This window comes from Stenotrophomonas sp. I18B00994 (assembly GCF_014145825.1).
Lineage (GTDB): Bacteria > Pseudomonadota > Gammaproteobacteria > Xanthomonadales > Xanthomonadaceae > Stenotrophomonas > Stenotrophomonas maltophilia.
The window spans coordinates 1-41161 of record NZ_JACIUW010000029.1 but is presented as its reverse complement, the minus strand read 5'-3'; the positions used below and the strand labels follow the sequence as shown (position 1 = coordinate 41161).

At 67.4% G+C, this 41161-nt stretch carries 41 protein-coding genes, 1 tRNA gene, 1 other RNA gene and 1 pseudogene; 14 read left to right on the top strand and 30 right to left on the bottom strand.

The features are described from left to right. Positions 1-111 (top strand): annotated as a pseudogene (locus H4O10_RS20730) (IS110 family transposase); the annotation flags it as partial. 82 nt (positions 112-193) lie between these two features. Here the strand turns inward: H4O10_RS20730 and H4O10_RS20725 are convergent. Beyond that, complete coding sequence (locus H4O10_RS20725) at positions 194-2191, bottom strand: bifunctional DedA family/phosphatase PAP2 family protein (protein ID WP_033834485.1); 1998 nt, start codon at positions 2189-2191, stop codon at positions 194-196. A gap of 85 nt (positions 2192-2276) precedes the next feature. Between H4O10_RS20725 and H4O10_RS20720 the strand changes: the two genes are divergently transcribed. Beyond that, positions 2277-2939 (top strand): serine/threonine-protein kinase, encoded by a 663-nt coding sequence (locus H4O10_RS20720; RefSeq protein WP_012481180.1) that lies wholly within the window; start codon positions 2277-2279, stop codon positions 2937-2939. Then, positions 2936-3442, top strand: coding sequence for a DUF2867 domain-containing protein (locus tag H4O10_RS20715; protein ID WP_033834484.1), 507 nt, complete (start codon positions 2936-2938; stop codon positions 3440-3442). The genes H4O10_RS20720 and H4O10_RS20715 overlap by 4 nt, the downstream gene beginning before the upstream one ends. Positions 3443-3493: 51 nt before the next feature. Here the strand turns inward: H4O10_RS20715 and H4O10_RS20710 are convergent, their stop codons facing one another. Continuing rightward, on the bottom strand, positions 3494-4177 hold the full coding sequence (locus tag H4O10_RS20710; RefSeq protein WP_005414380.1) for a hypothetical protein: 684 nt from the start codon (positions 4175-4177) through the stop codon (positions 3494-3496). A gap of 108 nt (positions 4178-4285) precedes the next feature. Between H4O10_RS20710 and H4O10_RS20705 the strand changes: the two genes are divergently transcribed. Both H4O10_RS20705 and H4O10_RS20700 read left to right on the top strand, forming a co-directional pair. Beyond that, a complete protein-coding gene (locus H4O10_RS20705) occupies positions 4286-5104 on the top strand; it encodes an NAD(P)-dependent oxidoreductase (protein WP_005410913.1) in 819 nt (272 codons plus the stop codon). A gap of 93 nt (positions 5105-5197) precedes the next feature. Further along, the gene (locus H4O10_RS20700) at positions 5198-6190 is read left to right on the top strand and encodes a YiiG family protein (RefSeq protein WP_049455039.1); all 993 of its coding nucleotides are present in this window, start codon (positions 5198-5200) and stop codon (positions 6188-6190) included. A 55-nt stretch (positions 6191-6245) separates the two neighbouring features. Here the strand turns inward: H4O10_RS20700 and H4O10_RS20695 are convergent, their stop codons facing one another. Further along, positions 6246-7118, bottom strand: a complete 873-nt coding sequence (locus H4O10_RS20695; RefSeq protein WP_005410911.1) for an ion transporter — start codon at positions 7116-7118, stop codon at positions 6246-6248. A gap of 63 nt (positions 7119-7181) precedes the next feature. Between H4O10_RS20695 and H4O10_RS20690 the strand changes: the two genes are divergently transcribed. Then, positions 7182-8408, top strand: coding sequence for an acetylornithine transaminase (locus H4O10_RS20690; protein WP_005414378.1), 1227 nt, complete (start codon positions 7182-7184; stop codon positions 8406-8408). 53 nt (positions 8409-8461) lie between these two features. Here H4O10_RS20690 and H4O10_RS20685 read toward each other — a convergent pair whose 3' ends face one another. After that, positions 8462-9064 (bottom strand): HAD-IA family hydrolase, encoded by a 603-nt coding sequence (locus H4O10_RS20685; protein WP_005410909.1) that lies wholly within the window; start codon positions 9062-9064, stop codon positions 8462-8464. Between the two features lie 122 nt (positions 9065-9186). On the opposite strand from H4O10_RS20685, the gene azu reads away from it, so the two are divergent. Further along, positions 9187-9636 carry an azurin gene (gene azu, locus H4O10_RS20680; protein ID WP_033834481.1) on the top strand — a complete coding sequence of 150 codons (450 nt, stop codon included), beginning with the start codon at positions 9187-9189 and terminating at the stop codon, positions 9634-9636. Positions 9637-9708: 72 nt separating this feature from the next. On the opposite strand, the gene hemL is transcribed toward azu, so the two are convergent. Together hemL and thiE are read right to left on the bottom strand one after the other, a co-directional pair. Further along, positions 9709-10998 (bottom strand): glutamate-1-semialdehyde 2,1-aminomutase, encoded by a 1290-nt coding sequence (hemL, locus tag H4O10_RS20675; protein WP_049454422.1) that lies wholly within the window; start codon positions 10996-10998, stop codon positions 9709-9711. A 16-nt stretch (positions 10999-11014) separates the two neighbouring features. Then, a complete protein-coding gene (gene thiE / locus H4O10_RS20670; protein ID WP_005414374.1) occupies positions 11015-11641 on the bottom strand; it encodes a thiamine phosphate synthase in 627 nt (208 codons plus the stop codon). A 34-nt stretch (positions 11642-11675) separates the two neighbouring features. On the opposite strand from thiE, the gene H4O10_RS20665 reads away from it, so the two are divergent. Continuing rightward, a complete protein-coding gene (locus H4O10_RS20665; protein ID WP_005410905.1) occupies positions 11676-11900 on the top strand; it encodes a rubredoxin in 225 nt (74 codons plus the stop codon). Between the two features lie 78 nt (positions 11901-11978). Here H4O10_RS20665 and H4O10_RS20660 read toward each other — a convergent pair whose 3' ends face one another. The 8 genes from H4O10_RS20660 to H4O10_RS20625 all read right to left on the bottom strand — a co-directional run bounded on the left by H4O10_RS20660 (position 11979) and on the right by H4O10_RS20625 (position 16054). Continuing rightward, entirely contained in the window at positions 11979-12824 is an 846-nt protein-coding gene (locus H4O10_RS20660; RefSeq protein WP_024957828.1) for a SirB1 family protein, read from the bottom strand. A gap of 144 nt (positions 12825-12968) precedes the next feature. Next, on the bottom strand, positions 12969-13412 hold the full coding sequence (locus tag H4O10_RS20655) for a DUF192 domain-containing protein (protein WP_005410903.1): 444 nt from the start codon (positions 13410-13412) through the stop codon (positions 12969-12971). A gap of 21 nt (positions 13413-13433) precedes the next feature. Beyond that, positions 13434-14081 carry a ribose-5-phosphate isomerase RpiA gene (gene rpiA / locus H4O10_RS20650; protein ID WP_049454420.1) on the bottom strand — a complete coding sequence of 216 codons (648 nt, stop codon included), beginning with the start codon at positions 14079-14081 and terminating at the stop codon, positions 13434-13436. A 22-nt stretch (positions 14082-14103) separates the two neighbouring features. Further along, complete coding sequence (locus H4O10_RS20645) at positions 14104-14583, bottom strand: EVE domain-containing protein (protein WP_005410901.1); 480 nt, start codon at positions 14581-14583, stop codon at positions 14104-14106. Continuing rightward, positions 14580-15173: a 5-formyltetrahydrofolate cyclo-ligase gene (locus H4O10_RS20640; protein WP_049454417.1), complete on the bottom strand. Its 594-nt coding sequence runs from the start codon at positions 15171-15173 to the stop codon at positions 14580-14582. The genes H4O10_RS20645 and H4O10_RS20640 overlap by 4 nt, the downstream gene beginning before the upstream one ends. Before the next feature lie 83 nt (positions 15174-15256). Further along, positions 15257-15442, bottom strand: a non-coding RNA gene (ssrS, locus tag H4O10_RS20635) — 6S RNA. A gap of 97 nt (positions 15443-15539) precedes the next feature. After that, positions 15540-15836, bottom strand: coding sequence for a cell division protein ZapA (locus H4O10_RS20630; protein WP_006467013.1), 297 nt, complete (start codon positions 15834-15836; stop codon positions 15540-15542). Beyond that, positions 15833-16054 (bottom strand): TIGR02449 family protein, encoded by a 222-nt coding sequence (locus H4O10_RS20625; RefSeq protein WP_033834477.1) that lies wholly within the window; start codon positions 16052-16054, stop codon positions 15833-15835. The genes H4O10_RS20630 and H4O10_RS20625 overlap by 4 nt, the downstream gene beginning before the upstream one ends. Positions 16055-16207: 153 nt before the next feature. Between H4O10_RS20625 and H4O10_RS20620 the strand changes: the two genes are divergently transcribed. Next, positions 16208-16756, top strand: a complete 549-nt coding sequence (locus tag H4O10_RS20620) for a YecA family protein (protein ID WP_005410897.1) — start codon at positions 16208-16210, stop codon at positions 16754-16756. Between the two features lie 5 nt (positions 16757-16761). Further along, positions 16762-18084: an aminopeptidase P N-terminal domain-containing protein gene (locus tag H4O10_RS20615; protein ID WP_088470160.1), complete on the top strand. Its 1323-nt coding sequence runs from the start codon at positions 16762-16764 to the stop codon at positions 18082-18084. 482 nt (positions 18085-18566) lie between these two features. Here the strand turns inward: H4O10_RS20615 and pepQ are convergent, their stop codons facing one another. From pepQ to rph, 7 genes are all read right to left on the bottom strand, one after another. Continuing rightward, a complete protein-coding gene (gene pepQ / locus H4O10_RS20610) occupies positions 18567-19898 on the bottom strand; it encodes a Xaa-Pro dipeptidase (protein ID WP_049453948.1) in 1332 nt (443 codons plus the stop codon). Positions 19899-19973: 75 nt separating this feature from the next. Next, a complete protein-coding gene (locus H4O10_RS20605) occupies positions 19974-20348 on the bottom strand; it encodes a PilZ domain-containing protein (RefSeq protein WP_005410894.1) in 375 nt (124 codons plus the stop codon). Beyond that, positions 20345-22624 (bottom strand): DUF1631 family protein, encoded by a 2280-nt coding sequence (locus tag H4O10_RS20600; RefSeq protein ID WP_049453947.1) that lies wholly within the window; start codon positions 22622-22624, stop codon positions 20345-20347. The genes H4O10_RS20605 and H4O10_RS20600 overlap by 4 nt, the downstream gene beginning before the upstream one ends. Before the next feature lie 202 nt (positions 22625-22826). Continuing rightward, positions 22827-24053, bottom strand: a complete 1227-nt coding sequence (gene hemW, locus H4O10_RS20595; RefSeq protein WP_049453945.1) for a radical SAM family heme chaperone HemW — start codon at positions 24051-24053, stop codon at positions 22827-22829. A gap of 56 nt (positions 24054-24109) precedes the next feature. Further along, positions 24110-24706: an RdgB/HAM1 family non-canonical purine NTP pyrophosphatase gene (rdgB, locus tag H4O10_RS20590; RefSeq protein WP_033834954.1), complete on the bottom strand. Its 597-nt coding sequence runs from the start codon at positions 24704-24706 to the stop codon at positions 24110-24112. Beyond that, entirely contained in the window at positions 24703-25092 is a 390-nt protein-coding gene (locus tag H4O10_RS20585; protein WP_005414366.1) for a VOC family protein, read from the bottom strand. The genes rdgB and H4O10_RS20585 overlap by 4 nt, the downstream gene beginning before the upstream one ends. Further along, positions 25089-25814: a ribonuclease PH gene (rph, locus tag H4O10_RS20580; protein ID WP_043034086.1), complete on the bottom strand. Its 726-nt coding sequence runs from the start codon at positions 25812-25814 to the stop codon at positions 25089-25091. The genes H4O10_RS20585 and rph overlap by 4 nt, the downstream gene beginning before the upstream one ends. 124 nt (positions 25815-25938) lie before the next feature. Here rph and H4O10_RS20575 point away from each other — a divergent pair, with 124 nt between their 5' ends. Then, the gene (locus H4O10_RS20575; RefSeq protein ID WP_005410888.1) at positions 25939-26799 is read left to right on the top strand and encodes a YicC/YloC family endoribonuclease; all 861 of its coding nucleotides are present in this window, start codon (positions 25939-25941) and stop codon (positions 26797-26799) included. 57 nt (positions 26800-26856) lie between these two features. Here H4O10_RS20575 and selD read toward each other — a convergent pair whose 3' ends face one another. The 9 genes from selD to fdnG form a co-directional block, all read right to left on the bottom strand. Further along, the gene (gene selD, locus H4O10_RS20570) at positions 26857-27936 is read right to left on the bottom strand and encodes a selenide, water dikinase SelD (RefSeq protein WP_033834952.1); all 1080 of its coding nucleotides are present in this window, start codon (positions 27934-27936) and stop codon (positions 26857-26859) included. A gap of 26 nt (positions 27937-27962) precedes the next feature. Continuing rightward, positions 27963-28058 (bottom strand) — tRNA-Sec (locus H4O10_RS20565). A gap of 24 nt (positions 28059-28082) precedes the next feature. Continuing rightward, on the bottom strand, positions 28083-30014 hold the full coding sequence (selB, locus tag H4O10_RS20560; protein ID WP_049453950.1) for a selenocysteine-specific translation elongation factor: 1932 nt from the start codon (positions 30012-30014) through the stop codon (positions 28083-28085). After that, positions 30011-31435: an L-seryl-tRNA(Sec) selenium transferase gene (gene selA, locus H4O10_RS20555; protein WP_049453943.1), complete on the bottom strand. Its 1425-nt coding sequence runs from the start codon at positions 31433-31435 to the stop codon at positions 30011-30013. Before selA ends, selB begins: the two co-directional genes overlap by 4 nt. A 4-nt stretch (positions 31436-31439) precedes the next feature. After that, a complete protein-coding gene (fdhE, locus tag H4O10_RS20550) occupies positions 31440-32423 on the bottom strand; it encodes a formate dehydrogenase accessory protein FdhE (RefSeq protein ID WP_033834950.1) in 984 nt (327 codons plus the stop codon). After that, positions 32404-32559: a hypothetical protein gene (locus H4O10_RS20545; RefSeq protein ID WP_154213984.1), complete on the bottom strand. Its 156-nt coding sequence runs from the start codon at positions 32557-32559 to the stop codon at positions 32404-32406. Before H4O10_RS20545 ends, fdhE begins: the two co-directional genes overlap by 20 nt. A 245-nt stretch (positions 32560-32804) precedes the next feature. Continuing rightward, complete coding sequence (locus H4O10_RS20540) at positions 32805-33452, bottom strand: formate dehydrogenase subunit gamma (protein ID WP_005410882.1); 648 nt, start codon at positions 33450-33452, stop codon at positions 32805-32807. Further along, on the bottom strand, positions 33449-34366 hold the full coding sequence (gene fdxH, locus H4O10_RS20535; protein WP_033834948.1) for a formate dehydrogenase subunit beta: 918 nt from the start codon (positions 34364-34366) through the stop codon (positions 33449-33451). Before fdxH ends, H4O10_RS20540 begins: the two co-directional genes overlap by 4 nt. A gap of 10 nt (positions 34367-34376) precedes the next feature. Next, positions 34377-37445 (bottom strand): formate dehydrogenase-N subunit alpha, encoded by a 3069-nt coding sequence (gene fdnG / locus H4O10_RS20530; protein WP_141097869.1) that lies wholly within the window; start codon positions 37443-37445, stop codon positions 34377-34379. 290 nt (positions 37446-37735) lie between these two features. On the opposite strand from fdnG, the gene gmk reads away from it, so the two are divergent. The 3 genes from gmk (at position 37736) to H4O10_RS20515 (ending at position 41079) form a co-directional block, all read left to right on the top strand. Beyond that, positions 37736-38401 (top strand): guanylate kinase, encoded by a 666-nt coding sequence (gmk, locus tag H4O10_RS20525; protein WP_032956072.1) that lies wholly within the window; start codon positions 37736-37738, stop codon positions 38399-38401. Between the two features lie 110 nt (positions 38402-38511). Next, a complete protein-coding gene (gene rpoZ / locus H4O10_RS20520) occupies positions 38512-38811 on the top strand; it encodes a DNA-directed RNA polymerase subunit omega (RefSeq protein ID WP_005410877.1) in 300 nt (99 codons plus the stop codon). A gap of 105 nt (positions 38812-38916) precedes the next feature. Beyond that, complete coding sequence (locus tag H4O10_RS20515) at positions 38917-41079, top strand: bifunctional (p)ppGpp synthetase/guanosine-3',5'-bis(diphosphate) 3'-pyrophosphohydrolase (protein WP_005410876.1); 2163 nt, start codon at positions 38917-38919, stop codon at positions 41077-41079. Positions 41080-41161: the final 82 nt, after the last annotated feature.

Here is a 41161-nt window from a genome sequence, read left to right as displayed (position 1 = left end):
AAGGCCAAGGGCAAAGCGAGCAAGGTGGCGCTCGTGGCGGTCATGCGCAAAATGCTGGTGATCCTCAACGCCCGTAAGCGAGACGCCGAGGTGGCCCTCGGCTGCCCCTGACAAGACAGTTGCTACTCCGCCGGGCATGGTTCGGCGCTACCTGTCGTGTTCCGGCAGCGCCGGGTCATGCCCGGCGGCCTCCTCAGGGCGTTGTCGTCTTCAACCGCAGCACCGGCAACCCGGTTTCGCTGTGCACGTCCTCGCGCTGCGGCAGGCCCTGCACGGCGTCCTTCACCGCGTTCAACGCCGGGTCGACGCCACGCAGCGGGTGCCACATGCCGATCCATTCGAAGTGGCGTTCGTAACGCAGGGTCTGTGCACTGCCCAGCCACAGCGGCGTGTTGCCCGCCTGCAGCTGCGCGGGTGCCGGCCACAGGCGCAGCACATAGCGTTCGTCCGGCTTCGCACCCTGGCGCACCATCAGCAGTGCTTCCACGCGGGTGTCCAGCGTGGCCGGCAGCACCGGCAGTTCATCGGCGCCGGTGTTCTTGTCCAGCATCAGCAGCGCCTGCTGCCAGCCTGCCTGTTCCTGCCGCTTCCAGCCACGCGCTTCCAGCTGCGCCTGCAGCGGTGCCAATGGCCCGGCCACCTGCACGTCCAGCGGCCAGCGCTGGTCGTCGTCGAACTCGTTGCGGCGCGCCGGCAGCGTGGCCCAGTCGTGCTGCCACCAGGCCTGCATGTCCATCGCCTGCGGGGCCGGCAGGGTCGGTTCGAAGCGTTCCAGCTTCACCGGGATGTTGCGCGGTGCGTACCACATCGCCGCCACGGCGAAGACGCCGTAGAACAGCCAGGCCACCGGCTTCACCCAGAACGAGCGGTTGAAGCGGCGGCGATAGGCGATGCCCAGCACCAGCAGCCAGAACGTGCCGAACAGCATGCCGCCGATCACGTCGCTCAGCCAATGCGCGCCCAGGTAAAGGCGCGAGAAGCCGATCAGGCTGACCACGATGCCCGAGACCAGGTACGGCCAGACGCGGGTGCGGCCGGGCATCTCGCGTGCGATCAGCACCGCGAAGAAGCCGAAGGTGATGGTGGCCATGGTCACCGACACCGACGGGAAGCCGAAGCCGCTGCTGGCGTCGATCGGGCGCACCACATCCACGGTGGCGCCCAGCAGCATGGTCAGCGCCAGGCCGAAGGCCAGTGCCGCCAGCCAGTGAGCAGCGGCCATCCAGCGTCGGCGCCAGATCAGATAGCCCATCGCCGCGGCGGTGGCCGGCAGCAGGACCTGCCAGGCCCCGAGCGACGCCAGCGCAGCCATCGGGTAGTCGGCCAGCGGATTGCGCAGCGCCAGCATGGCCTGGTGCACCAGCAGGTCGATCGCCAGCGGCTCGCCGTGTGCGACCACCACGGTCAACAGCGCGAACCAGCCCCAGCCCAGCAGGAGCAGCATCAGCGCCAGCATCGCCAGCGGCACCGATTCGCGCCGCTTCGGGTCCAGCACGCCAACGGTGTAGCGGCCCAGCGTCGGGTGGCGGTTGGACCAGTCCAGCAGGCGTGCCAGCCAGTTGTCCATGCGTGCGGCAGACCAGCGGTAGCCGTACAGCACGATGGCCCAGACCAGGCCAAGGATCACTGCCAGCAGGCCGACCACCACCACCAGCCGCCCGGCCACAGCAGCCACCGCGTCGTACGCTTCGCCGAGGATCCAGCCCGGCGCCAGGAACAGCACCGCCCAGGAAATGCTGGCGATGCCGCTGGCCTGCACGTAGCGGCTGGCGGGCATCTTCATCATGCCGGCGATGGCCGGCACGAACGGGCGGATCGCGCCGACGTAGCGTGCCACCAGGATGCTCTTGAAGGCATTGCGGCGGAACAGGTTTTCGCCCCGGTCGAGCAGCTGCGGGTAACGGCTGAACGGCCACACGCCACGCAGGCGGTCGCCCCAGCGGCGGCCGATCCAGTAACTGATGCCATCGCCGGCAAACGCACCCAATGCCGCAGCCGCCACCGCGTACGGCCCGGAGATCTGGCCCAGGCCAATGAACACGCCCACCGCGAACAGCAGTGGCAGTGCCGGCACGATGGCGCCAAGAATGATGACCGCATCGCAGAAGGCGATGAGGAAGATAACGGCGCCCGCCAGCACGGGGTGAGCGGCAATCCACGCGAGCGTGGCGTCGATCCATGAAGAGTCCATTGCCCGATTATAGGGGCGTGAAGGTGACTGGTTCCCAGCCGCTTCGTGACCGTTTGCAACCGGCGCCATCGCCTAGAATGGAGTCATGCCGCATACGCCAGACGCTCCCCACCGTGCTTTGAAGGCCGACAGTTTCGGTCAGATCCTTCTGGTTGAAGGGCCCGATGGCCCGTTCGTACGCCGCGATCTGGGGGCCACGCCGCTGTGGCTGCGGTTGCCCGCGTGGTGGCTTGCACGTCGCGAAGCACGCGCGCTGCGCCATATCCATGGCATGGCCGATGTGCCGCAGCTGCTGGCTTGGGATGGCCGCCACCTCGACCGCAGCTTCATGGCCGGCGATGCCATGTACCAGCGTCCGCCGCGCGGCGATCTGGCCTGGTTCCGCGCCGCGCGTCGCCTGCTGCAGCAGCTGCATCGCAATGGCGTGGCCCACAACGACCTGGCCAAGGAAGCCAACTGGCTGGTCACTGAAGATGGGCGACCGGCGCTGATCGACTTCCAGCTGGCGGTGATCGGCAACCCGCGCTCGCGCTGGATGCGGCTGCTGGCCCGCGAGGACCTGCGCCACCTGCTCAAGCACAAGCGCATGTACTGCCGCGAATCACTCACCCCGGTGGAGAAGCGCGTGCTCAAGCGCACCTCGTGGGTGCGCGAACTGTGGTTCGCCACCGGCAAGCCGGTCTACCGCTTCGTCACCCGCCGCATCCTGCACTGGGAAGACAACGAGGGGCAGGGACCGAAGCCGTGAGTGCATCGCAGGTGATGAGCGCGCCGCCGAGCGCGGGCAGCGTGCTGCGAACTCAGCTGCCCGGTGCGGATTTCGTGCATGCGTGCCATGCGACCACCCGTCGTGATGGGCGCTCGGCCTTGCAGGCCTATCGCGACATGGCCGCGAGCATTCCCGGTTGGTTCGATGGTCTGATGGCGCTGCGCAACCAAGGCATGCGCCTGCTTGGGATGAAGCACCTTGGCTCATTGCGTGCGGTGCAGGACACCGACGATCCGGCTGCCGGCCAGCGGCTGGGCATCTTCACCCTGCAGTCGCTGGATGACGATGCCATCGTGCTGGAAGACGATGATCGCCACCTGCGCGTACAGCTGGCCCTGCAATGGCAGGGCGATGCGCTGGAAGTGGTGACGGTGGTGCATACGCATAACGCATTCGGGCGCCTCTACATGCTGCCGGTCGCGCCCGTGCACAGGTTGATCGTGCCGCATCTGCTGCAGAAGCAGGTGCAGGCGTACCGATGATTCGACACTGCGCTCGCCGGGCCATGCCCGGCGACACGCGGCGTTTCCGGGTTACGGCGTCGCCGGCACCACCTGCTGGCCGATGAAGTTGCGCTTGGCATCGAAGTCATAGGCGATCTGCAGCTGGCCCACGTCCGGGCAGGCGTGGCAGTCGCGCAGCGGTGTGCGGTACAGCAGGCGGATCCCGCCGCCCTCCAGCGGTGTCGCTCCGGCCGATTGCGCCGGCGCGAACGGCGTGGCCTGCGGGTTGGCCTTCAACAGCTCCTGCACGGCCGGGTCGGCACGCAGCGTGTCGTCCAGCTGTACGGCATCCACATCGATGCGCTTGCCGCTGGCGTCGACCAGGCGGGTGCCTTCGTTGGTGTTGGCCCGGAAGGGATACTCGACCGTGGCAATGCCCAGCCCCTCGTTCTCATGCCAGGCGGTGACATACGCCAGTTCCCCGGCGCTGGACAGTTGCTCGGCCGCGGTGATCGCCTCGGCGCTTGCTCCCCCCGCTCGCATCGCATCGCGCAGGCAATCCCGGGTGGCGGCATTCTCGCCCTGGCGGCATGCGTTCAGATCGCCATCCCAGACCACGGCCTCGCTCCAGCGCATCTTGCCGTCGGCGGCGGCCTTCTCCGCGCTGGGCGCGTCACCGGCGGGTGGCTCCTTGCCGGGTTCCGGCGAACGGCCCTGGCAGGCAGTCAGCAGGGCAAGCCCCAAGGCAGGCAGCAACAGGCGGGAACGGCGCATGGCGTGGACCTCGTGCGTTGGCTGGAGGCCCGAGTATCGTCAAGGCCGGGTGAACTCCGCGTCGGCGCGGCATACTAGCGGCTCATTGCATACGCTGGAGTGTGGAACGTGGGCAGTCTGCAGGGCAAAACGCTTTTCATCACCGGAGCCTCGCGTGGGATCGGCCTGGCCATCGCACTGCGCGCTGCGCGCGACGGCGCCAACGTGGCCATTGCGGCCAAGTCGTCGGTGCCGAATCCGAAGCTGCCGGGCACCATCCATACCGCGGCTGAAGCGGTGACGGCGGCAGGCGGGCAGGGCCTGGCCCTGAAGTGCGACATCCGCGAGGAAGAGCAGGTGCACGCGGCGGTTGCGGCCACGGTCGATACCTTCGGCGGCATCGACATCTTGGTCAACAACGCCAGCGCGATCTGGCTGCGCGGTACGCTGGATACGCCGATGAAGCGTTTCGACCTGATGCAGCAGGTCAATGCGCGCGGCAGTTTCCTGTGCGCGCAGGCCTGCCTGCCGTACCTGCTGCAGGCGCCGAATCCGCACATCCTCACCCTTGCACCGCCGCCCAGCCTGGAGCCGAAGTGGTGGGCACCGCATACCGGCTACACGCTGGCGAAGATGGGCATGAGCTTCGTTACCCTGGGCCTGGCCGCGGAATTCGGCCCGCAGGGCGTGGCGGTGAATGCGCTGTGGCCGCGCACGGTCATCGCCACCGATGCGATCAACATGATCCCGGGCGTGGATGCGGCCGGCTGCCGCACGCCGCAGATCATGGCTGATGCCGCGCATGCGGTGCTGGTGCGCGAAGCGGCGGGCTTCCATGGCCAGTTCCTGATCGACGATGACGTGCTGGCGCAGGCGGGTATCACCGATCTTTCGGGCTACGCAGTGGATCCATCGCGTCCGTTGCTGCCGGATCTGTTCCTGGATTGATCGTACGTCGCCGGAAGAGGCCGAGGGCTGCGACCTTCGGCCTGCTGCGCTAGAATGTGCGGCTGTAATCGTTTTCAACAGGGATGTGAGCACATGTCACGCACTCTTTCCGTCGCGGCGCTGGCCGCTTCGCTGTCGTTGATCCTGGCCGCCTGCGGTGGCAAGGCACCCGCCGCTGCGGGCGGCGCCGCTGCCTCCGGCACGCCGGACGCCAGCGCGGCGCCGTCCGACCCGCAGCAGCAGTTGGCCGCCAAGCTCAACGCCTACATCGGCTGCTTCAACGCGCTTGATTCGAAGACCCACGGCAGCATCGAGTCCTATACGCGCTGGATCAAGGATGTCGCCGCCGGCCCGACCGGTCGCGAGACACAGGTGTACGGTCCGTTCGAGATCAGCGATTACGACATGAAGCAGTGCGATGCCCCCGTGACCGAGGCGATGGCTGCCAAGCCAGTGCTGGCCGAACTCGATGCTGCTGCCGGCCACTACCAGCAGGCGCTGAAGGCACTGGTGCCGATCAGCAAGGACGCGCACGACTACTACGATCGCCAGGACTACGAAGACGACCAGTTCGCCAAGGGCAAGCAGCTGCACGCGCCCTTGATGGCCGCCTTCAAGGATTTCGTGGCTGCCAGCGAAACGTTCAATGCCGAGCTGGAGCGCCAGAACGACGCCGCCCAGCGCGAGCAGCTCAAGGCACTGGAGCAGGCCGAGGGTCGCACGCGCGAGTACTACCGCCTGGCGATGATGCTGGAAGCCAAGGCCATCATGGATCTGATGAGCGAGGATGATTTCGATCAGGCCAAGGCCCGCGAGCGTCTGGATGCGTTCAACCGCATTTCCGACGAAGCGCATGCGAAGGTGGCTGACCAGGAGCCGGGCAAGCTGGACTGGAACAGCTTCGAGCGCGAAGCCGAGAACTTCCGTCGGGAAGGCAAGGAGCGGCTGCACCGGGTCAGCAGCAAGACGCCCTACAGCGATTTCGAACGGCGTATGCTTGATTCGCCGTCGATGGCGCCGCGTGGATCGGCCAGCAAGCTGATGCAGGAATACAACACGCTCGTTTTCCAGAGCAACCGCCAGTAGTGCTCCCGCTTATGGCGTGATCAGCGTGCGCCGGTGTACATCGCCGGCGCTCGCATCAATGACTGAACGCATCCGGCAGCTTGCCGCCGCACTTGCGGCAGTGCAGTGCATCTGGTTCATGGCCTTCCAGCCCACAGTCCGGGCAGCCACGCGCATCGCGGCGTGCGGCCTGCTCGGCTTCACGCATGGTGCTGGCCAGTTCGGCGGTGTAGATGCCGGTGGGCACGGCGATGATGCTGTAGCCGATCAGGATCAGCACCGAGGTGACGAAGCGGCCGAGCACGGTCTGCGGCACGATATCGCCGAAGCCGACCGTGGCCATGGTCACCACCGCCCAGTACATGCTGGCCGGGATGTTGGTGAAACCGTGTTCGGGGCCCTCGATCACGTACATCAGCGCACCGGCGATGATGGTGATGGTGATCACCGTGAACAGGAACACCAGCACCTTGCGCCGGCTGCGCCACAGCGACGTCATCAGGACGCCGCTTTCCTCGATGTAGCGGGTCAGCTTCAGGATGCGGAACACCCGCAGGATGCGCAGCGCGCGCACCACCAGCAGGCTCTGCGCGCCGGGGATGAACATCGACAGGTAGGCGGGCAGGATCGACAGCAGGTCGATGATGCCCCAGATGCTCACTGCATACCGCAGCGGGCGCTTGACCACCGCCAGCCGCAGCAGGTACTCGGCGGTGAAGATGATCGTGAATCCCCATTCCAGGATGTACAGGCCGGTGGACCATTCGGCATGCAGGTGCTGCACGCTGTCGATCATCACCACCAGGATGCTGGCGACGATCGCCACCACCAGGATCAGGTCGAAATTGCGCGAAGGGCGGGTGTCATGGCGGTAGATGATGTCGAACCACCGACGGCGCCAGCCGGTCTCGGTGGCGGGGTTGAGCTGGGGGGCGGAAAACGGTCGCATGGGCGCATTGTGCCGCAGGGGTTCCGGCGCGAGAATGGGCGTTCCTGAACCCTGCCGACTGCCATGACCGCCGCGACCGATCCGCTGATCTCCCTTTCGCACTATTACCTGCCGGTCTACAAGCCCCGCCAGGTGGTACTGGAGCGAGGCCAGGGCGCCCGCGTATGGGACAGCCAGGGCCGTGAGTTCATCGACCTGGCTGCCGGCATCGCCGTGTGCGGCCTGGGCCACAACGATCCGGACCTGGTGGCCGCGCTGGTCGAGCAGGCCGGCAAGCTCTGGCACACCAGCAACGTGTTCTACAGCGCACCGCCGCTGCACCTGGCCGAGGAACTGGTGAAGGCCAGTCGTTTCGCCGAGCGGGTGTTCCTGTGCAACTCCGGCGCCGAAGCCAACGAAGTGGCGATCAAGATGGTCCGCAAGTGGGCCTCCAGCCAGGGCCGCCCGGCCGACAAGCGCGTCATCATCACCTTCCGTGGCAGCTTCCACGGCCGCACCATGGGCGCGGTGACCGCTACCGCGCAGCCGAAGTACCAGGAAGGCTACGAGCCGCTGCCGGGTGGCTTCCGCTACATCGATTTCAACGACGAAGTGCAGCTGGAAACCGCGATGGCCGCCGGTGACGTGGCGGCGGTGATGCTGGAGCCGATCCAGGGCGAGGGCGGCGTGATGCCGGCCAAGTCCGGCTTCCTCAAGCGCGTGCGCGAACTGTGCGACCAGCACGACGCGCTGCTGGTGCTGGACGAGATCCAGGCCGGCATGGGCCGCACCGGCACGCTGTTCGCGCACTGGCAGGACGACGTGGTGCCGGACATGGTCACCCTGGCCAAGGCACTGGGTGGCGGCTTCCCGATCGGTGCGATGCTGGCCGGCCCGAAGGTGGCCGAGACCATGCAGTTTGGCGCGCACGGCACCACCTTCGGTGGCAACCCGCTGGCCGCTGCGGTGGCCCGCGTGGCGCTGCGCAAGCTGGCCTCGTCGGAGATCGCCGCCAACGTCAGCCGCCAGTCGAAGGCGCTGCGCGATGGCTTCGCGCGCATCAACGAAGAGTTCGGCGTGTTCAGCGAGGTGCGTGGTCGCGGCCTGATGCTGGGTGCGGTGCTGAGCAAGGACTTCGCCGGCCAGGCTGGTGCGATCCTCGACCACGCTGCCGGGCAGGGGCTGCTGACCCTGCAGGCCGGCCCGGACGTGCTGCGCTTCGTGCCGTCGCTGAACATCACCGACGAAGAAGTGGCTGAAGGCCTCAAGCGCCTGCGCGCGGCAATTGCCGCGTTCATCGCCGCGCGCTGACGCCCTGGCGTCGGGGTCGGATCCCTCTCCTGCGCAGAGGGCTCTGACCCCGATCAGCCCACCGCGTAACGCTTCAACACCTTGCCCAGCCCACGGCCATCGCGCACGGTTTCCGCGTGCAGGCCGGCGGCGCGTGCGCCGCGCACGTTGGCGAACAGGTCATCGACGAACAGCGTGCGCGCAGGTGCCACGTCCAGTGCTTCCAGCGTGCGCAGGAACACCGCGGGCGCCGGTTTGCGCAAGCCGAACTCCGCGCTGCAGAACACGCGCTCATGCAGGGCCGGGAACAGTTCCGGTAGCAGAGTGGGCAAGGCCTGCTGCATCAGTGCGCCATTGTTGGTCAGCACCGCCATCGGCAGCTGCAGGGCCTGCAGCCGCTGCAGCACGGCCGGCTGTGGATGGCTGGCGGCCTGTCGCGCCGCGATCCACGTGTGTACATCAACGGTGCGGCCCAGCTGTTTGCTCAGCTGCGCCAGATAGGCCGGGCCATCCAGCGTGCCATTGTCATGTGCTGCTTCCAGCCCGCTGTCGTACAGCGCGGCCTGCACGGTTTCCGGCGCGACATCCAGCGCTTGTGCCAGATGCAGCACGCGCTGCGCGCGCTGGTACTGCACCAGCACGCCGTCCACATCCAGCAGCAACAGATCGATCCGCATCGGCCGAGCATGCCATCGCGGTGGATGCGCGGAAACCCTGGAGTGCGCGTGCGACAGACGGTCGCAGACGCGGCCACAGGGGGCTGCCTAGAATGGCGTTTGAATCCGCAGGAGATGCAACGATGAAGGCTTGGATGGTGGCAGTGGGACTGGGCGCGCTGATGCTGGCGCCGTCGGCGATGGCGCGGGTGTGTGCGGTCAGCATCGACAGCACCGACCAGATGAGCTTCAGCAGCCGCGAGATCAAGGTCGCCGCCGACTGCACCGCCGTGGACCTGACCCTGCGCCACACCGGCAAGCTGGCCGCCACCGCGATGGGCCACAACTGGGTACTTACCCGCACTGCCGATTACCAGCCGGTGGCGATGGCGGGCATGCGCATGACCCTGGCCGACAGCTACCTGCCGAAGGCCGACAAGCGCGTGCTGGCGCACACCAAGGTGATCGGCGGTGGCGAGACCACGCGCGTGCGCTTCTCCACCCAGGGCCTGCAGAAGGGCGGTGACTACACCTTCTTCTGCTCGTTCCCCGGCCACTTCGCGATGATGAAGGGCAAGTTCGTCTTCGGTTGAAAAAAAGGGGACGGAGGGGATTAAGTCGTTTGTGCACAAACGACTTAATCCCCTCCGTCCCCTTTTTTGCGATCAGCCCTTGGCAGCCTTGAACGCCACGCGTGCTGCGGCCAGCGTCGCCTCGATCACGGCATCGTCGTGGGCGCTGGACAGGAAGCCGGCCTCGTACGCCGACGGGGCCAGGAACACGCCCTGCTCCAGCATTGCGTGGAAGAAGCGGTTGAACGCCGGAATGTCACAGGCGGTGGCCTGCGCATAGGTCTCCACCTTCTCGCTGGTGAAGAACAGCCCGAACATCGCACCCACGCAGGTGGTGGTCACGGCCACACCGGATTCGGCGGCGGCCGCTTCCAGGCCGGCACACAGGCGCGCGGTGCGCTCGGCCAGGTCGGCGTGGAAGCCCGGCTGCTGGATCAGCTCCAGCATCGCCAGTCCGGCGGCCATCGCCACCGGATTGCCGCTCAGCGTGCCGGCCTGGTAGATCGGGCCGGCCGGTGCGATCTGCTGCATCAGCTCGCGGCGACCACCGTAGGCACCCACCGGCATGCCACCGCCGATGATCTTGCCGAAAGTGGTCAGGTCCGGGGTGATGCCGTAATGCGCCTGCGCACCGCCGAGGGCAACACGGAAGCCGGTCATCACTTCGTCGAAGATCAGCAGCGCGCCATGCTTCGTGCACAGCGCACGCAGGTGTTGCAGGTAGCCCTCGCGCGGCGGGATGCAGTTGGCGTTGCCGACCACCGGTTCGATGATCAGGCCGGCGATGTCGTCACCCTGCTGTTCGAACAGGGCGGTGGCCGCTTCGAAGTCGTTGTACGGCAGGGTCAGGGTCAGTTCGCTCAGGCCGGCCGGGACGCCCGGCGAGGTTGGCACGCCCAGGGTCAGCATGCCGCTGCCGGCCTTGACCAGGAACGAGTCGCCGTGGCCGTGGTAGCAGCCTTCGAACTTGACGATGCGGTTGCGGCCGGTGGCGCCACGCGCCAGGCGGATCGCCGACAGCGTGGCCTCGGTGCCGGAGTTGACCATGCGCACCATCTCGCACGATGGCACCAGGCGGGTGATGGTCTCGGCCATGGTGACTTCGGCCGCGCACGGCGCACCGAAGGACAGGCCATTGTCGATCGCCTTCTTCACCGCCTGGCGCACGGCCGGGTGGTTGTGGCCGACGATCATCGGGCCCCAGGAACCGACGTAGTCCATGTAGCGGTTGCCATCGACGTCGTACAGGTAGGCGCCATCGGCGCGTTCAACGAAGAACGGCTCGCCGCCGACCGACTTGAACGCACGTACCGGCGAATTGACGCCGCCCGGCAGCAGCTGCTGGGCACGGGAGAACAGGGCGTGGGACTGGTCGTGGTTCATGGGGCTTTCCTGGGCATTACGCGAACTGGGCGAGATAGGCGCGCTGGGTCGCGACCGGGTCCGATGCGGCATAGATACCGCTGACCACGGCCACCAGATCGGCGCCGGCGTCGATGATGGGACCGACATTGTCCGGCGTCAGGCCGCCGATCGCCACCCGCGGCACGCCGAGTGCGGCGCTTTGCCGCAGCAGGTCGGTGTGGGCGCGGCTGCTGGTGACCTTGGTGGTGGTCGGGAAGAAGGCGCCGAAGGCCACATAGCTGGCGCCGGCCGCCACGGCCTTCTCGGCATTGGCCAGCTGGTCGTAGCAGGAGGCGCCGATGATGGCCTCGGCACCGAGCAGCGCGCGCGCGCTGGGGATGTCCCCGTCGGTGCCGCCCAGATGCACGCCGGCGGCGCCCACGGCCTTGGCCAGCACCGGATCGTCGTTGACGATCAGCGGCACGCCGTGGGCGGCGCACAGGCCTTGCAGGGCCGCCGCCTGTTCCTGCCGCAGCGCGTCGCTGGCGGTCTTGTTGCGGTACTGCAGCCAGGTGGCACCCGCGGCCAGCAGCGGCGCGGTACGGGCCAGCAGGCGCGCGGTATCGGGCTCGTCCGGGGTGATCAGGTAGACGCCGCGGGGCGCCGGGGAAGCAGAAGTCATCGATGGCTACCGGTGCGTGGGCTGCAATGGGACAATGGCCGCCCGTGAATCCAGCCCCGATTATCCGATGAGCGACGCCAGCCCCACCACCCTGCGAACCTGGATGTGCGTGGTCTGCGGCTTCCTGTACAGCGAAGCGGAAGGCTTGCCGGAGGAGGGTATTGAGCCCGGGACGCGTTGGGAGGACATTCCCGAGACCTGGACCTGCCCGGACTGCGGGGTGACCAAGGCCGATTTCGAGATGGTCGAGGTCGATTGACCGGCGGGCCACCCGGCCCATCCTGTGGGTGCTGACCGTTGGGGTGGGTGTGGACCGTTGGTCCACACACCGACACCCTCAATGCAGCCGCGGCATCGGCCCGCCGAGGTCGATCAGCTTCTCGCGCAGCCACTGCGCATCGCTGGCCTCGGGATTGCGCTTCAGGTACTGCCCCAGGTCATGGCGGGCACCGGCCAGATACTCCAGTTGCAGGTACGCCAGGCCGCGGTCGCGCAGCGCGTCGTCCTGCTCGGGCGCCAGTTTCAGCAGGCGGTCGGCACTGCGTGCGGCACGATCCCATTCACCGGCTTCGGCGTAGACGCCATGCAGGTTGCGCAGCATGCGCATCAGGATCGCGCGCGCCGGCGCCGGGTCGAGGATCTGCGCCAGCACCTGGTCATCGGGCATCTGCCCGCCCAGGTGTGACTTGGCGCGTTCGCGCAGTTCGTCCACGTCCAGTGGCCGGCCACCGTTGAACGGGTCCATCACCAGCACGCCGTCGTCCACCGGCAAGCGCACCAGGAAGTGGCCGGGGAAGGACACGCCATCCAACGGTATGCCGAGCCGGCGCGCGACTTCCATCTGCACCAGCGCCAACGAGATCGGATTGCCCAGGCGCCGCTCGAACACCTGGTTGAGGTAGCTGTTGCGCGGGTCGTAATACTCGTCGTGGTCGCCGCTGTAGCCCAGCTCGTCGAACAGGTGGCGGTTGATCGCCGCCATTTTCAGTGGGCTGTTGTCGATGCTCTCCACTTCCGAACGGAGGTGGTCGACATGGCTCTGGATCAGCGCGTCGTAGGTGGACGGCTGCAGATCGGGGTATTCATCGCGCGCGATCAGCAGCGCGGTCGGCAACAAGGGCAGCGCCTCGTCTTCGAGGTCGGCCAGTGCATCCCAGTCGGGGAGTGTGATCCGGTCCTGCATGATCACAGACTGGCGTCATTCGCAGGCGGTTTCAAGCGGTGCCGCGTGAAAAATCCAGGGGTCAGATCCCTTTCGCGTGCGAAAGGGATCTGACCCCTGCAGGGTTGCCGGCCAGCGGCCGGCACTACCGCGGGCAGAACCCTGTTACTCGATGCCTGGGCCGAACTTCAGCTCCGTGCCGTCCTTCAGCTTGAGCTTCTCGGCCTGGCCGGCGTTGAGCTCCAGCACGTAACGTGCCGGGCCACCGCTGGGGTAGGGCGGGCACATGTCGCCGGCCGAGCACGGCGGCACATCACGCTGCTGGCTGACCAGCTTGCGCTGGCTGTCGAAGTACAGGATGTCCAGCGCGATCCTGGTGTTCTTCATCCAGTACGCCTGCATTTCCTCGCGGTCGTGGATGAACAGCATGCCGTGGTCGGCCGCCATCTGGTCGCGGAACATCAGACCGCGTGCGCGGGTTTCATCGTTGGTGGCCAGCTCGACCTGGTAGCGGGCGCCATCCAGTTCGACCCAGTGGCGGGCCGCGTCGGTGGCGCAGCCAGCCAGGGCCAGCAGCGGGAGCATCAGCAGCGAACGCAACAGCGACATCGTCAGGATCCTTCGAAAGGGTCAGAGCACGACCGGCGGCTCGCCGCCGACGATCACCACATCTGCGCGGCGGCGCGCGAACAGGCCGACGCAGACCACGCCCGGCAGCTGATTGAGCTCGCGCTCCAGCTTTTCCGGATCGGTGATCTGCAGGTTGTGGATGTCCAGGATCTGGTTGCCGTTGTCGGTGACCACGCCTTCACGCCAGGTCGGCTGGCCGCCGGTCATGTCGCGGATCTGGCGGGCGACCAGGCTGCGCGCCATCGGGATCACTTCCACCGGCAGCGGGAACCTGCCCAGCACCGGCACCCGCTTGCTCGGGTCGATGATGCAGATGAAGCGCTCGCTGGCCTCGGCGATGATCTTCTCGCGGGTCAGCGCGGCGCCGCCGCCCTTGATCAGGCACTTGTTGGCGTCGCACTCATCGGCGCCATCGACGTACAGCGACAGGTTGCCGCTGTGGTTCAGCTCGATCACCTCGATGCCGTGCTGCTTCAGGCGCGCGGTGCTCTGCTCGGAGCTGGACACAGCGCCCTTGATGCGGTGCTGGATGCGGGCCAGGGCATCGATGAAATAGGCCACGGTGGAACCGGTGCCGACACCGACGATCATGCCGTCTTCAACGTACTCGATGGCTTTCTCGGCGGCCAGGCGCTTGGCTTCGGACATGGGAGAACTCTCAGGCAGGGAATCAGGATTTCTTTTCCAGCGACAGCAGCAGCTTCCACTGCGCGGCGGTCACCGGGAACACCGACAGGCGGTTGCCCTTGGCAACCAGCGGGAAGCCCTCGCCGAGTTCTTCGGCGTGCAGCTTGATCTCGTCCAGCGCGATCACCTGCTTGAGCTTGCGGTCGAAGGCCACGTCCACCAGCATCCAGCGCGGGTTTTCGCGCGTGCTCTTGGGGTCGTGGTAGTCGGATTTCGGATCGAACTGGGTGTCGTCCGGGTAGGCCGTACTGGCCACGGTGGCCAGGCCGACGATGCCGGGCACCTTGGTATTGGAGTGGTAGAACAGGATGCCGTCGCCCACCTGCATGCCATCGCGCATGAAGTTGCGCGCCTGATAGTTGCGCACCCCGTTCCAGGGTTCGACCTTGACCTTGGCCAGGTCATCGATGGAGAAGGCGTCCGGTTCGGACTTCATCAGCCAGTAGCGCTTGCGGGCGGTCATGCGTTCACGGGGGCAGCGGAGGGGAACAGGGTGCCGTCTTCGGTGCAGATCGCATCCACCGGCACGTCCCACGACGCCACCGGCAAGGACTCGACCTGCTGCACCGCGAACGCAGCACCGACCAGCCAGGGCGGCGCCGGCCGGTCGTGGCGGAAGGCGAAGCTGCGATCATACCAGCCGCCCCCCATGCCCAGCCGCCGGCACTGCGTGTCGAAACCCACCAGCGGGGCCACCACCAGCGCCATCTGTGCTGGTTCCAGGGTGTCTTCCAGCGCCACGTCCGGCTCGGGAATGCCGTAGCGGTTGCTGGTCAGCGGCTGCCCCGGCCGCCACGGCGCGAAGCGCAGCACGTCGCCGGCCAGCACCGGCAGGCAGTAGGTGAGGCCTTCGGGCAACTGCAACTGCCAGCGGTGCAGGGCGATCTCGCCATCCAGCGCCCAGTAGCCGGCCACGGCGCCTTCGCGCGGGGCGAACGGCAGGGCGAGCAGGGCATCGGCAAGCGATTCGGCGGCGGCGATGCGCTTAGCGGCGGAAAGGTCGCGGCGGCGTTGCCGCAGGTCGTGGCGCAGGGCCTGGCGCGGGTCGGTCATGGCAGCGTGCGGCAAGGATCAGCCGTCATTGTGCCGGAAAGAACAAGGGCGACGCCCGAAGACGCCGCCCTTGCTGGAATATTGCATTCTCCGCAATGTCGATGCATGCGAAACGACCTTGAACCCGGGGGCTCAAGTGGGAACGCTGGAGAACCATCGGGCTTCCCGCTGCAAGGCGGACCTGCACTCCCGGCGCTGTCGCGCTCCCGGTGTCGTTCTTAAGGGACAAGGCGAATGTTTGCACATGCCGTCGAGTACCGCAGAGAACGCGTGACCATTATAGCCAGCACGCAGGATCTGGATAGGCCGTTCGTCGGCAACAGTCCGTGCCAATTCAGATATGAGAAGACGCGTTTTGCACGATTTTCAGGCGCCGCCGTCGATGGCGCGGTCCAGGCGCCGGTTCAGGTCGGCCAGGGTCTGCTGCAGGGCCACGGCCTGGCGGGCGTTTTCGTCGCGCAGCAGCTGCAGTTCGTGGGCCAGGTTCAGCGCGGCCAGTACGGCAACGCGATCAACCGCGGCCATGCGGTTGCTGCCGCGGATCTCGCGCATGCGCGCATCCAGCAGGCGTGCGGCGGCCATCAGGCTGTCACGTTCATCGCCGCCGACGCCCACGGTGTATTCACGATCGAGGATGCGGACACTGACCGGTTCGGCGCTCATGTGTGCTGCTCCAGGGATTTGAGCCGGCTGATCATTGCTTCCACCCGCGAACGTGCCTGCTCATTCTTGGCCAGCAGCGTCGAGCGCTCGGCCACCAGCTGTTCCTGCTGGTGGCGCAGGCTGCGGTTCTCCTCGGCCAGGCGCTGGGTGCGTTCAAGCAACGCTTCCACGCGGGCGGCGAAGTCCTGCAGCTGGGCAAGGGGATCGGCGGGTTCCATGCGGGCACGATAGGCAAGCCGGGCAAGGGCGGTCAAGCGTTGTCGCAGCAAGGCTGGACGGCTGCGGAGAGGATGCCGTCGGGTTGCTACACTACGGGGTCTCACGGGCGCGCGCGTGCGCGCCCCGGGTTTCCTTTCCGAACGAGCCGCACGATGACCGAACTTCCCTCCGTCGACGACGTTACCCGCGCCAGCCAGGCGTTGGGCCTGGGCGCCACCGCTGCCGAGCTGCACGGCGCGCTGTGCGGCTGGCTGGCTGCCGGCGGTGCCCCCGGCAACGACTGGCCGGCGCGCGTGCTGGCCGACGACAACCTGCCGCCGGTGGCTGCCGACAGCGTGCTGGGGCAGCTGCTGCAGGCCACCATCAAGCAGCTGGAAGACCGCGACTTCGCCTTCGAGCTGCTGCTGACCGACGGCGACGACGTATCCGCGCAGGCCGATGCCATGTTCAGCTGGACCCGTTCCTTCCTGGGCGGCTTCGGCCTGGGCAGCGGCGGCCGCCGCCCGACCCTGTCCGAAGAGGGCGAGGAAGCGCTGACCGACATGGCCAGCCTGGCGCGTGCCTCCAGCGAGGATTTCGAGGCCGGTGGCGATGATGACGACGAAGCTCTGTCGGAGATCGAGGAATTCATCCGCGTGGCGGTGCTCCTGCTGCACGGCGACGTGGTGCTGGCCTCGCGCCATCGTCAGCGCCTGAACTGATGGACATCAAGCAGCGCACCGGCATTGCCGCCGGCGAGTACAAGCGTCGCCGCCGCCAGCTGATGGACATGGCCGGCGAGGACGCGATCCTGGTGCTGCCGGCGGCGGCCGAGAAGGTGCGCAGCCTCGATACCCATTATCCGTTCCGGCAGGATTCGGATTTCCAGTACCTGAGCGGCTTCCCGGAGCCGGAAGCAGTGCTGGTACTGATCCCGGGCCGACGCCACGGCGAGGCCATCCTGTTCTGCCGCGAGCGCGATGCCGAACGCGAAGCCTGGGACGGCAGCCGCGCCGGCCAGGAAGGCGCGGTGGCGCAGTACGGCATGGACGACGCCTACCCGATCAATGATCTGGACGACATCCTGCCGGGCCTGCTGGAAGGCCGTTCGCGCGTCTACTACCACTTCGGCCGGGATGCCGACTTCGACCTGAAGCTGATCGGCTGGGTCAACCGCGTGCGTTCGCAGGTGCGCCACGGTGCGCAGCCGCCGCACGAGTTCCTCGAACTGGGCCACCTGCTGCACGAGCAGCGCCTGTTCAAGTCCGGTGCCGAAGTGGCGTTGATGCACCACGCCGCGCAGATCAGCGTGCGTGCGCATCTGGCCGCGATGAAGGCCGCCAGGGCCGGCATCCACGAGTACGAACTGCAGGCGGAGCTGGAACGCGTGTTCCGCGCCAATGATGCGGTGCCCGCGTACTGCAGCATCGTCGGCGCCGGCCGCAACGGCTGCATCCTGCATTACCGCGACAACAACGCGCGTTCGCGCGACGGCGAGCTGGTGCTGATCGACGCCGGTGCCGAGTACCGTGGCTACGCCAGTGACATCACCCGCACGTTCCCGGTGAATGGCCGCTTCAGTGCCGAGCAGCGTGCACTGCACGACCTGGTCGGCGATGCGCAGGCCGCTGCGTTGGCCCAGGCCAGGCCGGGCGTGCCGTACGAGGCCGGTCACCTCGCCGCAGTGCAGACCCTGACCGAGGGCCTGCTGCGGTTGGGCCTGCTGAAGGGTACGCTGGAAAAGAACCTGGCCGAAGGCCTGTACCAGCGCTTCTACCGGCACAAGACCGGGCACTGGATCGGCATGGACGTGCACGACGTGGGCGACTACCGCCTGGCCGGTGACTCGCGTCTGCTGGAGCCGGGCATGGCGTTCACCATCGAGCCGGGGTTGTACATCGGCGTGGATGACACGACGGTGGAGCCGCGCTGGCGCGGTATCGGCATCCGTACCGAGGATGACGTGCTGATCACCGACGATGGCCATCGCGTGCTGACCGAAGGCCTGGCGCGCAGCGCCGACGAGATTGAAGCGGTGATGGCGGGGTAAGGGGTGTTCTGCAGGGCTTGCAGCCCTGCACCTGCGGTAGTGCCGGCCGCTGGCCGGCAACCTCAACAGCAACCTCAACAGCAACAGCAACAGCGGGCATTCCGTGGGATGGCGGGGCACTGTGGGTTTGCGGGGACGCCGTAAACCCGTCCATGGGGGCTTGGTCGCGGCATCCATGCCGCTCACACCCCGCAAACCCACAGTACCCCGCCTTCGACAGGTTCACGCGGCTGTTGGGTAGGTGTCGACCGTGGTCGACACAGAGCGAGCGCAGCGAGCGACCCGCTTCTGCTTTTCTTTTTTCTTTTCCGTGGTTGGACGCGGCAGGAAACTGTCAAAGGTGGGGCGGGTAGGCCATGCAGGGGCGTTGGCGCCATGGATGGCGCCATCGAGCTTACAGGGACGTACTTGCAGCGTCCCCTGCATGGCCTACCCGCCCCACCAAGCGCGGCTTCTGAATTCAGCGCCCCACCACGAGGGGCTCAGCCGTTCGCCGCCGCAAACGCCGGCCGCGTCAGGTTGTCCGCCTCGCCATCAGTGCACAGCACTTCGTCTTCGATGCGGATGCCACCATACGGACGGAAGAAGTCCACGCGCTCCCAGTTGATCGCATCACCATGGCCGGCGTCCTTCACTTCGTTCAACAGCATGTCGATGAAGTACAGGCCTGGCTCGATGGTCACCACCATGCCCGGTTCCAGCACGCGGGTCAGGCGCAGGTAGGGATGGCCGGCCGGGCGCTCGATGCGGCCGCCCTCGTCGCTGGCGGCGAAGCCGGCCACGTCGTGCACCTGCAGGCCGATCAGGTGGCCGATGCCGTGCGGGAAGAATGCGGCGCTGACGCCGGTCTCCAGCGCGGTCTGTGGCGACACCTTGATCACGCCGAAGTCCTTCAGCACGCCCATCAGCGAAAGATGTGCGTCCACGTGCAGCTGCTTGTAGTCGAAGCCCGGGCGCACCGCTGCGCACATCTGCTGCTGGGCGGCGTCGACGGCCGCAATCATCGCGGCGAATTCGTCGTGGCCCTGCGCGGCGTAGGTGCGGGTGATGTCGCTGGCGTAGCCGTGCGCACTGGCGCCGGCGTCGATCAGGAAGCTGCGCAGCGGCTGCGGTGCCTTGCGGCCCAGCTCGGTGTAATGCAGCACGGCGGCGTGTTCGTTCAACGCCACGATGTTGCCGTAGGGCAGCTCGTTGGCATCCTGGCCGACGGCCTGGCAGTACGCCATGTGGATGCTGAATTCGTCGGCACCGTTGCGGAACGAGGCCTCGGCGGCGCGGTGGCCGCGCACGCCCAGCACCTGGGCCTGGCGCATCAGTGCGATTTCATACGGTGTCTTGCTGCCGCGGTGCCATTCCAGGTAGTTCACCACCGGCGCTGGATTGTTCGGCACGTAGTTGCCCAGTGCGCTCTGCGGCTCGCCCAGGATCGCGCAGCGCGACGGGTCGGCCGGCAGCAGGGCCAGCGCCTCTTCGGGCTTGCGGATGATGTGGATGTCGAAGTGCTCCACCCACCAGCCACTGGGGGCGTCCGGTACCACGTGCCAGTAGTCGAAGGGCTGGTGGAAGATCACTGCCGGGCGCTTGCCCGGGGTGAACACGATCCAGCTGTTGGGCACGCGGGTCAGCGGCAGCCAGGCCTTGAACTGCGGGTTGACCGCATACGGGTAGTCGCGGTCGTCGAACACCTGGTAGTGCAGGGTGCCGCTGGGCACCACCAGATGGTCGAAGCCGCCGCGGGCCAGCGCCTGCTCGGCGCGTCGGCACAGCACGGCCAGGTGGTCGGAATACAGGGCGCCGGGGTCTTGCTGGATCATTGCGGTGGCTCGACACGGAAAACGGCCTTAGATTCTGCCGCATACCGCGAAAAACCGCTGTGCCGGAACCGGCACTCAGGCCGTCGAAACCGGTCCCTCGTCGCTGTCTTCGCCCACCCACTGCCGCAGCAGCTGTCGATGTTCGCGCGACAGGGTCAGGAAGCGGAAGCCGGTCCAGCTCTGCCCGGGAACGTGTGCGGGCTCGCTCCACAGCAGATGCACGCCTACGTCGATGGCCTGCTGGCGGCCATCACCCAACGGCAAGGGAAAGCGCAGCTGGTACAGCGCATCCTCGCGCAGCGGCATGCTGGCCAGCATCAGCATGCCAGTTTCGGAGACATTGCCGAGGCGCCCGACCACGCACTCGCGCATCTGGTCGGTAACCGGCACCAGGTCCGAGACCTGGCGGCGCGGCGCGCGGCGGGTGTCCTGCGGCGGTACGGCTTTCATGCGGGGGTCTCCTGTGCGCGAGCCGTGGCCAGTGCGCGCAGCGCACCGAGGCTGGCTTCCCAGGCACGGTCGACCAGCCGGCCCTTGTCTTCGGTGACCAGCTGCGCGCGCCCGGCACTGATCTGCCGTGCCAGCGCATCCAGGTCGGTATCGGTGATCTTCTGCCCGCGCGCATTGACGAACAACGCGTGGCCGGTCAGCAGGCTGTACCAGGACAGGCGCTGGCGGCGCATCGTGCCATCGCCCGTGTCGATGTCGAACCAACTGCCGAACGGCAGGCTGGACAGCTGTTGGTAGGCGGCTTCTTCGGCGCTGCTGCGCGGCGTGGCAGGTGCGGCGCCACTGTTCGTGCCGGCGTGCTCGCCCAGGCGCGCACGTGCCTTGAGGCGTGCGCTGAGCTCGGTACGCGAGGTGCTTTCATCCTCGCCGCCGGGCGTGGCCAGCCTGCGCGCGACAGCGGCGGCTTCCTCGGCGTGGTAGCCGACCTGCAGCAATGCGGCCTCCACGTCCGCTGCCAGTACGGTATCGGTGCCGCCGGGAGCGTCGATGGCCTGCGCGGTGATGGCAGCGATGCGCTCGGTCTGTTGCAGGCGCTCCTGCCATTGCGGTGAATCGTCGCCATGGCGCAGGCGGGTGAGGGTCAGTGCATCGGCCCAGGCCTGGCGCAACAAGGTCTGCACGAAGCGCGGTGGCGACCGGGTGTCGCAGCACTGGTCGATCTGTGCGGTGGCCTGGCGACGGGCCAGTTCCAATCGTTCCTTGCCGCGCGCGGCTTCCACATGGCGGCGCTCGGCCAGTTCGGCACGATGGGCCGCCGCGCGCTGGTGCTGCTGCACGTCTTCACTAGCGGCGGCAAAGACTTCCGGCGAACGCGCATCCTGCCCCAGCAGGCCCTGCACGCTCTGCGCCATGCGCTGCAGCAACTGCGGGTCGACATCCTCATCGCCCAGCCAGTTGGCGCCGACTTCGGCGATCTGATTGAGCAGCTCACGCGCGGGGTGTTCGTCGCGCACGAAGAAGCCCGGATCGGCCATGGCGGCGCGTGCCAGAGGTACCTGCAGGCGGGCCAGCAGCGCGGCCGGCACTGGATCGGGGCGCTGCTGCTGTTGCACCTGCTGCATCAGCATGCGCAGCAGGTCGAGGTTGTCCCGGTCGTGACTGCCCAGCTGGGCTTGCGCACCATGCTCGCTGCGCAGCTGCGCGACCACGGCAGCCTGCAGGTCGGCCACACCGGTTGCCGCACTGGACTGGGCCTGCAGGCGCGCGAGTACCGCGTCGACTGCCGCGCTGGGCACCGCGCCGCTGTCCGCCGGGGCAGGGCTGCCGTGCCGTGCCTGCTGCAGCAGTTCATGCAGTGCACTGCCGGTGGAGGTGGTCACGCCCGGCGTGGCGGGGCCGCCTGCGCCGCCCTCGTGGAAGGCGTCCTGTACCAGGCTGGACCAGGAGCCGGCCGGTGCCGAACCGTTCCAGCCTGTCAGGGGGGCTGCGGTGCGCTTGGCCGGCTGCGTGGTGCGGCCGCCCCCCACCGACTGGGTGATGATCCGCCGCGTGCTCGACGAGCGTGCCAGGTAGGGGGTGTAGACCAGCCCCGGCAGTACACCGGACTGGGCCAGCAGGGCATTGGCACGGTCAAGGATATCGCCCAGCCGTTCCAGCACCTGCCGTTCGAAACTGCGATACAGCGCCAGCTGTACCTCGACGCTCAGCGCGTCCTGTTCGGCAATCCGGCGCACCATCGCGCACAGTGCCTGCGGTGCCAGTGGCAGGGTGTCGGCCTCGAAGGCCGGCGCCGCCGCCAGCACGCCCAGGCGTTGGCCAAGCAGGTTCAGTGTGTTGGTTGAACGCAGGGTTTCGCGCCGCACCATCTCGGTCAGCAGCAGGTCGCGATCCACTTCGTGCTCATCAACCAGCGACAGCCCGAGCATGCCCGGCAGCGCTGGCGGCCCAGCACTGGTACTGACACCGCTGACCGGTTCGCGCAACCGCGCGAGGGCGTCGGCCACGGCATCGAGCATGCGATCGGCGAAATGGCCGGCGAAGGCGTGCAGCTGTCCACGCTGGGCCATCAGCTCGGCCTGCTGCTGCGGATTGCGTGCGCGGTCGGCGTCGTGCAGCAGGGTCTGCTCCAGCGCCTCGACGGTCAGGATCAGGGGCGCCGCCAGCGTCTGCCGGCACAGGCCGATCAGCGCGCCCAGCAGCTCACGTACCCGCGGTGGCAGATCGCTGGCGGCCAGGCGGTTCTTGTCGGCAGGAGTGATGGAAAAGACAGCTGACATCGGCAGGCGGTACCCGGATTCCCGCGGATCGATCTGGTGAATCTACCGTGTCGGCCGATGTCGGCGCTACTTTAGGCTGAACGTGAATCGCATCCGCCGGGCCTGGCCCGACCGATGAACGGTGGTGCCGGCCGCTGGCCGGCAGATATGTCTTCACCGGATTGCCGGCCAGCGGCCGGAACGATCCTCTGTCAGGCGAGGATCAATCCTCCAGGAACAGGCTCACCACATCGTTGGTGAAGCGGCGGCCCAGCTCGGTCGGCTGCACATGGCCATCGGTCATGTCCAGCCAGCCGCGCTGCACGGCCTCGGCCAGGGGAGCGTCCAGCACGCTGCGCGGCAGCCCCGTGCGCGACTCGAAATCGCGCAGGCCGAAACCTTCGTGCAGGCGCAGCAGGTTGAGCATGTACTCGAACGGCAGGCGCTCCGGCGCGATCACATCGTCGCCGCCGAACGAGGCGGGCGTGCCGGCGCTGTCCAGGTAGGCCTGCGGGTGCTTCAGCTTCCAACGTCGCAGCACATGCTCCCCGGCGCCGGAACTGATCTTGCCGTGCGCGCCGGCACCGATGCCCAGGTAGTCGCCGAAGCGCCAGTAGTTCAGATTGTGCGCGCTCTGCCGGCCGGGGCGCGCATAGGCGCTGACCTCGTACTGGCCGAAACCGGCCTGTGCCAGCAATGCCTGGCAGTGTTCCTGCATGTCCCAGGCGTTGTCTTCATCGGGAATGCCCTGCGGCGGCCGCGCGAAGAACACCGTGTTCGGTTCCAGGGTCAGCTGGTAGTGGGAGATGTGTGCCGGCTGCAGCGCGAACGCGCGTTCCAGGTCGGCCTCGGCACCGGCCAGGGTCTGTTCCGGCAGCGCGTACATCAGGTCGATGTTGAAGTTGTCGTAGCCCGCGTCCTGCGCCATCTTCACCGCGCGCTCGGCTTCGCCACTGTCGTGGATGCGGCCCAGGCGCTTGAGCATGGCGTCGTCGAAGCTCTGGATGCCGAAGCTGAGGCGGTTCACGCCGGCCGCGCGATAGCGGTCGAAGCGGCCATGTTCGGCGGTGCCCGGGTTGGTTTCCAGGGTGATTTCGGCATTGGGCGCGAAACGCAGGCGTGCGCTGGCCTGTTGCAGGAAGCGGTCGATCGCCTCCGGCGGGAACAGGCTGGGCGTGCCGCCACCGAAGAACACGCTGTGCACCACCCGGCCCCAGACCAGCGGCAGGTCCTGGTCGAGGTCGCGCAGCAGCGCATCGATATAAGCGTCGAACGGCAGCTCGCCCTTGGCCTGGTGCGAATTGAAATCGCAGTACGGGCATTTGCGCACGCACCACGGCAGGTGCACGTACAACGACAGCGGTGGCGGCACCAGCCGCGGCGGGTTGTCGTGGTCGGCGGAGCAGGCTTCGCCGGGCAGGTGGTTGCAGTGGTCGTGGGCGTGCGGCATGGGCTTCTTCGGTAGTGCCGGCCGCTGGCCGGCTTCCCTGGGTCGATCGGGTGGCGTCAGTACAGCGTCGCCAGTTGCTGCTTGAGCTGCTGCAGGGCAATGGCGCGGTGGCTGATGGCGTTCTTCAGTGCCGGCTCCATTTCCGCGGCGGTCAGGCCGTGGGTGGTGTCCAGGAATACCGGGTTGTAGCCGAAACCATTGGTGCCGCGCAGTTCGCGGATGATCTGCCCTTCCCAGCGGCCTTCGCAGATCAACGGCTGCGGGTCGGTGGCGTGGCGCAGCAGCACGATCACCGCATAGAAGCGGGCGCTGCGCTGGCCATCGGGAATATCGGTCATCGCGTCCAGCAGCTTGGCATTGTTGGCTGCGGCATTGGTCGGGTGGCCGGCATAGCGTGCGCTGTACAGGCCCGGCGCACCGCCGAGGGCATCGACGATCAGGCCCGAATCATCGGCCAGCGCCGGCAGGCCGGTCGCTTCGCAGGCTGCGCGTGCCTTCAGCAGCGCGTTCTCGACGAAGGTCAGGCCGGTCTCTTCCACATCGCCCAGGCCCAGTTCGGCGGCCGAGGTGATCTGCAGCGGCAGATCGGCAAGGATCTCCTGCATCTCCACCAGCTTGCCGGCGTTGTGGCTGGCCAGTACCAGTTTCTTCATTGACGGGGCTCCAGCAGGTCCCAGGTGTTGCCATACAGATCGCGGAACACCGCAACCGTTGCATAGGGTTCTTCGCGCGGCGCTTCCAGGAACTCGACGCCGGCGGCGACCATCGCCGCGTGGTCGCGGCGGAAGTCGTCGGTGTTGAGGAAGAAGCCGACGCGGCCGCCGGTCTGGTTGCCGATGCGGCTGCGCTGCTCCTCGTCGCTGGCGCGGGCCAGCAGCAGGGCGGCGGCGCTGCCGTCGGTCGGGCCGACCACCACCCAGCGCTTGTGGCCCTGGTCGATGTCCTCCAACAGTGCGAAGCCGAGCTTGCCGGTGTACCAGGCAATGGCTTCGTCATAGTCGGCCACCACCAGGGTGGTCAGGGCGATGCGGCGGTTCATGCCGACAGCGCCGCCTGCTGTGCGGCCAGCAGTTCGCCCACGCCCTTTTCGGCCAGGCCCAGCAGCGCATCCAGTTCATCGCGACGGAAGGCGTGGCCTTCGGCGGTGCCCTGCAGCTCGATGAAGCCTCCACCGTCGTTCATCACCACGTTCATGTCGGTGTCGCAGTCGCTGTCTTCGGCGTAGTCCAGGTCCAGCACCGGGGTGCCGCGGTACACGCCTACCGATACGGCGGCCACTGCGCCCAGGATCGGGTTGCGCTTGATGTCGCCACGCTTGATCAGCACGTTCACCGCATCGACCAGCGCCACGTAGGCGCCGGTGATGGCGGCCGTGCGGGTGCCACCGTCGGCCTGCAGCACGTCGCAGTCGAGGGTGATGGTGCGCTCGCCCAGCGCGTTGCGATCCACGCAGGCGCGCAGGCTGCGGCCGATCAGGCGCTGGATCTCCAGGGTGCGGCCGCCCTGCTTACCGCGCGCGGCTTCACGGTCACTGCGGGTGTGGGTGGCGCGTGGCAGCATGCCGTACTCGGCGGTGACCCAGCCTTCGCCCTTGCCGCGCAGGAAGCCCGGCACGCGGTTCTCGACGCTGGCGGTGCACAGCACACGGGTTTCACCGAAGCACACCAGCACCGAACCTTCGGCGTGGCGGGTGAAGCCGCGTTGGATGACGACCGGGCGGAGCTGGTCGGGCTGGCGGCCGCTGGGGCGGGAATCGGACATGGTGCGGGTTCCGTAATGGCGAGGGAGTACGCCGCCACGCCCGCGGCCTTCACGGGGCGGGCAAGGGGGCTCTGGTGAGGGCGCTAGGGTACCATTCCCCCTTTGCACGCACCGGACACAATCCATGATTCGAAGCATGACCGCCTACGCCGGCGGCGAGCGGGTCACCCCGTGGGGCACGCTGGGCTGCGAGCTGCGCTCGGTCAACCACCGTTTCCTGGAGGTCGGCACCCGCCTGCCCGAGGAACTGCGGGCGCTCGAACCGCAGCTGCGCGAGCGCATCGCCGCGCGCCTGAGCCGTGGCAAGCTGGATCTGGTGATGCGCCTGCGCGCGCCGGAAGCGGCGGCCAACCTGCAGGTGGACGAGGCCCTGCTGGGCCAGCTGGGCCGCCTGGCGCACCGCCTGACCTCCGATTTCCCCAACCTGCAGGTCAGCTTCACCGACCTGCTGCAGCTGCCGGGCGTGACCCGTGGCGAGGCCACCGACGCCGCCGCCCTGCAGGTCGAGGCGCTGGCGCTGCTGGACCAGGTGCTGGATGGCTTCGTCGAGGCCCGTGAGCGCGAAGGCGGCAAGTTGGCTGCGGCCATCAGCGAGCGTGTGGACGGCATCGAACGCATCGCCACCGAAGTCCGCACGCTGATTCCGGCCATTCGCGACGGCCAGCGCGCCAAGCTGGCCGCACGCCTGGCCGACCTGCCGCACCCGGTCGACCCCGGCCGCGCCGAGCAGGAACTGGTGCTGTGGCTGCAGAAGCTGGACGTGGATGAGGAGCTGGACCGCCTCGGCAGCCACATCGTCGAGATCCGCCGCGTGCTCAAGCAGCGCGAGCCGGTCGGTCGCCGCCTGGACTTCCTGCTGCAGGAGTTCAACCGCGAAGCCAACACGCTGGGCTCGAAGTCCGTGGACAGCCGTACGTCCAATGCGGCGGTGGAGCTGAAGGTGCTGATCGACCAGATCCGCGAACAGGTGCAGAACATCGAGTGATGTTGCATCCAGCGGTACAGCAGGGGCGCCTTCGGGCGCCCTTGTCGTTCCAGCGCATCAGCGCACGCTGACGCCCGGCGCTCCTTCGCTCAAACGCCCGACCACGGCTGCCTGGCCGAACCCCGCGTCGTGGAAGCAGGCCAGCACTGCATCCACCGCCTCCGGAGCGCACGACACCAGCAGTCCGCCGCTGGTCTGCGGATCGGTCAGCAGCGGCTGCCAATGGGCGGCCAAGCCCTCGGCGAAGCGCACCTCGGCGCCATACGAGGCCCAGTTGCGGTGGGAAGCGCCGGTCACGCAGCCACGCTGCAGCAGCTCCAGCGCCTGCGGCAGCAGCGGCACCTGTGCACTGTCCACCTCGGCAGCGACACCACTGGCGCGGCACACTTCCAGCAGGTGGCCGAGCAGGCCGAAGCCGGTGACGTCGGTCATGGCATGCACACCGTCCAGCGCGGCCAGCGGCACGCCCACGGTGTTCAGGCGGGTGGTCGACGCGATCATCTGCCGGTAGCCGTCGGCATCCAGCACTTCCTTCTTCAGCGCCGACGAATACACGCCCACGCCCAACGGCTTGCCCAGCACCAGCACGTCGCCGGCGCGGGCATCGGCATTGCGCTTGAGTCGTTGCGGGTCGAGCACGCCGATCGCAGCCAGGCCGTAGATGGGTTCCACCGAATCGATGCTGTGGCCACCAGCGACCACGATGCCAGCATCGGCGCAGGCGCGTTCGCCACCCTGCAGAATGCCGCGGATCGTGTCCTGCGGCAGCGTGTTGATCGGCATGCCGACGATGGCCAGTGCGAACAGCGGGCGCGCGCCCATCGCATACAGGTCCGACAGCGCGTTGGTGGCCGCGATGCGGCCGAAGTCGAACGGGTCGTCGACGATCGGCATGAAGAAGTCGGTGGTGGCGACGATCGCCTGCCGGTCATCGAGGCGATACACCGCGGCGTCGTCGCTGTTCTCACGGCCCACCAGCAGCTCAGCCGGTGCCGGAAGTGCTGGAACGCCACGCAGCAGTTCGCTCAGCACGCCCGGCGCGATCTTGCAGCCGCAGCCGCCGCCATGCGCGAGAGAGGTCAGTCGTTGCGGGGCATCGGCCGTTGAAGGGGCGGGGGACTGCGCGTGCGTGGCCATGCCGACATCTCCTGCGGGAACGCGAATGGCGGAAGGCAGCAGGAGTCGAACCTACCAGGGAACGATCGACGCCCCCTACTGGGTTTGAAGCCCAGCCGCATGCCCGGATGCGCATGCCTTCCGAAAGTACGGCGGTACCGGTGGGCTCAGTCGCGGGCTGCGTTCCACTGCAGGTCGCCGCGCGGCCGATGCTGGTCACCGACGCGTCGAGTGTAGCCAACGCGATTGAAGAACTCCAAGATCTGGATGCTGCGTTTGCGGCCCAGGCCGATGGCATCGCGGAACGTGGCCGCATCCACCGTGCCGCTGGCCTGTGACAGCTGCGCGACGATCGCGGCGAGTTCCGCAATGCACGCGGGTGCATAGAACAGGTCCGGCACCACCTGGAACAGCTCGCCACGTGCGGTGGCACGGCGCAGGACGGCGCGGACTTCGTCTTCGGCCAGGCCGATCTCGGCAGCAAGGGTGCGCACCCACGGCGGATCGAAGCGACCGGCGTGCAGTTGCGGCAGCACGCGTTCCAGCAGCAGACGCTCGCGTTCCGGTGGCGCATGGTCATGCCCGGGCAGGCGCCACCAGGCACCCACGCGTTGCACGCTGCCGTCGTCCAACAGGTCCTGCAGCAGCGCATTCCAGAGGCTCGCTGCAAGTGCGGGCAGGGTGCTGCGCTGCAGGCGGCCGCTGTCGACACCGGGTTCGTCCGGGCGTCGCTCATGCCATCCACGCAGTGAGGCGATCACCTGCTCGCGCAATGCCTGCCAGTGCGACACAAGGATGACTACCGTGTCTTCGCGGGTGACGATGCGTCGCGTGTCTGCAGGAAGATCGATCCGGTCGGCGGCGCGCCGGCAGTAACGCTGCAGCGCGGCCATGGCAACGCCGAAGGGCGCCTGCTGCAACAGTGGGCCGATTCCCGCACCCGCGGCCAGTTGCTCCAGTGCTCCCAGCCATGCGAGCCGTGCAGGACTGCGCCGGCGCCGCTGTGGCGGGTCCGGATCGAGCACGAGGCCGCCGCCCAGCGTGTGGGTGGCCGCTGAATCGCGGGCAATGAAGTGATCGCCACACATCGCACAGACTGGAGCATCGAACACCAGCTGCACCAACTGCCCATCACCGTGGTCATGGTCCTCCAGCAGCACCACATGGGCCTGCCGGTGCATCGTGCCCCAGTGGATATGCAGCGGTGCCCAGTCGCGCAACGGTGCGGCCAACGCGGACAGCCGCAACCGCACATCAACGCGGGTGGTGGCCAGCAGTGCGCGTGCGTCGGCGATCCAGTCACCGCGACGGATGTCATCACGGGCGATGGCCGCCAGGTTCAGCGCGCAGCGCTGCCCGGCCATCGCGTGGTCACTGGCCTGGTTCTGCGCGTGGATGCTGCGTATGCGCACTTCAGTGGCGGCCGGCATCAGCTGCAGATGCTCACCCACCGAGGCGATGCCGCCGTGCACTGCACCGGTCACCAGCGTGCCATGACCGGCCAGCGAGAACACGCGGTCCACCGGCATGCGGAACAGCTCGCTGCGCAGTTCGGCCTGGCGCGTGCTGGCATCGTCCGCCGCCCACGCGTGCAGCTGGGTACGCAGCGCGTTGATGCCAGCATCGTCGGGTGCGGTGCTGTTGCAGGTGAACACAGGGGAATCCTGCAGTGGCGTGCCGGCCAGCAGGGCAGCGACCTCGATCTCGACCCGGGCCAGGCGCGCCGCGTCCACACGGTCGATCTTGGTCAGCGCCACCGCACCCCGGTTCACGCCCAGCAGCTGCAGGATGGCCAGATGCTCGCGGGTCTGTGGCATCACGCCGTCGTCGGCAGCGATGACCAGCAGGGCGCCGTCGATACCCGTGGCGCCGGCCACCATCGTGTGCACGAAGCGCTCGTGGCCCGGCACGTCGACGAAACCCAGCGTCGCGACAGGACCTGTGCCGTCCCTGCGTTCCACAGGAACATAGGCATAGCCCAGCTCGATGGAAATACCACGCGTACGCTCTTCCTGCAGGCGATCGGTTTCGATGCCGGTCAGTGCCCGCACCAGGCTGGTCTTGCCATGGTCGATATGCCCGGCGGTGCCGACGATCATGCCTGCAGCGTGCTCCACTGGGCGAGGAAGTCGGCTTCGTCGGCCGGTTCCAGGCAGCGCAGGTCCAGCCACAGCGCGTCATCGGCAATGCGGCCCAGCACGGGTCGCGGCAGCTGACGCAGGCGCTTGGCCAGCCGATCCAGTCCGCCACGGCGCGCGCTGGTAATGCGCAGTCCGGCGCTGGCCAGCTGCGCCTGTGGCTGGGCGCCGCTGCCGATCTGGCTGTGCATCGAAGCGGGCCCGAGGGTGTAGTCCGCCGTGAGCGAGGCACGCATCGGCTGCAGCAGGCGCTGGGCCTGCGCATCAATGTCATCCTGCGTGCGCGAGAGCGTGCGCAGTGTCGGCAGCCGCTGTGCCAGCAGCTCGGGTTCGCGGTACAGGGCCAGCACCGCTTCCAGTGCGGCCAGGCCCATCTTGTCCATGCGCAGTGCCCGCTTCAGCGGGTTGCGGTTGATCCGCGCGATCAGGTCGGCGCGGCCGGCGATGATGCCGGCCTGCGGACCACCCAGCAGCTTGTCGCCGCTGAATGAAACCAGATCGGCGCCGGCCGTCAGCGTTTCCTGCACGGTGGGTTCGTGCGGCAGGCCGAACGTGGCCAGATCGCACAGGCTGCCACTGCCCAGGTCCACCACCAGCGGCAGGCCATGCTCGTGCGCGATCGCGGCCATCGCCGCCGTGTCGACCTTGGCAGTGAATCCGGTGATCGCGTAGTTGCTGGCATGCACCTCCATCAGCAGCGCTGTGCGCGCGCCGATGGCGTTGGTGAAGTCGGCCGCATGGGTGCGGTTGGTGGTACCCACTTCCAGCAGCCGAGCGCCCGCGCTGCGCATCACATCCGGGATGCGGAAAGCGCCGCCGATCTCCACCAGCTCGCCGCGCGACACCACCACCTCACGGCGGTTGGCCAGGCTGTTGAGCAGCAGCAGGACCGCTGCCGCATTGTTGTTGACCACAGTGGCGGCTCCGGCACCGGTCAGCTCGCAGATCAGTGCCTGTACCCGCGCATCGCGGTCGCCGCGACGGCCACGGATGACGTCGAACTCCAGATCGACCGGCGCGGTCATCGCGCGGCTGACCGCGTGCACCGCGGCCTCGGGCAGCAATGCGCGACCCAGGTTGGTATGCAGTACGGTGCCGGTCAGGTTGAACATCGGTTGCAGGTCCAGCCGTGCATCGGCTGCCAGTGCGGCCTCGACCGCTGCCACCAGCGCCGGGCCGTCGACCGCTTCCTGCAGCTGCGCGGTCGACAACTGGCTGGCGCTTACACGCTCACGCAGCACCTGCAGGTGCGAACGCAGCAGCTGGGTGATGCGGCTTCGACCGTGGCCTTCGATCAGTGGCGCCAGTGCAGGCAGGCGCAGCACCCGGTCCAGCGAGGGCAGGGCGGCGGCCGATGCCGGGGCGGGGGACATGGCTGTCATCGCCTCAGTCGCCGTCGGATTGCCACAGCAGAGGATTCTGGCTGGCACGCGCATAGCCTTCCTCGGCCAGCAGCAGATCCAGCGCCAGCGTGCCGAGGTCATCGGCCACCGGCTCCAGTGACGGGTCCTTTTCCAGATACAGGATCTTGCGGTAGCTGTGGCAGTGGTCGCAGGTCTCGGCACGCACCGCGCTCTCGCGCACCGCCTCGCCGCTGTCGCCGTCCACATCGGCCAGGGCGCGATAGGCGATGTCCTTGCCGGCGGCACCACACTGGCTGCACTGCACGCGCACGTAGTGCCATTGGCAGGCGCACAGCGAGCACGACAGGTAACGGTAGGACGCATAGGGTGGGCGTGCCTGCACCACGCTGGTCACCGGCAACGTGCCGCACAGCGGGCACAGCCCTGGCGCATCAGCCAGCGGCTTCAGGTCGGTAGGGCGGAAGCTGGCTGCGAGCACCGCCCAGTAAACCTGCAGTGCGTTCATCACCAGCAGCGCAGCGACCGCATCCACCGACGGCGCGTCATCGCGCTCCAGCACCGCGTGCGCCTGCGCATCCAGCCAGGCGTCGTCGGCAGCCGCGACGCGTTGCAGCTCCTGCCGGGTTTCCACCGGCAGCCCGGCTTCGTCGGCACAGTGCTGGCACAGCGTGCGCAGCCAGTCGCGCCAGCATCCATCCAGCTGAAGCGTGTTGGCCGGCCGCAACGGCATGCCGGCACCGGCCGCCGCACTCGACTGCTGCGCGCGCGCCTGCGACTGCAGTGCCTCGCGCTGCTGCGGTGTCAGTTCATCCAGCAGCGCCTGCTGTGCATCGGCCAACGCCGCCAGCAGCTGCAGGTAACCGCCGATGGCACTGTGCGCGGCCAGGCTGCGCAGGCGCGTCGCGCGCTCAGCGAACAGTGACTCGATATCGGGCAGGATGATGCGCGGCACATCGCGCGAGGCGAGCGTCTCGATCTCACCGGGTTCAAGGATGCGTTGCGCCATGCAGGGCCAGCCAGAAGAACCAGCCTCCATCCTCGCCGTTGTCGGCGCTCGCGTCCAGCGTGCCCATGCCAAAGCAGTCGAGCAAAGCAGTCGAGCACGGCTCGACTCTACAAAAACCGGTTTCGGTCGTTGCCATGTTCATCGTGTCGACCAAGGTCGACACCCACCAAGAGCAGCTCATGCCATTCCGACAGCAGCGGGAAACTGTCGAAGGAGGGGTGGATCCGGTTGCGGGGGTGTCCGCGGCATGGATGCCGCGGCCAAGCCCCCAAGGACGGGTTGACGGCGTCCCCCGCAACCGGATCCACCCCGCCACCCCTCAGGAAGCCCGCTCTTGACGTTGACCTTGCCTCTGCGGGTGCAGGGCCGCAGGCCCTGCCGCTAACCCTCTTCCCGACGTCCGCGCAGGATGTCCCGGAACCACTGCCGGTGGTGCTTGTACGCCCACCCATAGGTCACCTTGCCCTGGGTCATCGCCCGCACCGAGCCCTTGATCCAGATCGCCGCATAGATGTGCACCACGATCGCGCACACCAGCACCCAGCCGAACAGCGCATGGGCCAGCACCGAGAAGCGGATCACCCCGATCGGGAAGAAGTGGCTGAAGTACTGCCGCCAGATCACGAAGCCGGTCAGCAGCAGCGCCGACAGGCAGCCGATGATGGCCCAGAACAGCAGCTTCTGGCCGGCATTGAAACGGCCCACCGGCGGCAGCTTCTCATCCTCGTTGCGCAGTACATCGCGCATGCCGCGCATCCATGCGCGATCGTCGGCGGTTGGCAGATTGTCGCGCCACATGCGGAACGCCAGCAGCGCAAAGCCCACCACCATGGCCAGCCCGATGAACGGATGCAGGATGCGCGTCCACGGTCCGCCACCGAACAACTGGGTCAACGGGAACAGGGCAGGGTGGAACAGCGCCAGCCCGGACAGCGCGGTCAGCACGAAGCAGATTGCCACGATCCAGTGGTTGATGCGGGTCGGTGCGCGGTAGCGGATGATCTGGCGCGGGTGCGGGGCGTACTTCATGGCCGCTGCTCCTCTTCGATCTTCTTCGCCTCGTGCTCGGCTTCCTCTTCTTCCTCGTCATTGACCGTGTTGCGGCCGATGCCGATGTAATGCAGGAAGCCGGCGAAGGCGGTGGCGGCGATCGCCAGCACGCCCAGCGGCTTGGCCACGCCCTTCCACACCTCCACCATCGGGCTGATGCGCGGGTCCTTGGGCAGGTCGGCATACAGCTCCGGCCTGTCCACGTGCTGCAGCACGTACATCACGTGGGTTCCGCCGACGCCCTGCGGGTCGTACAGGCCGGCGTTCTCGTAGCCGCGCGATTTCAGGTCTTCCACGCGTCCGGCCGCATGCTCGGTCATCGCCTGCTTGCTGCCGAAGGTGATTGCGCCGGTCGGGCAGGTCTTCACGCAGGCCGGTTCCTGGCCCACCGCAACCCGGTCCGAACACAGCGTGCACTTGTAGGCCTTGTGGTCCTTCTTGGAGATGCGCGGCACGTCGAACGGACAACCGGTCACGCAGTAGCCGCAGCCGATGCAGTTCTCTTCCTGGAAGTCGACGATGCCGTTGGCGTACTGGATGATGGCACCGGGCGACGGGCAGGCCTTCAGGCAGCCCGGATCGCTGCAGTGCATGCAGCCTTCCTTGCGGATCAGCCACTCCAGCTTGCCCTTCTCGTCCTCGTACTCGCGGAACTTCATCACCGTCCACGACTGATCGCTCAGGTCGGGCGGGTTGTCGTAGCTGCCAACGCAGCTGCCCACGTCGTCGCGCAGGTCATTCCACTCCATGCAGGCGACCTGGCAGGCCTTGCAGCCGATGCACTTGCTCACATCGATCAGCTTGGCGACCTGGCCGGTGTGCGCACCACGCGCCTCCGGCGAGGGCGTGGTGGTGGCCGAGCGGCGGATGATGTCCAGGGATTGCAGTGACATGGCGTGTCTCCTACACCTTCTCGACCTTGACCAGGATGCACTTCGATTCGGGCGTCTGCGAGTTGCCGTCACCGATGGCGTTGGTCAGCGTATTGGCGATGTATCCGGGCTTGGCCGCACCGAGGAAGCCCCAGTGGATCGGCACGCCCACCTGGTGCACGGTCCGGCCATCGATCTGCAGGGCCTTGATGCGCTTGGTCACCATGGCGACCGCTTCGATGTGGCCGCGCTTGGAACTGACCCGCACGCGGCTGCCGTTGTTGATGCCCAGCTCGTCGGCCAACGCCGCGCCGATCTCGACGAACTGCTCGGGCTGGATGATGGCGTTCAACTTGCCGTGCTTGGTCCAGAAGTGGAAATGCTCGGTCAGTCGGTAGGTGGTGGCCACATGCGGGAACTCGTCCGGTGAACCGATCTGTGCGCGATCGCTGGCGAATACGCGGGCGGCCGGGTTGTTCAGCGTCAGTGCCTGGCCGGGGCTGAGCGGGTTGCTGCGCAGCGGTGTATCGAACGGTTCGTAGTGCTCAGGGAATGGGCCTTCGGCCATGCCGGCCTTGGCGAAGAAGCGCGCGATGCCCTCCGGGTTCATGATGAACGGGCCCATTCCGCCGGCGGGATCTTCGTCGGCCTTGAAGTCGGGCACGTCCACGCTGCCCCAGTTTTTCCCGTTCCACGCCAGCAGCGTGCGCCGTGGATCAAATGGCTTTCCGGCGGCGTCGCACGAGGCGCGGTTGTACATCACGCGACGATTGGCCGGCCACGCCCAGGCCCAGCCCAGCGTGTTGCCGATGCCGGTGGGGTCACTGTTGTCACGCCGCGCCATCATGTTGCCGGTCGGGCCCCAGGCGCCGATGTAGATCCAGCAGCCGGAGGCGGTGCTGCCGTCGTCGCGCAGGTCGCCGAATGCGGCCAGCTGCTCGCCGGCCTTGCGCACCAGCTTGGTTGGGTCCTTCGGATCGAACACGTCGGCCAGCGCCTTGCCGTTGTATTCCATCGCCAGCTCTTCGGGCGTGGGTACCTCAGGGTTGGCGTAGTTCCAGGCCAGGTCGCGCACCGGCTCCCACCACGCACCGCCGTCCTTCTCGTACAGCGCTTTGATGCGATGGAACAGCTCGGACATGATCTCGATGTCGCTGCGTGCTTCGCCCGGTGGGTTGGCACCCTTCCAGTGCCACTGCAGCCAGCGCGAGGAGTTCACCACCGCGCCGTTCTCCTCGGCAAAGGAGGTGGTCGGCAGGCGGAATACTTCGGTCTGGATCGTGCTCGGGTCGACGTCGTTCAACGCACCGTGGTTCTGCCAGAAGGCGATGGTCTCGGTTTCCAGCGGGTCCATGCTGACCATGAACTTCAGCTTGGAGAACGCGCTGATCAGCTTGCCCTTGTTCGGCGCCGAGGCCAGCGGATTGAAGCCCTGGCAGATGTAGCCGTGGATCTTGCCTTCGTTCATCAGCTCGTACGCCTGCAGCATGTCGTACGGCTTGTCGAGCTTGGGCAGGTAATCGAAACACCAGTTGTTGTCGGCGGTGGCGGCATCGCCCCACCACGACTTCATCAGGCTGACGTGGAACTTCGGGTAGTTCTGCCAGAACGACATCTGGTTGGCGCGCAGCGGCTTCTGCGTGCGCTTGGCGATGTAGGCCTCGTAGTCCTGCTCGTCCTGTTTCGGCAGGGTCAGGTAGCCGGGCAGCAGGTCGGACATCAGGCCGATGTCGGTCAGGCCCTGGATGTTGGAATGCCCTCGCAAGGCGTTCATGCCACCACCGGCCACGCCGATGTTGCCCAGCAGCAGCTGCACCATGGTGCCGGCACGCACGTTCTGCGCGCCGATCGAGTGCTGCGTCCAGCCCAGCGCGTACAGGATGGTCATCGCCTTGTCCTTGCCGGCGGTGGACGCGATCATGTCCCAGATCTGGCGGATGCTGTCGGCCGGCGTGCCGCAGATGCGTTCGACCATCTCCACCGTGTAGCGCGCATAGTGCTGCTTGAGCAGGTTGTAGACGCAGCGCGGGTCCTTCAGCGTCGGGTCGCTGCGCACGAAGCCATCATCACCGTAGGCGTAGTCCCAGCTGGAGCGGTCGTAGCTGCGCTTCTCTTCGTTGTAGCCCGAATACAGGCCGTCCTTGAAGGCGAACTCGTCCTTCACCAGGAACGACATGTCGGTGTAGTTCAGCACGTACTCGTGCTGGATGCGGTCCTCGGTCAGCAGGTAGTTGATCAGGCCCCCCAGGAACACGATGTCGGTACCGGTGCGGATCGGCGCGTACACGTCGGCCACCGCGGCCGAGCGGTTGAAGCGCGGATCGACCACGATCAGGCGTGCCTTGTTGTGTGCCTTGGCCTCGGTCACCCATTTGAACCCGCACGGGTGCGCCTCGGCGGCATTGCCACCCATGATCAGGATCAGGTCGGCATTCTTGATGTCGACCCAGTGATTCGTCATCGCACCACGGCCTAGCGTCGGGGCAAGACCTGCCACCGTCGGGCCGTGTCAGACACGTGCCTGGTTGTCGAATGCCAGCATGCCGAGGGAGCGGACGACCTTGTGGGTCAGCACCGCGGTTTCATTGCTGGTGGCCGAGGCCGCCAGCATGCCGGTCGTCAGCCAGCGGTTGACCGTCTGCCCGGCTTCGTTCTTCTGCACGAAGTTGGCATCGCGGTCTTCCTTCATCAGCCGCGCGATGCGGTCCAGCGCATCGTCCCAGCTCAGCCGCTTCCACTCGTTCGAGCCCGGCGCGCGGTACTCGGGGTAGAGCAGGCGCGACTTGCTGTGGATGATGTCGGCCAGGCCGGCGCCCTTCGGGCACAGCGTGCCGCGGTTCACCGGATGGTCCGGGTCGCCCTCGATGTGGAAAATGCTCGGTTCGGCGTTCTTGGCACCATCGCCGAGGCTGTACATCAGGATGCCGCAGGCCACCGAACAGTAGGTACAGGTGTTGCGGGTCTCGGTCGCGCGGGTCAGCTTGTACTGCCTGACCTCCGCGAGCGCGATGCCGGGCGCGAAGCCCATCAATGCCAGGCTGGAGCCGACCAGGGTTGTCCCGGTCACTTTCAGGAACTGGCGGCGGCTCATCGATGGCATGCCGTTCTCCTGGGATGGCGGGGAGGCGCAGGCCTCCGGGCTGTCGTTGGGTACGGGCCGGTTATAGCACAGGCCTCCGGATGCCCATGTGGCACAAGGCGCGGCGCCTGCCGGACGGGCCCGGAAAGGGCCTGCTCTGGTAAAGTTGCGTGCCCGCCCCCTGGGGAAGCGTCTGCCGGGCCTGGTTCCAGGATGTTCCGCGCAGCCCCCGCCGTCCTGGCGCGATCCTCCGCGCCGGACCTGGAACACCGAGGAAAAATTTTGCGAAATCAACCAATTGGGTTCCGCGCATGAGCGCCCCGTCGAAGCCGTCGGACGCCGTTGCGCGCGGCACGCTGTACATCGTGGCCGCCCCGTCCGGCGCCGGCAAGAGCAGCATCGTCAACGCCACCCTGGCGCGTGACCCGCAGATCGCCCTGTCGATCTCCTTCACCTCGCGCGCGATGCGCCCGGGTGAAGTGAACGGCCAGCACTACCATTTCGTCTCTGCGGAGAGGTTCGAGGAAATGATCGCCGCCGGCGACTTCTTCGAGCATGCCTGGGTGCACGGCGACTGGAAGGGCACCGCCCGGCAGTCGGTGGAGCCGCAGCTGGCCGCCGGCCAGGACGTGCTGCTGGAAATCGACTGGCAGGGTGCGCAGCAGGTGCGCCAGCTGGTGCCGGGCACGGTCACCGTGTTCATCCTGCCGCCGTCCAAGCAGGCCCTGCAGGACCGCATGCGCAAGCGCGGCCAGGACAGCGAGGCGGTCATCGCCCAGCGCCTGGGCGCGGCACGCGATGAAATGCTGCACTTCAACGAGTTCGACTACGTCATCGTCAACGAGGTGTTCGACACCGCCGTGGACGAGCTGTGCGCCATCTTCACCGCCAGCCGCCTGCGCCGGGAGGCCCAGAAGGTCCGCCACGCCGGCCTGATCCAGGCTCTGCTGACCCCCGATCCGGGTGCAACTGACTGATTCCAAAAGAATCGGGTGGGGGTTGGCTTGATTTTGTCCAGCCCCTGCCAGTACACTCCGTCCCCTTTCCCTCATTCGACTGAGCGGCCGACCGGTCGCCGGGAGCCCGTATGGCCCGCATCACCGTAGAAGATTGCCTGGAAGTCGTTAACAACCGTTTCGAACTGGTCATGATGGCTTCCAAGCGTGCCCGCCAGCTCGCCAACGGCGTGCAGGCCACGCTGGACAACAGCGAGACCGAGGACAAGCCGACCGTGCTGGCGCTGCGCGAAATCGCCGCCCGCAAGATCGACAACGCGCTGATCGACGAAGTCGAGAAGGCCGAGCGTGAGCGCGCCGAGCGCGAAGCGCTGGAGTGGGCTGCCGCCGAAGTGGTCGCCGACGAAGACATGTCCAAGAACGACGATTGATCGCATCGATCAACGTCATTGCTGGATCGCCGAACAGCCCGCCCCGTGCGGGCTGTTTCGCATTCAGGATTTGCCGTAAACGTCGCGCTGGAATAGGCTTCGGGCATGAACCCAGGCCCCACTGCCAAGGTCGCCGCAGCCCCCGCTGCCGCCGTACCCGACTACGTCCTCCAGCTTGAACGCGCCGCCCATTACCTGCCGCCGGAACAGCTGCCGCTGCTGCGCCGTGCCTGGGAAGTCGGTGCCTCCGCGCACGCAGGGCAGACGCGCAAGTCGGGCGAGCCCTATATCACCCATCCGGTGGCCGTGGCCCAGGTGCTGGCCGAGCTCGGCCTGGACGTGGAAGCGCTGATCGCCGCGATCCTGCACGACACCATCGAAGACACCCCGCTCACCCGCGAGGCGCTGGCTGCCGAGTTCGGCGAAGCCGTGGCCGAACTGGTCGACGGCGTGACCAAGCTGGACAAGCTGAAGTTCCGCGACCGCCAGGAAGCGGCCGCCGAGAGCTTCCGCAAGATGCTGCTGGCGATGTCGCGCGACCTGCGCGTGATCATGATCAAGCTGGCCGACCGCCTGCACAACATGCGCACGCTGGGCGCGCAGAGCCGCGAAGCGCGCGGCCGCATCGCCCGCGAGACGCTGGAGATCTACGCACCCATCGCCCAGCGCCTGGGCATGAGCCTGGTCAAGAGCGAGCTGCAGAACCTCGGCTTCAAGGCGCTCTACCCGTGGCGCCACGCCATCATTGAAAAACACATCCGCAGCCAGCCGGTGGTGCGCCGCGAGGCGATGGCGCAGGTGGAAGTGCAGCTGTCGCAGCGCCTGGCCAAGGAGGGGATCGAGCATCGGCTGATCAGCCGCATCAAGACCCCGTGGAGCATCTACAACAAGATGCGCGACGAGAACAAATCCTTCGACCAGGTGATGGACGTGTTCGGCTTCCGCCTGGTCGTGCGCAGCGTGCCCAGCTGTTACCACGCGCTGGGTTCGGTGCATGCCACCTTCAAACCGCTGGATGGCCGCTTCCGCGATTTCATCGCCATTCCCAAGGCCAACGGCTACCAGTCGCTGCACACCGTGCTGTTCGGGCCGTATGGCTCGCCGATCGAAGTGCAGATCCGTACCGAGGAAATGGACCTGATCGCCGAGCGCGGCGTGGCCGCGCACTGGACCTACAAGTTTGGTGGCGATTCGCCCAACAGCGCGCAGAGCCGTGCCCACGCCTGGATCGTCGAGCTGATCGACTCGCAGCGCGCCGCCGGCTCCTCGCTGGAGTTCCTCGACAACGTCAAGGTCGACCTGTTCCCGGACGAGGTCTACCTGTTCACGCCGAAGGGCAAGATCCTGGCCCTGCCGCGCAATTCCACCGCGCTCGATTTCGCCTACGCCGTGCATACCGATGTCGGCAACATGGCGGTGGCCTCGCGCGTGGACAAGAAACTGGTGCCACTGCGCACCAAGCTGGTGTCGGGGCAGTCGGTGGAGATCATCACCGCACGCTCGGCCACGCCGAAACCGCAGTGGCTGGAATTCGTGGTCACCAGCAAGGCGCGCACTGCCATCCGCCACCAGCTCAAGCAGCTGGAGCACGAAGATGCCGTGCAGCTCGGCCACCGCATGCTCGACCGTGCGCTGGAGGCGATGGATTCGTCGCTGGAACGGCTGCCGAAGGGGCGCCTGGATGCGTTCCTGGCCGAGCACCGTTTCCCGCGTCTGGAGGCGCTGCTGGCCGAGGTGGCGCTGGGCAACTGGATGCCGACCCAGGCCGCGCAGGCGCTGATGGCCTACGCCGAACTGCGTGGCGGCCCGCATTCGCGCCACCATTCGCAGGAAAAGATCCTGATCAACGGCAGCGAGCGCGGCGTGGTCACCTTCGCCGGCTGCTGCCAGCCGATTCCCGGCGACGAGATCATGGGCTACCACACCGCCGGCAAGGGCATCGTGGTGCACCGCATGGACTGCCCGAACCTGGCCGAGCTGCGCAAGTCGCCCGAGCGCTGGGTGCCGATCGGCTGGGACACCACCGTCTCCGGCGACTACGACACTTCGCTGGTGGTGGAAGTAGAGAACGGCACTGGCGTGCTGGCGCAGCTGGCCGCCGCCATCGCCCAGAGCCATTCCAACATCGAGCGCGTGGACTACCTGGACCGCGACTTCAACGCCGCCGTGCTGGCGTTCAACATCCAGGTACGCGACCGCAACCACCTGGCCGAAGTGATGCGCCGCCTGCGTCGTCTGTCGGTCGTGCAGTCGGTACGCCGTCAGTAGGTCCTGCGCGGACCGGTAGTGCCGGCCGCTGGCCGGCAACCCATGGATCCTCGACGGCGTCGCGATTGCCGGCCAGCGGCCG

What these genes read in the sequence shown, in the direction of transcription:
- H4O10_RS20725 (WP_033834485.1), bottom strand. Translation starts at nt 2,191, where the DNA reads ATGGACTCTTCATGGATCGACGCCACGCTCGCGTGGATTGCCGCTCAC.
- H4O10_RS20720 (WP_012481180.1), top strand. Translation starts at nt 2,277, where the DNA reads ATGCCGCATACGCCAGACGCTCCCCACCGTGCTTTGAAGGCCGACAGT.
- H4O10_RS20710 (WP_005414380.1), bottom strand. Translation starts at nt 4,177, where the DNA reads ATGCGCCGTTCCCGCCTGTTGCTGCCTGCCTTGGGGCTTGCCCTGCTG.
- H4O10_RS20700 (WP_049455039.1), top strand. Translation starts at nt 5,198, where the DNA reads ATGTCACGCACTCTTTCCGTCGCGGCGCTGGCCGCTTCGCTGTCGTTG.
- H4O10_RS20695 (WP_005410911.1), bottom strand. Translation starts at nt 7,118, where the DNA reads ATGCGACCGTTTTCCGCCCCCCAGCTCAACCCCGCCACCGAGACCGGC.
- H4O10_RS20690 (WP_005414378.1), top strand. Translation starts at nt 7,182, where the DNA reads ATGACCGCCGCGACCGATCCGCTGATCTCCCTTTCGCACTATTACCTG.
- H4O10_RS20685 (WP_005410909.1), bottom strand. Translation starts at nt 9,064, where the DNA reads ATGCGGATCGATCTGTTGCTGCTGGATGTGGACGGCGTGCTGGTGCAG.
- azu (WP_033834481.1), top strand. Translation starts at nt 9,187, where the DNA reads ATGAAGGCTTGGATGGTGGCAGTGGGACTGGGCGCGCTGATGCTGGCG.
- hemL (WP_049454422.1), bottom strand. Translation starts at nt 10,998, where the DNA reads ATGAACCACGACCAGTCCCACGCCCTGTTCTCCCGTGCCCAGCAGCTG.
- thiE (WP_005414374.1), bottom strand. Translation starts at nt 11,641, where the DNA reads ATGACTTCTGCTTCCCCGGCGCCCCGCGGCGTCTACCTGATCACCCCG.
- H4O10_RS20665 (WP_005410905.1), top strand. Translation starts at nt 11,676, where the DNA reads ATGGCCGCCCGTGAATCCAGCCCCGATTATCCGATGAGCGACGCCAGC.
- H4O10_RS20660 (WP_024957828.1), bottom strand. Translation starts at nt 12,824, where the DNA reads ATGCAGGACCGGATCACACTCCCCGACTGGGATGCACTGGCCGACCTC.
- H4O10_RS20655 (WP_005410903.1), bottom strand. Translation starts at nt 13,412, where the DNA reads ATGTCGCTGTTGCGTTCGCTGCTGATGCTCCCGCTGCTGGCCCTGGCT.
- rpiA (WP_049454420.1), bottom strand. Translation starts at nt 14,081, where the DNA reads ATGTCCGAAGCCAAGCGCCTGGCCGCCGAGAAAGCCATCGAGTACGTT.
- H4O10_RS20645 (WP_005410901.1), bottom strand. Translation starts at nt 14,583, where the DNA reads ATGACCGCCCGCAAGCGCTACTGGCTGATGAAGTCCGAACCGGACGCC.
- H4O10_RS20640 (WP_049454417.1), bottom strand. Translation starts at nt 15,173, where the DNA reads ATGACCGACCCGCGCCAGGCCCTGCGCCACGACCTGCGGCAACGCCGC.
- H4O10_RS20630 (WP_006467013.1), bottom strand. Translation starts at nt 15,836, where the DNA reads ATGAGCGCCGAACCGGTCAGTGTCCGCATCCTCGATCGTGAATACACC.
- H4O10_RS20625 (WP_033834477.1), bottom strand. Translation starts at nt 16,054, where the DNA reads ATGGAACCCGCCGATCCCCTTGCCCAGCTGCAGGACTTCGCCGCCCGC.
- H4O10_RS20620 (WP_005410897.1), top strand. Translation starts at nt 16,208, where the DNA reads ATGACCGAACTTCCCTCCGTCGACGACGTTACCCGCGCCAGCCAGGCG.
- pepQ (WP_049453948.1), bottom strand. Translation starts at nt 19,898, where the DNA reads ATGATCCAGCAAGACCCCGGCGCCCTGTATTCCGACCACCTGGCCGTG.
- H4O10_RS20605 (WP_005410894.1), bottom strand. Translation starts at nt 20,348, where the DNA reads ATGAAAGCCGTACCGCCGCAGGACACCCGCCGCGCGCCGCGCCGCCAG.
- H4O10_RS20600 (WP_049453947.1), bottom strand. Translation starts at nt 22,624, where the DNA reads ATGTCAGCTGTCTTTTCCATCACTCCTGCCGACAAGAACCGCCTGGCC.
- hemW (WP_049453945.1), bottom strand. Translation starts at nt 24,053, where the DNA reads ATGCCGCACGCCCACGACCACTGCAACCACCTGCCCGGCGAAGCCTGC.
- rdgB (WP_033834954.1), bottom strand. Translation starts at nt 24,706, where the DNA reads ATGAAGAAACTGGTACTGGCCAGCCACAACGCCGGCAAGCTGGTGGAG.
- H4O10_RS20585 (WP_005414366.1), bottom strand. Translation starts at nt 25,092, where the DNA reads ATGAACCGCCGCATCGCCCTGACCACCCTGGTGGTGGCCGACTATGAC.
- rph (WP_043034086.1), bottom strand. Translation starts at nt 25,814, where the DNA reads ATGTCCGATTCCCGCCCCAGCGGCCGCCAGCCCGACCAGCTCCGCCCG.
- H4O10_RS20575 (WP_005410888.1), top strand. Translation starts at nt 25,939, where the DNA reads ATGATTCGAAGCATGACCGCCTACGCCGGCGGCGAGCGGGTCACCCCG.
- selD (WP_033834952.1), bottom strand. Translation starts at nt 27,936, where the DNA reads ATGGCCACGCACGCGCAGTCCCCCGCCCCTTCAACGGCCGATGCCCCG.
- selB (WP_049453950.1), bottom strand. Translation starts at nt 30,014, where the DNA reads ATGATCGTCGGCACCGCCGGGCATATCGACCATGGCAAGACCAGCCTG.
- selA (WP_049453943.1), bottom strand. Translation starts at nt 31,435, where the DNA reads ATGACAGCCATGTCCCCCGCCCCGGCATCGGCCGCCGCCCTGCCCTCG.
- fdhE (WP_033834950.1), bottom strand. Translation starts at nt 32,423, where the DNA reads ATGGCGCAACGCATCCTTGAACCCGGTGAGATCGAGACGCTCGCCTCG.
- H4O10_RS20545 (WP_154213984.1), bottom strand. Translation starts at nt 32,559, where the DNA reads ATGGCAACGACCGAAACCGGTTTTTGTAGAGTCGAGCCGTGCTCGACT.
- H4O10_RS20540 (WP_005410882.1), bottom strand. Translation starts at nt 33,452, where the DNA reads ATGAAGTACGCCCCGCACCCGCGCCAGATCATCCGCTACCGCGCACCG.
- fdxH (WP_033834948.1), bottom strand. Translation starts at nt 34,366, where the DNA reads ATGTCACTGCAATCCCTGGACATCATCCGCCGCTCGGCCACCACCACG.
- gmk (WP_032956072.1), top strand. Translation starts at nt 37,736, where the DNA reads ATGAGCGCCCCGTCGAAGCCGTCGGACGCCGTTGCGCGCGGCACGCTG.
- rpoZ (WP_005410877.1), top strand. Translation starts at nt 38,512, where the DNA reads ATGGCCCGCATCACCGTAGAAGATTGCCTGGAAGTCGTTAACAACCGT.
- H4O10_RS20515 (WP_005410876.1), top strand. Translation starts at nt 38,917, where the DNA reads ATGAACCCAGGCCCCACTGCCAAGGTCGCCGCAGCCCCCGCTGCCGCC.